This window comes from Salmonella sp. 32020114201800008SM (genome assembly GCF_017572025.1).
Lineage (GTDB): Bacteria > Pseudomonadota > Gammaproteobacteria > Enterobacterales > Enterobacteriaceae > Salmonella > Salmonella enterica.
In genome coordinates, this window is the sequence record NZ_JAGEQM010000010.1 from 1 (window position 1) to 56,671 (window position 56,671).

58 protein-coding genes and 1 pseudogene (1 of these 59 cut by a window edge) are annotated in these 56,671 nt (G+C 54.3%); 23 read left to right on the forward strand and 36 right to left on the reverse strand.

All coding sequences use genetic code 11. The features are described 5' to 3' along the window. Positions 1-106 (forward strand): annotated as a pseudogene (locus J4613_RS20510) (IS110 family transposase); the annotation flags it as partial. Between the two features lie 102 nt (positions 107-208). Here the strand turns inward: J4613_RS20510 and cgtA are convergent. From cgtA to rplU, 4 genes are all read right to left on the reverse strand, one after another. Continuing rightward, a complete protein-coding gene (cgtA, locus tag J4613_RS20515; protein ID WP_000673556.1) occupies positions 209-1,381 on the reverse strand; it encodes an Obg family GTPase CgtA in 1,173 nt (390 codons plus the stop codon). 15 nt (positions 1,382-1,396) lie between these two features. Continuing rightward, positions 1,397-2,362 (reverse strand): DMT family transporter, encoded by a 966-nt coding sequence (locus tag J4613_RS20520; protein WP_000813052.1) that lies wholly within the window; start codon positions 2,360-2,362, stop codon positions 1,397-1,399. Between the two features lie 129 nt (positions 2,363-2,491). Beyond that, a complete protein-coding gene (gene rpmA / locus J4613_RS20525; RefSeq protein WP_000940593.1) occupies positions 2,492-2,749 on the reverse strand; it encodes a 50S ribosomal protein L27 in 258 nt (85 codons plus the stop codon). 19 nt (positions 2,750-2,768) lie between these two features. Then, complete coding sequence (gene rplU, locus J4613_RS20530) at positions 2,769-3,080, reverse strand: 50S ribosomal protein L21 (RefSeq protein WP_000271396.1); 312 nt, start codon at positions 3,078-3,080, stop codon at positions 2,769-2,771. A gap of 257 nt (positions 3,081-3,337) precedes the next feature. Between rplU and ispB the strand changes: the two genes are divergently transcribed. Beyond that, on the forward strand, positions 3,338-4,309 hold the full coding sequence (ispB, locus tag J4613_RS20535) for an octaprenyl diphosphate synthase (protein WP_001047354.1): 972 nt from the start codon (positions 3,338-3,340) through the stop codon (positions 4,307-4,309). A 231-nt stretch (positions 4,310-4,540) separates the two neighbouring features. Beyond that, positions 4,541-4,828 carry a DNA-binding transcriptional regulator SfsB gene (sfsB, locus tag J4613_RS20540; RefSeq protein ID WP_000444167.1) on the forward strand — a complete coding sequence of 96 codons (288 nt, stop codon included), beginning with the start codon at positions 4,541-4,543 and terminating at the stop codon, positions 4,826-4,828. A gap of 58 nt (positions 4,829-4,886) precedes the next feature. Here sfsB and murA read toward each other — a convergent pair whose 3' ends face one another. From murA to mlaF, 7 genes are all read right to left on the reverse strand, one after another. After that, a complete protein-coding gene (gene murA / locus J4613_RS20545) occupies positions 4,887-6,146 on the reverse strand; it encodes a UDP-N-acetylglucosamine 1-carboxyvinyltransferase (protein WP_000357288.1) in 1,260 nt (419 codons plus the stop codon). A gap of 53 nt (positions 6,147-6,199) precedes the next feature. Next, on the reverse strand, positions 6,200-6,454 hold the full coding sequence (ibaG, locus tag J4613_RS20550; RefSeq protein WP_001518349.1) for a BolA family iron metabolism protein IbaG: 255 nt from the start codon (positions 6,452-6,454) through the stop codon (positions 6,200-6,202). Between the two features lie 187 nt (positions 6,455-6,641). Further along, complete coding sequence (mlaB, locus tag J4613_RS20555) at positions 6,642-6,938, reverse strand: lipid asymmetry maintenance protein MlaB (RefSeq protein ID WP_000188843.1); 297 nt, start codon at positions 6,936-6,938, stop codon at positions 6,642-6,644. Next, positions 6,938-7,573, reverse strand: a complete 636-nt coding sequence (gene mlaC / locus J4613_RS20560; RefSeq protein WP_000476475.1) for a phospholipid-binding protein MlaC — start codon at positions 7,571-7,573, stop codon at positions 6,938-6,940. Before mlaC ends, mlaB begins: the two co-directional genes overlap by 1 nt. An 18-nt stretch (positions 7,574-7,591) precedes the next feature. Continuing rightward, positions 7,592-8,143 (reverse strand): outer membrane lipid asymmetry maintenance protein MlaD, encoded by a 552-nt coding sequence (gene mlaD / locus J4613_RS20565; RefSeq protein ID WP_002954571.1) that lies wholly within the window; start codon positions 8,141-8,143, stop codon positions 7,592-7,594. Between the two features lie 4 nt (positions 8,144-8,147). After that, on the reverse strand, positions 8,148-8,930 hold the full coding sequence (mlaE, locus tag J4613_RS20570) for a lipid asymmetry maintenance ABC transporter permease subunit MlaE (protein ID WP_000925786.1): 783 nt from the start codon (positions 8,928-8,930) through the stop codon (positions 8,148-8,150). Positions 8,931-8,937: 7 nt separating this feature from the next. Then, positions 8,938-9,750 carry a phospholipid ABC transporter ATP-binding protein MlaF gene (mlaF, locus tag J4613_RS20575; protein WP_000531566.1) on the reverse strand — a complete coding sequence of 271 codons (813 nt, stop codon included), beginning with the start codon at positions 9,748-9,750 and terminating at the stop codon, positions 8,938-8,940. Positions 9,751-9,962: 212 nt separating this feature from the next. Between mlaF and J4613_RS20580 the strand changes: the two genes are divergently transcribed. The 12 genes from J4613_RS20580 (at position 9,963) to yrbL (ending at position 18,804) form a co-directional block, all read left to right on the forward strand. After that, positions 9,963-10,940: a calcium/sodium antiporter gene (locus J4613_RS20580; protein WP_000922742.1), complete on the forward strand. Its 978-nt coding sequence runs from the start codon at positions 9,963-9,965 to the stop codon at positions 10,938-10,940. A gap of 13 nt (positions 10,941-10,953) precedes the next feature. Next, on the forward strand, positions 10,954-11,940 hold the full coding sequence (kdsD, locus tag J4613_RS20585) for an arabinose-5-phosphate isomerase KdsD (RefSeq protein WP_000018612.1): 987 nt from the start codon (positions 10,954-10,956) through the stop codon (positions 11,938-11,940). A gap of 20 nt (positions 11,941-11,960) precedes the next feature. Next, the gene (gene kdsC / locus J4613_RS20590) at positions 11,961-12,527 is read left to right on the forward strand and encodes a 3-deoxy-manno-octulosonate-8-phosphatase KdsC (protein ID WP_000030026.1); all 567 of its coding nucleotides are present in this window, start codon (positions 11,961-11,963) and stop codon (positions 12,525-12,527) included. Beyond that, entirely contained in the window at positions 12,524-13,099 is a 576-nt protein-coding gene (gene lptC, locus J4613_RS20595; protein WP_000047845.1) for an LPS export ABC transporter periplasmic protein LptC, read from the forward strand. Before kdsC ends, lptC begins: the two co-directional genes overlap by 4 nt. Beyond that, a complete protein-coding gene (gene lptA / locus J4613_RS20600) occupies positions 13,068-13,622 on the forward strand; it encodes a lipopolysaccharide ABC transporter substrate-binding protein LptA (RefSeq protein WP_000669770.1) in 555 nt (184 codons plus the stop codon). Before lptC ends, lptA begins: the two co-directional genes overlap by 32 nt. A gap of 6 nt (positions 13,623-13,628) precedes the next feature. After that, positions 13,629-14,354: an LPS export ABC transporter ATP-binding protein gene (lptB, locus tag J4613_RS20605; protein WP_000224104.1), complete on the forward strand. Its 726-nt coding sequence runs from the start codon at positions 13,629-13,631 to the stop codon at positions 14,352-14,354. A 47-nt stretch (positions 14,355-14,401) separates the two neighbouring features. Continuing rightward, positions 14,402-15,835, forward strand: a complete 1,434-nt coding sequence (rpoN, locus tag J4613_RS20610; protein ID WP_000809020.1) for an RNA polymerase factor sigma-54 — start codon at positions 14,402-14,404, stop codon at positions 15,833-15,835. 22 nt (positions 15,836-15,857) lie between these two features. Continuing rightward, on the forward strand, positions 15,858-16,145 hold the full coding sequence (hpf, locus tag J4613_RS20615; protein WP_001176589.1) for a ribosome hibernation promoting factor: 288 nt from the start codon (positions 15,858-15,860) through the stop codon (positions 16,143-16,145). Between the two features lie 117 nt (positions 16,146-16,262). Then, entirely contained in the window at positions 16,263-16,754 is a 492-nt protein-coding gene (gene ptsN / locus J4613_RS20620) for a PTS IIA-like nitrogen regulatory protein PtsN (RefSeq protein WP_000609332.1), read from the forward strand. Positions 16,755-16,799: 45 nt separating this feature from the next. Continuing rightward, a complete protein-coding gene (gene rapZ / locus J4613_RS20625) occupies positions 16,800-17,654 on the forward strand; it encodes an RNase adapter RapZ (protein WP_000243749.1) in 855 nt (284 codons plus the stop codon). Then, positions 17,651-17,923, forward strand: coding sequence for a PTS phosphocarrier protein NPr (gene npr, locus J4613_RS20630; protein WP_000216797.1), 273 nt, complete (start codon positions 17,651-17,653; stop codon positions 17,921-17,923). The genes rapZ and npr overlap by 4 nt, the downstream gene beginning before the upstream one ends. Positions 17,924-18,171: 248 nt before the next feature. Next, positions 18,172-18,804 carry a PhoP regulatory network protein YrbL gene (yrbL, locus tag J4613_RS20635; protein WP_111742232.1) on the forward strand — a complete coding sequence of 211 codons (633 nt, stop codon included), beginning with the start codon at positions 18,172-18,174 and terminating at the stop codon, positions 18,802-18,804. Between the two features lie 74 nt (positions 18,805-18,878). Here yrbL and mtgA read toward each other — a convergent pair whose 3' ends face one another. The 4 genes from mtgA to J4613_RS20655 form a co-directional block, all read right to left on the reverse strand. Beyond that, positions 18,879-19,607 (reverse strand): monofunctional biosynthetic peptidoglycan transglycosylase, encoded by a 729-nt coding sequence (mtgA, locus tag J4613_RS20640; RefSeq protein ID WP_000044657.1) that lies wholly within the window; start codon positions 19,605-19,607, stop codon positions 18,879-18,881. Continuing rightward, entirely contained in the window at positions 19,604-20,257 is a 654-nt protein-coding gene (elbB, locus tag J4613_RS20645) for an isoprenoid biosynthesis glyoxalase ElbB (protein WP_000719822.1), read from the reverse strand. Before elbB ends, mtgA begins: the two co-directional genes overlap by 4 nt. 226 nt (positions 20,258-20,483) lie before the next feature. Next, positions 20,484-22,820 carry an aerobic respiration two-component sensor histidine kinase ArcB gene (gene arcB / locus J4613_RS20650; RefSeq protein WP_000809813.1) on the reverse strand — a complete coding sequence of 779 codons (2,337 nt, stop codon included), beginning with the start codon at positions 22,818-22,820 and terminating at the stop codon, positions 20,484-20,486. 93 nt (positions 22,821-22,913) lie between these two features. After that, positions 22,914-23,843, reverse strand: a complete 930-nt coding sequence (locus tag J4613_RS20655; protein WP_001176879.1) for a TIGR01212 family radical SAM protein — start codon at positions 23,841-23,843, stop codon at positions 22,914-22,916. A 671-nt stretch (positions 23,844-24,514) separates the two neighbouring features. Here J4613_RS20655 and gltB point away from each other — a divergent pair. The 5 genes from gltB (at position 24,515) to J4613_RS20680 (ending at position 34,350) form a co-directional block, all read left to right on the forward strand. Then, on the forward strand, positions 24,515-28,975 hold the full coding sequence (gltB, locus tag J4613_RS20660; protein WP_023258142.1) for a glutamate synthase large subunit: 4,461 nt from the start codon (positions 24,515-24,517) through the stop codon (positions 28,973-28,975). A gap of 9 nt (positions 28,976-28,984) precedes the next feature. After that, positions 28,985-30,403, forward strand: a complete 1,419-nt coding sequence (gene gltD / locus J4613_RS20665; RefSeq protein WP_023204559.1) for a glutamate synthase subunit GltD — start codon at positions 28,985-28,987, stop codon at positions 30,401-30,403. Positions 30,404-30,610: 207 nt separating this feature from the next. Further along, the gene (locus tag J4613_RS20670) at positions 30,611-31,714 is read left to right on the forward strand and encodes a PDDEXK nuclease domain-containing protein (protein ID WP_000184303.1); all 1,104 of its coding nucleotides are present in this window, start codon (positions 30,611-30,613) and stop codon (positions 31,712-31,714) included. Positions 31,715-31,829: 115 nt separating this feature from the next. Beyond that, positions 31,830-33,083: a cytosine permease gene (gene codB, locus J4613_RS20675; protein ID WP_111742231.1), complete on the forward strand. Its 1,254-nt coding sequence runs from the start codon at positions 31,830-31,832 to the stop codon at positions 33,081-33,083. Beyond that, complete coding sequence (locus tag J4613_RS20680; RefSeq protein WP_001180687.1) at positions 33,070-34,350, forward strand: cytosine deaminase; 1,281 nt, start codon at positions 33,070-33,072, stop codon at positions 34,348-34,350. The genes codB and J4613_RS20680 overlap by 14 nt, the downstream gene beginning before the upstream one ends. An 82-nt stretch (positions 34,351-34,432) precedes the next feature. On the opposite strand, the gene nanQ is transcribed toward J4613_RS20680, so the two are convergent. From nanQ to zapE, 11 genes are all read right to left on the reverse strand, one after another. Then, the gene (gene nanQ / locus J4613_RS20685; RefSeq protein ID WP_000979902.1) at positions 34,433-34,900 is read right to left on the reverse strand and encodes an N-acetylneuraminate anomerase; all 468 of its coding nucleotides are present in this window, start codon (positions 34,898-34,900) and stop codon (positions 34,433-34,435) included. After that, on the reverse strand, positions 34,897-35,772 hold the full coding sequence (nanK, locus tag J4613_RS20690; protein WP_001661160.1) for an N-acetylmannosamine kinase: 876 nt from the start codon (positions 35,770-35,772) through the stop codon (positions 34,897-34,899). The genes nanQ and nanK overlap by 4 nt, the downstream gene beginning before the upstream one ends. Beyond that, positions 35,769-36,458 (reverse strand): N-acetylmannosamine-6-phosphate 2-epimerase, encoded by a 690-nt coding sequence (locus tag J4613_RS20695; RefSeq protein WP_000054444.1) that lies wholly within the window; start codon positions 36,456-36,458, stop codon positions 35,769-35,771. The genes nanK and J4613_RS20695 overlap by 4 nt, the downstream gene beginning before the upstream one ends. Positions 36,459-36,504: 46 nt before the next feature. Continuing rightward, on the reverse strand, positions 36,505-37,995 hold the full coding sequence (gene nanT, locus J4613_RS20700; protein WP_000108071.1) for a sialic acid transporter NanT: 1,491 nt from the start codon (positions 37,993-37,995) through the stop codon (positions 36,505-36,507). Positions 37,996-38,110: 115 nt separating this feature from the next. Beyond that, positions 38,111-39,004 (reverse strand): N-acetylneuraminate lyase, encoded by an 894-nt coding sequence (gene nanA / locus J4613_RS20705; RefSeq protein ID WP_001029667.1) that lies wholly within the window; start codon positions 39,002-39,004, stop codon positions 38,111-38,113. A gap of 134 nt (positions 39,005-39,138) precedes the next feature. Continuing rightward, positions 39,139-39,930: a transcriptional regulator NanR gene (gene nanR / locus J4613_RS20710; RefSeq protein WP_000382926.1), complete on the reverse strand. Its 792-nt coding sequence runs from the start codon at positions 39,928-39,930 to the stop codon at positions 39,139-39,141. Positions 39,931-40,038: 108 nt separating this feature from the next. After that, positions 40,039-40,539, reverse strand: a complete 501-nt coding sequence (sspB, locus tag J4613_RS20715) for a ClpXP protease specificity-enhancing factor (protein WP_000366112.1) — start codon at positions 40,537-40,539, stop codon at positions 40,039-40,041. Between the two features lie 5 nt (positions 40,540-40,544). Next, positions 40,545-41,183, reverse strand: a complete 639-nt coding sequence (gene sspA / locus J4613_RS20720; protein WP_000257298.1) for a stringent starvation protein SspA — start codon at positions 41,181-41,183, stop codon at positions 40,545-40,547. A 312-nt stretch (positions 41,184-41,495) separates the two neighbouring features. Continuing rightward, positions 41,496-41,888 carry a 30S ribosomal protein S9 gene (gene rpsI, locus J4613_RS20725; protein WP_000829815.1) on the reverse strand — a complete coding sequence of 131 codons (393 nt, stop codon included), beginning with the start codon at positions 41,886-41,888 and terminating at the stop codon, positions 41,496-41,498. Positions 41,889-41,903: 15 nt separating this feature from the next. After that, positions 41,904-42,332, reverse strand: coding sequence for a 50S ribosomal protein L13 (rplM, locus tag J4613_RS20730; RefSeq protein ID WP_000847559.1), 429 nt, complete (start codon positions 42,330-42,332; stop codon positions 41,904-41,906). 301 nt (positions 42,333-42,633) lie between these two features. Then, on the reverse strand, positions 42,634-43,758 hold the full coding sequence (gene zapE, locus J4613_RS20735) for a cell division protein ZapE (protein WP_111742230.1): 1,125 nt from the start codon (positions 43,756-43,758) through the stop codon (positions 42,634-42,636). A 192-nt stretch (positions 43,759-43,950) separates the two neighbouring features. On the opposite strand from zapE, the gene zapG reads away from it, so the two are divergent. From zapG to degS, 3 genes are all read left to right on the forward strand, one after another. After that, positions 43,951-44,349, forward strand: a complete 399-nt coding sequence (gene zapG, locus J4613_RS20740) for a Z-ring associated protein ZapG (RefSeq protein ID WP_001519074.1) — start codon at positions 43,951-43,953, stop codon at positions 44,347-44,349. Between the two features lie 156 nt (positions 44,350-44,505). Continuing rightward, positions 44,506-45,873, forward strand: coding sequence for a serine endoprotease DegQ (gene degQ, locus J4613_RS20745; RefSeq protein ID WP_000716690.1), 1,368 nt, complete (start codon positions 44,506-44,508; stop codon positions 45,871-45,873). 92 nt (positions 45,874-45,965) lie between these two features. Further along, entirely contained in the window at positions 45,966-47,036 is a 1,071-nt protein-coding gene (gene degS / locus J4613_RS20750; protein ID WP_000497705.1) for an outer membrane-stress sensor serine endopeptidase DegS, read from the forward strand. A 33-nt stretch (positions 47,037-47,069) separates the two neighbouring features. On the opposite strand, the gene J4613_RS20755 is transcribed toward degS, so the two are convergent. From J4613_RS20755 to mdh, 10 genes are all read right to left on the reverse strand, one after another. After that, the gene (locus tag J4613_RS20755; RefSeq protein ID WP_000602036.1) at positions 47,070-47,801 is read right to left on the reverse strand and encodes a triphosphoribosyl-dephospho-CoA synthase; all 732 of its coding nucleotides are present in this window, start codon (positions 47,799-47,801) and stop codon (positions 47,070-47,072) included. A 19-nt stretch (positions 47,802-47,820) separates the two neighbouring features. Then, complete coding sequence (locus J4613_RS20760; RefSeq protein ID WP_093984162.1) at positions 47,821-49,122, reverse strand: oxalacetate decarboxylase subunit beta; 1,302 nt, start codon at positions 49,120-49,122, stop codon at positions 47,821-47,823. Positions 49,123-49,137: 15 nt separating this feature from the next. Then, on the reverse strand, positions 49,138-50,916 hold the full coding sequence (gene oadA, locus J4613_RS20765; RefSeq protein WP_093984161.1) for a sodium-extruding oxaloacetate decarboxylase subunit alpha: 1,779 nt from the start codon (positions 50,914-50,916) through the stop codon (positions 49,138-49,140). A 15-nt stretch (positions 50,917-50,931) separates the two neighbouring features. Continuing rightward, positions 50,932-51,177, reverse strand: a complete 246-nt coding sequence (locus J4613_RS20770) for an oxaloacetate decarboxylase subunit gamma (protein ID WP_023241169.1) — start codon at positions 51,175-51,177, stop codon at positions 50,932-50,934. 156 nt (positions 51,178-51,333) lie between these two features. Continuing rightward, positions 51,334-51,951, reverse strand: a complete 618-nt coding sequence (ttdB, locus tag J4613_RS20775) for a L(+)-tartrate dehydratase subunit beta (protein WP_000162405.1) — start codon at positions 51,949-51,951, stop codon at positions 51,334-51,336. After that, positions 51,951-52,850, reverse strand: coding sequence for a L(+)-tartrate dehydratase subunit alpha (gene ttdA / locus J4613_RS20780; protein WP_000045349.1), 900 nt, complete (start codon positions 52,848-52,850; stop codon positions 51,951-51,953). The genes ttdB and ttdA overlap by 1 nt, the downstream gene beginning before the upstream one ends. A gap of 32 nt (positions 52,851-52,882) precedes the next feature. Continuing rightward, positions 52,883-54,151 (reverse strand): SLC13 family permease, encoded by a 1,269-nt coding sequence (locus J4613_RS20785; protein WP_000433395.1) that lies wholly within the window; start codon positions 54,149-54,151, stop codon positions 52,883-52,885. A gap of 210 nt (positions 54,152-54,361) precedes the next feature. Beyond that, positions 54,362-55,027 (reverse strand): GntR family transcriptional regulator, encoded by a 666-nt coding sequence (locus tag J4613_RS20790; protein ID WP_001171585.1) that lies wholly within the window; start codon positions 55,025-55,027, stop codon positions 54,362-54,364. Then, positions 55,014-55,643: a GntR family transcriptional regulator gene (locus J4613_RS20795; RefSeq protein ID WP_000723776.1), complete on the reverse strand. Its 630-nt coding sequence runs from the start codon at positions 55,641-55,643 to the stop codon at positions 55,014-55,016. Before J4613_RS20795 ends, J4613_RS20790 begins: the two co-directional genes overlap by 14 nt. 119 nt (positions 55,644-55,762) lie before the next feature. Beyond that, positions 55,763-56,671, reverse strand: partial view of a malate dehydrogenase gene (gene mdh / locus J4613_RS20800; protein WP_000861586.1) — the 3' portion only. 30 nt of this gene lie beyond the right edge of the window; only the last 909 of its 939 coding nucleotides appear in the window; its start codon lies off the right edge, out of view — the gene reads right to left on this strand; it ends in the stop codon at positions 55,763-55,765.

Below are 56,671 nucleotides of genomic sequence, written 5' to 3' on the forward strand. Positions count from 1 at the left end.
GAAGAAAGCCGCGCTGGGAGCTGTGATGCGCAAACTGGTACATTTATGCTTCGGCGTGTTGAAAACGCGGCTTCCGTGGGATGAAAATTATGTAGCTACCGCTTGACGTTCAAGACGGTAGCTACAACGAACATAATAAAACGGGCCGCAAATGCGGCCCGTTGGCTTTTATAGGCCGGATAAGCGTAAGCGCCATCCGGCTACGAGATTAACGTTTGTAGATGAACTCGACGCCTTCTTCGTCGTCTTCATCCCAGTCGTCATCCCAGTCATCGTCTGCGTCTTCTTCCACTTCAGCCAACTGCTGGCGATGATAATCGTCCCACATGAACTCGACTTTTTCCGGCTGTTTTGCTTCTTCAGCCTGCGCAATCGGATTCTCGATGATAAAGGTCATCACATCCCAGCAGAGATCTTTCACCCCTAGCTGACTGGCAGCGGAAATCAGATAGTATTTCCCTTCCCAGCCCAACGCTTCGGCGATTGCTTTCGCTTTCTCTTCCGCTTCGGTTTTATCCATCAGATCGATCTTGTTGAACACTAACCAGCGCGGTTTAGCCGCCAGATCCTGGCTGTATTTTTCCAGTTCGCCAATAATGATACGGGCGTTTTCCACCGGATCGGAACCATCGATCGGATCGATATCAATGAGGTGCAGCAGTACGCGGCAACGTTCGAGGTGCTTCAGGAAGCGAATCCCCAGGCCCGCGCCTTCCGCCGCGCCTTCGATCAACCCCGGAATGTCGGCCACCACAAAACTCTTTTCGCTATCCATTCGTACCACGCCCAGGCTCGGCACCAGCGTGGTAAACGGATAGTCCGCGACTTTCGGTTTTGCTGCCGATACCGCGCGAATGAACGTTGATTTACCGGCGTTTGGCATCCCCAGCATCCCGACATCCGCCAGCAGCATCAGTTCCAGCAGCAGGTCGCGCTTATCGCCCGGCGTACCATTGGTTTTCTGGCGCGGCGTACGGTTAACCGAGGATTTAAAACGGGTATTGCCTAACCCATGCCAGCCGCCCTTCGCGACCAACAGACGCTGACCGTGTTTGGTCATGTCGCCCATCGTTTCACCGGTTCCCTGGTCGATAACGCGCGTACCGACCGGCACTTTGATGGTCACGTCTTTACCGCGTTTACCGGTACAGTCCCGGCTCGCGCCATTCTGACCACGTTCAGCGCGGAACGATTTTTCAAAGCGGTAATCGATCAGCGTATTCAGGTTTTCATCGGCTTCCATCCAGACGTCGCCGCCGTCGCCGCCATCACCGCCGTCCGGGCCGCCTTTCGGGATATATTTTTCGCGGCGGAAGCTCACACAGCCATTACCGCCATCGCCTGCAACGACCAGAATCGATGCTTCATCAACAAACTTCATTTTATTCTCCGTAAATCATTCGCCTGAGCGGGGTTGCGAAACCACCGTTTCATGCTTGCGTAAACCGCCCCAAATACGATGACCAATGGCGGAATACATCGCGCCCGCAACCACGACAAACGCACCGAGATAACCTAAAAGGTTTAACATCGGTCTGGCGAAGAAATCGGGCCAGGCCATAGATAAAAGATCTGAAAACAGCAGGGTAAATAGCGGTGTAAGCGTGATTATCGCGCTCACCTGCGCCGCCTGCCAACGCGCCATCGCTTCCGCCAGGGCGCCATATCCTACCAGCGTATTTAGCCCGCAGAAAATCAAACAGGCGAGCTGCCAGTCGCTCAGTTGCGCTATCACCATCGGTTTTGCCAGCGGCAAGAGCGCTATCGTACATAAAGTGTACAGTAAAAACAGGATCTGCTGCGAGGCCAGACGTCGCAATAATACTTTTTGCGCCACGCCATAGCTCACCCACACCATCGCCGCGCCTACGCCAAAAATAACGCCCCAGGTGTAGTCGGTCAGTCGGGTAAAAATCTCGATCAGACTGGTGTTAAAAAACATCACCAGCCCGCTCAATAACATCAGCGCGCCAATCACCTGCGTACCGCGCATCTTTTCTTTCAGAATAAAGACGCTGGCGACCATCATGCCAACCGGCGAGAGCTGGCCGATAACCTGCGACGCGGTTGGGCTTAAATATTGCAGGGAAGAACTGAACAAAATGAAATTACCGAACAGTCCGCAGGTCGCTATCGCCAATAACACCAACCAGCGCGGCTTACGAAAAATACGCAGCGGCGGCAGCTTTCTTTTTACTGCCAGTATCGCCCCGAGGCCAATACTGGCCATTAAGAAGCGGTAGAAGACAATGGTTGAAGGCTCCATCACCTCCAGCACTTGCTTCATTGCTATTGGCAACGCTCCCCAGCACATCGCGGTAGTGAGCGCTAAAAGAATGCCAATGCCTGCCTGCTGCTTCATGCCGTGTTCCCTGCAAAGACCCGTTAACGGCATTCGCACAGCCACACGGGTATATTTTAGTCGGCCATCGAATGTAAAAAGCCCCGCAACAGGTGCGGGGCTTTCATCCGTTACCGGACCACAAAAAACTTACTCAGCAACGATGCTGATGTATTTACGGTTTTTCGGGCCTTTAACTTCGAATTTCACTTTACCGTCTGCTTTAGCAAACAGAGTGTGGTCACGACCGCAACCAACGTTGGTGCCAGCGTGGAATTTAGTACCACGTTGACGAACGATGATGCTGCCTGCCAGAACTGCTTCACCGCCAAAGCGTTTTACGCCCAGACGTTTAGCTTCAGAATCGCGACCGTTACGAGTCGAGCCGCCAGCCTTTTTATGTGCCATTTAATCTGCTCCCCTAATCTTAAGCGCTGATGCCGGTAATTTTCACATCAGTGAACCACTGACGATGGCCCTGCTGCTTACGGTAGTGTTTACGGCGACGAAACTTAACGATTTTAACTTTCTCGCCACGACCGTGGGCAACAACTTCAGCTTTGATTACGCCGCCATCAACGAAAGGAACGCCGATTTTGACTTCTTCACCGTTTGCGATCATCAGAACTTCAGCGAACTCGATAGTTTCGCCAGTTGCGATGTCCAGCTTTTCCAGGCGAACGGTCTGACCTTCGCTTACTCGGTGTTGTTTACCACCACTTTGGAAAACCGCGTACATAAAAAACTCCGCTTCCGCGCACACCTTTCAATGATTCAGAGCGCGCTATAAATATTCACAATAGGGCGCGAATATTACGCAAATTGCACGGCTTTGACAAGTGCTACCATCAATACATGAAGAAAAAAAACACAACGCATACGGTAACGTTTATCTGCGGCGTTTTTTCAGTACAATCAGGGTATATTTCTAACCATAAACCCTACGTTACCTCATTCAGACATGGGATAATCGGGGCGATAAGCCCGGCTTTTGCGATGAATTTAGAAAAAATCAACGAGTTAACCGCGCAAGATATGGCGGGTGTCAATGCGACAATCCTTGAACAGCTTAATTCCGACGTTCAACTGATTAATCAGCTAGGATATTACATTATTAGCGGCGGCGGAAAACGCATTCGTCCGATGATTGCCGTTCTTGCCGCGCGTGCGGTGGGTTATCAGGGTAACGCGCACGTGACTATCGCCGCTCTGATCGAGTTTATCCACACGGCGACGCTGCTACATGATGATGTGGTGGATGAATCCGATATGCGTCGCGGCAAAGCGACGGCAAATGCCGCTTTCGGTAATGCCGCCAGCGTGTTGGTCGGCGACTTTATCTATACCCGCGCCTTCCAGATGATGACCAGCCTCGGCTCGTTAAAAGTGCTGGAAGTGATGTCGGAAGCGGTCAACGTGATTGCAGAAGGCGAAGTGCTGCAATTGATGAACGTGAATGACCCGGACATTACCGAAGAAAATTACATGCGGGTGATTTACAGTAAAACGGCGCGTCTGTTCGAAGCCGCCGCCCAGTGCTCCGGTATTCTTGCCGGTTGTACGCCTGAGCAAGAGAAAGGGTTGCAGGACTATGGCCGCTACCTTGGTACGGCTTTCCAGCTCATTGACGATCTGCTGGATTACAGTGCCGACGGCGAGCATCTCGGTAAAAATGTGGGTGATGACCTCAATGAGGGCAAACCTACCTTACCGTTGCTTCACGCCATGCGCCACGGTACGCCAGAACAGTCAGCGATGATCCGTACCGCTATTGAACAAGGTAATGGCCGTCATCTTCTGGAACCGGTTCTGGAAGCGATGACCACCTGCGGCTCGCTGGAATGGACGCGTCAGCGAGCGGAAGAAGAAGCCGACAAAGCGATATCCGCGTTGCAGATATTGCCGGATACCCCATGGCGTGAGGCGCTAATCGGTCTCGCACACATCGCGGTGCAGCGCGATCGTTAATGCCGTTCTCTTATCCCGCGTACTGCGCGGGATATCCCATTAAGTTCTAATAAACTCCAGATACCCTATCGCCTGTTTTTCACATACTCATCCAGGATTTCCCCTGGCATATTCTGAATATTGCCGCCACTTACATGAACTTTTTAGAACATTCCTTCACGAAGCGTTATAGTATCGAACGTCGTCGGGTTGTTAAAACCGTAAGTGATTAATCTAAGGAGTGATGGATGTATGGAAAGCAAGCTTATTGACTGGCATCCGGCCGATATCATTGCCGGACTACGTAAAAAAGGGACTTCAATGGCCGCTGAGTCACGTCGGAATGGATTGAGTTCATCCACGCTGGCCAATGCATTAACGCGCCCGTGGCCGAAAGGAGAGTTGATTATTGCGAAAGCATTGGGAACGGAACCCTGGGTTATTTGGCCATCGCGTTATCACGATCCGCGCACGCATGAGTTTATCGACAGAACGCGGCTTATGAGAGCGCGTAATAAAGACAAACAGAATGTAGAGTAAGTGTCTGTAAAACAACCCCCGCAATCGCGTTCGCGGGGGTTATTCAGCGTACAGAAGGTTATTCGCCTTTCACGCGTTCAATATTCGCGCCTAGCGCGCGCAGTTTGTCTTCGATGCGCTCATAACCGCGATCGATGTGATAAATGCGATCCACAATCGTCGTGCCTTCCGCAATACAGCCCGCCAGCACCAGGCTCGCAGATGCCCGCAGATCTGTCGCCATGACCTGGGCGCCAGAGAGCGTTTCTACGCCATGACATATGACAGTATTGCTTTCAATTTCCGCACGCGCGCCCATGCGACTGAGTTCAGGCACGTGCATAAAACGGTTTTCAAAGACGGTTTCAGTGATAAAGCCCGTCCCTTCCGCCACCAGGTTCAGCAACGTGAACTGCGCCTGCATATCGGTCGGGAATGCCGGGTGCGGCGCGGTACGGACATTGACCGCCTTCGGTCGTTTGCCGTGCATGTCCAGACTAATCCAGTCCTCGCCCACTTCGATATCCGCGCCAGCATCGCGCAGTTTCGCCAGTACCGCGTCCAGAGTGTCCGGTTGCGCGTTACGGCAGAGGATTTTGCCGCGAGAGATCGCTGCCGCCACCAGGAAAGTCCCCGTTTCGATACGATCCGGCAGCACACGATAAACGCCGCCGCCCAGACGCTCTACGCCCTCGATCGTAATACGATCGGTGCCCTGCCCGGCGATCTTCGCCCCCAGCGTAACCAGGAAGTTAGCGGTGTCGACAATTTCCGGCTCGCGCGCGGCGTTTTCAATGATGGTCGTCCCTTCCGCCAGCGTAGCGGCGCACATAATGGTGACGGTCGCGCCGACGCTGACCTTATCCATCACGATATGCGCCCCTTTAAGACGTCCTTCGACGGAGGCCTTTACGTAGCCCTCTTCCAGCTTGATGGTCGCACCCAGTTGTTCCAGACCGGTAATATGCAGATCAACCGGACGCGCGCCGATAGTACAGCCCCCCGGCAGAGAGACTTGTCCCTGACCAAAACGGGCAACCAGCGGCCCCAGCGCCCATATCGAGGCGCGCATGGTCTTAACCAGATCATAAGGCGCGCAGAACACGTTCACCTGGCTGGCGTCAATATGTACCGATCCATTGCGTTCCACTTTCGCGCCTAATTGGCTCAAGAGCTTCATCGACGTATCCACGTCTTTCAGTTTTGGAACGTTTTGGATCTCTACCGGTTCTTCTGCCAGCAGAGCGGCGAACAGGATCGGCAGCGCGGCGTTTTTGGCGCCGGAAATTGTGACTTCGCCCTGGAGCGTCGTTGGCCCCTGTACACGAAATTTATCCATTTTTGTATTCTCAGTTAAGCATTCATCTCCGCTACCGGCAGGTTACCCGTAGCTTAAAATCCGTTAAGTTTACGATCGCGCGCCCATTCCGCCGGGGTATATGCTTTGATCGATACGGCATGGATACGGTTGTCCGCAATGTACTCCATTAGCGGCCCATAGACCGTTTGCTGTTTCTTGACCCGGCTCATGCCGTCAAACATCTCGCCCACGGCAATAACCTGAAAGTGACTGCCATCGCCGGAGACGTGGACTTCCTGGAGGGAGAGGGCATTCATCAGCACACTCTGAATTTCATGATTTTCCATGGGTTCTTTATTCGTCAAATAGTGAAAACAGCCCAACATCTTAGAGCAAAGTCGCGCCGTCTTAAATAAGCAAAAGATTACGCTGATAAATCAGCGCGGTAAAAGTGCCGGATGGTGCTGCTAACGCAACTTATCCGGCCTACGGGGATCATGCGAAGTGTAGGCCGGATAAACCATCCGGCATTCATTACATACGGGGAAGTACGTCTTCGGGCAAGTTATATAATTGCGCCAGCGCGTAAACCTTGTCGTTAACGCCAGACAGCGACACGGCATTGCCCTGCTTTTTTGCCTGGTTCACAAGGTGCGCCAGCAGCGCCAGTCCCCCCGTATCTACCCTGGAGATCTGGCTCAGGTCGATACGGGTAACGCCATTCATCGCTTCTACGCGCGCGTCCCATAGCGGCGCCAACACGTCCTGATCCAGCTCTCCCGCCAGCACCAGAGTGTCCGCCTCACGCGTCCAGGTGAGTTGCGGCGTCATTACTGTTTCTCGTCCAAAGTAATTTTCTGTTGAGAGATAGATTTCAGTTGTGCGGTCAGGCCGTCGATGCCTTTAGTACGCAGCAGGTCGCTCCACTCATTTTGCTTGGTGGTGATCATGCTGACGCCTTCCGCAATCATGTCATACGCCTGCCAGTTGCCGGTCTGGGTGTTTTTGCGCCACTGGAAATCCAGGCGTACCGGCGGACGACCGTTAGGATCGATAATCGTTACACGGATAGGCACAATGGTCGCATCGCCCAGCGGTTGCTCAGGCGCTATCTGGTAAGTCTGACCGTGGTACATCGCCAGCGCCTGACCGTAGGCCTGTTTCAGGTATTCGCGAAACGCGGCAAAATAGGCTTCACGCTGCGCCGGAGTCGCCTCTTTGTAATAGCGGCCCAACACCAGCGCGCCGGCATATTTTACCTGCACGTACGGCAGAAGTTCCTGATCAACAACGTCGCGCAGGTAATCCGGATTGGCACGAATTTTCGGCTGTTCGTTTTTCAGGCGATCAAACGTTTTCTGCGCCGCCTCGTTCATCAGTTTATAAGGATTGCTCTGATCCGCTGCCGTTGCTGCGCTTAATGGCGCAATGACCAGCAGGGCCACCATCATCAGTCGTTTAAACATGCCTCAATTCTCCTGAGATTATTTCGTTGCGCCCGCGGGCGTTGTGGCTTCAGTATGGCCTTCCGTTGCGGCTGGCGCATCGCCAGAATTCTTATTGTCGTCGCCTTTGCTGTTATAAAGGAACTGGCCAATCATATCTTCCAGCACCATTGCAGACTTGGTGTCCTGAATCGTACTCCCATCTTTGAGGATAGACGTTCCCAGCTCAGGATCTTCAAAACCGACGTTTAATGCCAGATATTGCTCCCCCAGCAGCCCGGAAGTACGAATACTCAACGAGCTGGTATCGGGAATATGGTTATAACGCTCTTCGATGTCGAGCGTTACGCGCGGCAGGTATGTTTTCGGATCAAGCGAGATATCTTCAACCCGCCCGACAACCACCCCGCCGATGCGTACCGGGGAACGCACTTTCAGACCGCCGATGTTATCGAAGGTCGCATAAACCTTATAGGTCGGCTCCGTGCGCATAGAGGTCACATTTGCCGCCTTCAGGCAAACAAACAGCGCCGCCAGCAACGCTACCAGCAAAAAAACGCCTACCCAAATTTCATTTTTTTTCGTTTGCATGAACTCAATTCCCAAACATCAGTGCGGTCAGCACAAAATCCAGCCCCAGAACGGCCAACGATGCGTGAACCACGGTACGCGTCGTTGCCCGGCTAATCCCGGCAGAAGTTGGTATTGCGTCATAACCGTTGAATAACGCAATCCATGTTACCGTAATGGCGAACACCACGCTCTTTATCAGACAGTTCACCAGGTCCATACGCCAGTCGACGGCATTCTGCATCGCGGACCAGAAGAACCCGGCGTCGATTCCTTTCCAGCTTACGCCGACCAGCGAGCCGCCCCAGATACCGACCGCCACAAAGATAATGGTCAGTAGCGGCAACGAAATCACGCCCGCCCAAAAGCGCGGCGAAATCACCCGGCGCAATGGATCGACCGCCATCATCTCCATACTGGAGAGCTGCTCCGTCGCCCGCATCAGGCCGATTTCCGCCGTCAACGCCGACCCGGCCCGCCCGGCAAACAGCAACGCCGCGACCACCGGCCCCAGCTCGCGCAGCAGCGAAAGCGCCACTAACATGCCAAGACTGGTCTCCGCGCTGTAAGTGGTCAGAACCAGATAGCCTTGCAGCCCCAGCACCATACCGATGAATACGCCGGAGACAATAATGATAAGCATCGACAAGACGCCCACATTATAAAGCTGGCGCACCAGCAGCGGCGCATGTTTGCGAAACTCCGGCTTACCGATAATCGCATTGAATAACATTAACCCGGCGCGCCCGAACGTCCTGACGGTTTTGATCCCGCTGTGTCCGAGTGCTGCCAGCGCATTTAACAGCATGAGTGGCTTAACTCCCTGTTTCGAGTAAATCAAGGTGATAGTCGCCCGCCGGATAGCGGAACGGAACCGGCCCGTCGGCAATGCCGTCAAGGAACTGACGCACGCGCGGGTCCGTATTCTCCTGCAACGCCTGAGCGCTACCGTGAGCGACGATTTTTTTGTCCGCCATGATCCAGGCGTGATCAGCAATACTGAGCACCTCTGGCACATCATGCGAGACCACCACGCAGGTCACGCCCAGCGCGCTGTTCAATTCTGAAATCAGCTTCACCAGAACGCCCATGGTAATCGGGTCCTGGCCGACAAACGGCTCATCGAACATGATGAGATCCGGTTCCAGAGCGATGGCGCGCGCCAACGCGGCGCGGCGCGCCATCCCACCGGAGAGCTCGGAAGGCATCAGTTTTGCCGCGCCGCGCAGCCCGACAGCTTCCAGTTTCATCATCACGACGCTTTTTAGCAGCGGCGCGGGTAAATTGGTGTGCTCCCGTAGCGGATAGGCCACATTGTCAAACACGTTCATGTCGGTAAACAGCGCTCCCGACTGAAACAGCATACTCATACGTTTGCGGACGGTGTAGAGCCGCGAACGGGACATGGCCGGCACATTCTCGCCATCAAATAAGATCTCGCCCTTATCCGGCGGGATCTGTCCGCCAATCAGGCGCAACAGCGTGGTTTTACCGATGCCCGACGGCCCCATGATCGCCGTGATCTTCCCGCGCGGCACCGTCAGGGAAATATTATCGAAAATGCAGCGTTCGCCACGGGAAAAGCTGACGTCGCGCATATCGACTAAATTGGCCGCAGACTGACCCATTGATTCATCCTTCGTATTGCCTTGTTGAGGTAACCATGGCGCTGAATTTAACCATGGGTTCGACATAATTACAGAATATTAACTGACAGGGTTAGCGAAAGCTGGCATTCGTTTTACTTTTTAGCCGCATAAAGTCAAAATTAGGACTTCGTTACGGCTTCCAGATATCCCTTCCAGGGGACCGGCGAGTATACCTGAAGAAAGGACTTTAGATGCTTTTAGCGATGGCGCTACTCATAATTGGTTTGCTTCTGGTGGCCTACGGCGCCGATCGTCTGGTGTTTGCGGCCTCTATTTTATGCCGTACATTCGGTATTCCCCCGCTGATCATCGGGATGACGGTCGTGAGTATCGGCACCTCGCTGCCGGAAATTATTGTGTCGGTCGCCGCATCGCTACACGGTCAGCTCGATTTGGCCGTCGGCGCGGCGCTCGGTTCTAACATCACCAATATTTTGCTGATCTTAGGGCTGGCGGCGCTGGTTCGTCCATTTACCGTGCATTCCGATGTTCTACGTCGCGAATTGCCATTAATGTTATTTGTTAGCGTGGTAGCCGGTTCCGTACTGCATGACGGACAGTTAAGTCGCAGTGATGGTATCTTTCTCCTGCTTCTGGCTGTGCTATGGCTGTTATTCATTGTTAAAATCGCGCGTCTGGCCGAACGCCAGGGGAATGACAGCCTCACCCGCGAACAACTGGCGGAGCTGCCGCGCGAAGGCGGGCTCCCCGTCGCGTTCTTATGGCTGGGCATTGCGCTGGTCATCATGCCGATGGCGACGCGCATGGTAATCGATAACGCTACGGTGCTGGCGAACTATTTCGCCATGAGTGAATTAACGCTCGGTCTGACAGTCATCGCCGTCGGCACCAGTCTGCCAGAACTGGCGACGGCGATTGCCGGCGTGCGAAAAGGCGAAAATGATATTGCCGTTGGTAATCTCATTGGCGCCAATATTTTTAATCTCGCCATCGTGCTGGGACTGCCTGCGCTGATCGCGCCGGGGGAGATCAACCCGCTGGCGTTTGGGCGAGATTATAGCGTTATGTTGCTGGTTAGCGTGGTTTTCGCTTTACTTTGCTGGCGGCATCCGCGTCAGATTGGTCGGGGCGCAGGTATACTGCTGACCGGCGGGTTTATCGTATGGCTGGCGATGCTCTATTGGCTATCGCCACTTCTTGTTGGATAACTGGAAACGGATTATGTCGCATTTAGCGTTGCAACCGGGGTTTGACTTTCAGCAGGCAGGCAAAGAGGTCCTGGAAATTGAACGTGAAGGCCTGGCGGAGCTTGATCAATACATCGATCAGAATTTCACCCTGGCCTGTGAAAAAATGTTCAACTGCACCGGAAAAGTGGTGGTCATGGGGATGGGAAAATCCGGTCATATCGGACGGAAAATGGCCGCCACGTTCGCCAGTACCGGCACCTCTTCCTTTTTTGTACATCCGGGCGAAGCCGCGCACGGCGATTTGGGGATGGTTACGCCGCAGGATGTGGTTATCGCTATCTCCAACTCCGGCGAATCCAGCGAGATCGCGGCGCTAATACCGGTACTTAAACGTCTGCACGTGCCGTTAATTTGCATTACCGGGCGACCGGAAAGCAGCATGGCGCGTGCGGCAGATGTGCATCTGTGTGTTAAAGTGCCCAAAGAAGCGTGTCCGTTAGGCCTGGCGCCTACCAGTAGTACCACCGCAACGCTGGTGATGGGCGACGCGCTCGCCGTGGCGTTATTAAAAGCGCGCGGCTTTACCGCCGAGGATTTCGCTCTGTCGCATCCTGGCGGCGCGCTGGGACGTAAGCTACTGCTGCGCGTAAGCGATATTATGCATACTGGCGATGAGATCCCGCATGTTAATAAACATGCCACCCTGCGTGATGCGCTGTTAGAAATTACGCGTAAAAATCTCGGTATGACCGTCATTTGCGATGAATCCATGAAGATCGACGGTATCTTCACCGACGGCGATTTACGTCGCGTGTTCGATATGGGCGGCGATATGCGCCAGTTGGGGATCGCCGAGGTGATGACGCCAGGGGGCATTCGCGTGCGTCCCGGTATTCTCGCTGTCGATGCGCTGAATTTAATGCAGTCCCGCCATATCACCTCCGTACTGGTTGCTGATGGCGACCAGTTACTCGGTGTGTTACATATGCATGATCTCCTGCGTGCAGGCGTCGTGTAGAAACTCAAGGATAATTAACGATGAGTAAAGCAGGTGCGTCGCTTGCGACCTGTTATGGCCCCGTCAGCACCCATGTCATGACCAAAGCGGAGAATATCCGCCTGCTCATCCTGGACGTGGATGGCGTATTGTCTGACGGCCTGATTTATATGGGCAATAACGGCGAAGAGCTGAAGGCTTTCAACGTTCGTGACGGCTATGGTATTCGCTGTGCTTTGACCTCCAATATCGAGGTTGCCATTATTACCGGACGAAAGGCTAAACTTGTAGAAGATCGCTGCGCCACTCTGGGGATCGCCCATCTTTATCAGGGACAGTCGAATAAGCTGATCGCCTTTAGCGATCTGCTGGAAAAACTGGCCATTGCGCCGGAAAACGTTGCCTATGTCGGCGATGATCTGATTGACTGGCCGGTGATGGAAAAAGTGGGGTTAAGCGTTGCCGTTGCGGATGCGCATCCGCTGCTGATCCCCCGCGCTGACTATGTGACGCACATTGCCGGCGGGCGCGGCGCGGTACGTGAAGTATGTGATTTGCTGCTGCTGGCGCAGGGCAAGCTGGATGAGGCCAAAGGGCAATCGATATGAGTAAAACCAGACGTTGGGTTATCATTCTACTGTCGCTGGCCATTCTGGTACTGATTGGTATCAATCTGGCGGATAAAGACGATCCTGCTGCCGTGATGGTCAACAGCAACGATCCCACGTATAAAAGCGAGCATACGGATACCGTCGTGTACAGTCCGGAAGGCGCGTTGAGCTATCGTCTGATCGCGCAGCACGTTGAATATTTTTCCGATCAGGCGGTCTCATGGTTTACGCAACCGGTATTAACCACCTTTGATAAGGATAAAGTGCCGACATGGTCGATCAAGGCCGATAAAGCCAAATTGACTAACGATCGGATGCTCTATCTGTATGGCCATGTTGAAGTCAACGCCCTGGTGCCTGACGCTCAATTACGCAGAATTACCACCGATAACGCGCAGATTAATCTGGTGACGCAGGATGTTACCTCGAACGATCTGGTGACGTTATACGGCACAACATTTAACTCCAGCGGACTGAAAATGCGCGGTAACTTACGCAGCAAGAACGCCGAGCTGATTGAAAAGGTTAGAACCTCTTATGAAATTCAAAACAAACAAACTCAGCCTTAATCTTATGCTTGCCGGCTCGCTGCTGGCCGCCAGCATTCCGGCTTTCGCCGTCACGGGCGATACCGAACAGCCTATTCATATTGACTCGGATCAACAGTCGCTGGATATGCAAGGCAACGTCGTGACCTTTACGGGCAACGTGGTGATGACCCAGGGCACGATTAAGATCAACGCCGATAAAGTCGTGGTTACCCGCCCTGGCGGCGAACAGGGGAAAGAGGTGATCGACGGTTACGGCAATCCGGCCACCTTCTACCAGATGCAGGACAACGGTAAGCCGGTGAAAGGCCACGCTTCCCATATGCATTACGAGCTGGCGAAAGATTTTGTGGTGCTGACCGGCAACGCTTATCTGGAGCAGCTTGACAGCAACATTACCGGCGACAAAATCACCTACCTGGTGAAAGAGCAGAAAATGCAGGCCTTCAGCGAGAAAGGCAAACGCGTCACCACCGTTCTGGTGCCGTCGCAGTTGCAAGACAAAAACAAAGGCCAGACTCCGGCGCAAAAGAAGAGTAACTAATTCGTTATGGCAACATTAACTGCAAAGAATCTGGCGAAGGCCTATAAAGGCCGTCGCGTAGTGGAAGATGTCAGTCTGACCGTTAACTCCGGGGAGATTGTCGGGCTGCTCGGTCCAAACGGCGCGGGTAAAACCACCACCTTTTATATGGTCGTCGGTATCGTGCCGCGTGACGCGGGCAATATCATCATCGATGATGAAGATATCAGTCTGCTGCCGCTGCACGCGCGCGCGCGCCGCGGTATCGGCTATTTGCCGCAGGAAGCCTCTATTTTCCGCCGTCTCAGCGTATTTGATAACCTGATGGCGGTACTGCAAATTCGTGACGATTTGACCGCAGAACAGCGAGAAGACCGCGCCAACGAGCTGATGGAAGAGTTTCATATTGAGCATCTGCGCGACAGCATGGGACAGGCGTTGTCCGGTGGTGAACGCCGTCGTGTAGAAATTGCCCGCGCGTTGGCCGCTAATCCCAAATTTATCCTGCTGGATGAACCCTTTGCCGGCGTTGACCCGATTTCCGTTATCGACATCAAACGCATTATCGAGCATCTGCGCGATAGCGGGCTCGGCGTGCTGATCACCGACCATAACGTCCGTGAGACGCTGGCAGTCTGTGAACGTGCCTATATCGTGAGCCAGGGCCACCTTATTGCCCACGGTACGCCGACAGAAATCCTGCAAGACGAACACGTTAAGCGTGTATATCTTGGGGAAGACTTCAGACTCTGATAGGGTAGAGGGCTATGCTGCTCTAGCGGGAGAAAACGACTCTGAATATGAAGCAAGGTTTGCAACTCAGGCTTAGCCAACAACTGGCGATGACGCCTCAGCTACAACAGGCCATCCGTCTGTTGCAGTTGTCTACGCTGGAACTTCAGCAGGAACTCCAGCAAGCGCTGGAAAATAACCCGCTGCTTGAGCAAACCGATCTTCATGACGAAATCGACACTCAGCAACCTCAGGATAACGATCCTCTCGATACCGCCGACGCGCTCGAACAAAAAGAGATGCCGGAAGAGCTGCCGCTTGACGCCAGTTGGGATGAAATTTACACCGCCGGGACGCCGTCCGGCCCCAGCGGCGATTATATCGACGATGAGCTGCCCGTCTATCAGGGCGAAACGACGCAGTCGTTGCAGGATTATCTGATGTGGCAGGTTGAGCTAACGCCCTTCTCGGATACCGATCGCGCTATTGCGACATCCATTGTCGACGCGGTAGATGATACCGGCTATCTCACCGTATCCCTGGACGAAATTCGCGAAAGCATGGGCGATGTAGAGGTGGATCTCGATGAGGTTGAAGCCGTCCTGAAGCGCATTCAGCGTTTTGATCCGGTAGGCGTCGCGGCAAAAGATCTTCGCGACTGTCTGCTGATCCAGCTTTCACAATTCGACAAATCCACGCCGTGGCTGGAAGAGGCGCGGCTTATTATCTGCGATCACCTTGATCTGCTGGCCAACCACGATTTCCGCACGTTGATGCGCGTTACCCGACTAAAAGAAGAGGTGCTGAAAGAGGCGGTAAACCTGATTCAGTCGCTCGATCCCAGACCCGGTCAATCGATCCAGACCGGCGAGCCGGAGTACGTTATCCCGGATGTGCTGGTACGCAAGCATAACGGTCGCTGGACGGTGGAGCTTAATAGCGACAGTATTCCCCGTTTACAGATTAACCAGCACTATGCCGCCATGTGCAATAGCGCGCGCAACGATGCCGACAGCCAGTTCATCCGCAGTAATTTACAGGATGCGAAATGGCTGATAAAAAGCCTTGAAAGCCGCAACGACACGCTGCTGCGCGTCAGTCGCTGCATCGTCGAGCAACAGCAAGCCTTTTTTGAACAGGGCGAAGAATATATGAAACCGATGGTACTGGCGGATATCGCCCAGGCCGTCGAGATGCACGAATCCACTATATCCCGCGTGACCACGCAGAAGTATTTGCACAGCCCGCGCGGTATTTTTGAACTCAAATATTTCTTTTCCAGCCACGTCAATACCGAAGGCGGAGGCGAAGCCTCTTCCACCGCGATTCGCGCGCTGGTGAAGAAGTTAATTGCGGCGGAAAACCCCGCGAAACCGCTGAGCGACAGCAAGTTAACCTCTCTGCTGTCAGAACAAGGTATCATGGTGGCGCGCCGCACTGTTGCGAAGTACCGAGAGTCTTTATCCATTCCGCCGTCAAACCAACGCAAACAGCTGGTTTGACCCAACCGATAAGGAAGACACTATGCAGCTCAATATCACCGGACATAATGTCGAAATTACTGAAGCCCTGCGTGAATTTGTGACGACAAAATTCGCCAAACTTGAACAGTATTTTGAGCGGATTAATCAGGTATACGTGGTGTTGAAAGTGGAGAAGGTCACGCATATCTCGGATGCGACGCTACACGTTAACGGCGGCGAAATTCACGCCAGCGCGGAAGGCCAGGATATGTATGCCGCCATTGACGGCTTGATTGATAAACTGGCAAGGCAGTTAACCAGGCATAAAGATAAACTGAAACAACACTAATTGTCCGGGCAGTTAGCCAGTGCAGGACGGCCTGTTGTGTGACACAACGGGCCATTTGTACAGTTAGCGCTCCGAACCTGGCCATCAACCTGACAGGACAGGTTCTTAGGTGAAATTATGATAAATAACGATACGACTCTACAACTGAGCAGTGTACTTAACCAGGAGTGTACGCGTAGCGGCGTTCATTGTCAGAGTAAGAAACGCGCGCTGGAAATCATCAGCGAACTGGCGGCAAAACAGCTCAGTTTACCTCCTCAGGTCGTGTTTGAAGCCATTCTGACACGCGAAAAAATGGGCAGTACCGGTATTGGTAATGGTATCGCCATCCCGCACGGGAAACTGGAAGAAGATACCTTACGCGCCGTCGGCGTGTTCGTTCAGCTCGAAACGCCGATCGCGTTCGACGCCATCGATAACCAGCCGGTCGATCTCCTCTTCGCCCTGCTGGTGCCCGCCGATCAAACTAAAACGCATCTGCACACGCTGTCGCTGGTGGCGAAACGTCTGGCGGATAAAACGATCTGCCGCCGCCTGCGCGCGGCGCTGAATGATGAAGAGCTGTATCAAATCATTACTGACACCGAAGGTGAGCAGAATGAGGCATAACAACTCAATGGCATTTCTTTCTGTCGTTGTGAGGAGAAACGGTACATGGTACTGATGATCGTCAGCGGGCGTTCCGGATCAGGTAAATCTGTCGCTCTGCGCGCGCTGGAAGATATGGGATTTTACTGCGTGGATAACCTCCCCGTCGTGCTGTTGCCCGATCTGGCGCGAACGCTGGCCGATCGCCAGATTTCCGCCGCCGTCAGCATTGATGTGCGCAATATGCCTGAATCACCTGAGATTTTTGAACAGGCGATGAATAATCTGCCTGGCGCTTTCTCGCCGCAATTGCTGTTTCTTGATGCCGACCGCAATACCTTGATTCGCCGCTACAGCGACACGCGCCGTTTGCATCCGCTTTCCAGCAAAAATCTTTCTTTAGAGAGTGCAATCGATAAAGAGAGTGACTTGCTGGAGCCGTTACGCTCACGAGCGGATCTGATCGTCGACACTTCAGAAATGTCCGTCCATGAGTTGGCGGAGATGCTGCGTACCCGGCTGTTGGGCAAACGCGAGCGCGAACTGACGATGGTATTTGAGTCCTTCGGCTTTAAACATGGTATCCCGATTGATGCGGACTATGTGTTTGATGTCCGCTTTCTGCCCAACCCGCACTGGGACCCAAAACTGCGCCCCATGACCGGGCTTGATAAGCCGGTAGCCGCGTTTCTTGACCGACACACAGAAGTTCACAATTTTATCTATCAGACTCGCAGCTATCTTGAGCTATGGTTACCGATGCTGGAGACCAACAACCGCAGCTACCTTACCGTCGCTATCGGTTGTACCGGCGGGAAACACCGTTCGGTGTATATTGCAGAACAGCTGGCAGACTACTTCCGCTCGCGCGGTAAAAATGTCCAGTCTCGCCATCGCACGCTGGAAAAACGCAAAACATGACCGTAAAGCAAACAGTTGAAGTCACCAATAAGCTGGGCATGCATGCCCGGCCTGCCATGAAGCTTTTCGAACTGATGCAGGGGTTTGACGCCGAGGTGCTATTACGCAATGACGAAGGCACCGAAGCGGAAGCAAACAGCGTCATCGCGCTGTTAATGCTCGACTCCGCCAAAGGGCGTCAGATCGAAATTGAAGCCACCGGCCCGCAAGAAGTTGAAGCGCTGGCGGCGGTTATCGCGCTGTTCAATTCCGGCTTTGACGAAGACTAAACCTCCCCCTCTATACCCTATTTCCCCCAACGCCGTCCCGGTATTTGATGACAGTCCCCCCAAAACCGGGCGTGTTACGCCTGCCTGCCTCTTGTCCCGCAGCCCCGCCCTTTCGTAAGATTTGTACATTTCGTGCGCTTTACCTATGCATAAAAACATTAAGAAAACCTTAAAAAATTTCGTTTAGGTTTTGTTTAAGTTCTTTGTCCATACTAAATTTATGTGAATAAATTTAGTATGGACTTGCCATGATCCTCTTATCGAAACAGACTCCGCTGGGCGCTGGTCGACATCGTAAATGCTATACGCATCCGGATAATGCCCGGCGTTGCATAAAAGTTATTTACAACCGTAACCACGGCGGTGATAAAGAGATTCGGCGTGAACTGAGCTACTATGCACATCTGTCCCGCTACCTGACGGACTGGAGCGCTATCCCCCGTTATTACGGCACGGTAGAAACCGATTGCGGCACCGGCTATGTCTACGACATGATTACCGATTTCAACGGCGCGCCCTCTATTACCCTGACCGAGTTCGCCGCGCAATGTCGTTATGAAGAGGATGTCGCTGTCCTGCGGCGGCTACTGAAAAAACTGAAACGTTACCTGCTGGATAACCATATTGTGACGATGTCGCTGAAGCCGCAAAATATCCTGTGCCAGCGTATCAGCGAGTCAGAAGTGGTTCCGGTGGTTTGCGACAATCTGGGGGAAAGTACCTTTATCCCGCTGGCGACCTGGTCAACATGGTGCTGTGAACGCAAACTGGAGAGAGTGTGGCAGCGGTTTATCGCCCAGCCTGCGCTGGCCGTTGCCCTGGAGAGGGACGCGCAGCCAAAAGACAAGAAACGGCTGGCGCTTACTTCTCACGAAGCTTAATGGCCTGTGCTTATCAGGCCTGGACGACACAGATCGCAGGCCGGATAAGGCGTTCGCGCCGCCAATCGGCAAAATTAATTAAGCTGGTTGCGCGTCATAAAAGATTCCCCGCCCAGTTGTCGCATCTGGCGCATAATCCACGCCTGCCGGCTACGCACATAGCCAGACGGCGCATTCGCCTTATAGCGTAACGGATTTGGCAATACCGCCGCCAGCAACGCGGCTTCAGACACACTCAAGCGACTGGCAGGTTTATGAAAATACCGTTGTGCCGCAGCCTCCACGCCAAAAATACCATCGCCAAACTCCGCGATATTCAGATAAACCGTGAGAATGCGTTTTTTGCTCCAGACAGTTTCAATGCCCAGCGTTAGCCCAGCCTCCAGACCTTTGCGCACCCAACTGCGTCCATCCCATAAAAAGAGATTTTTCGCCGTTTGCTGCGAAAGCGTAGAGGCGCCGCGAATACGGCTCTCATTCCGCTCATTATGCGCCAACGCTTTTTCAATCGCCGGAACATCAAAGCCCCAGTGCTCAGGGAACTTCTGGTCTTCCGCCGCAATTACCGCCAGCCCCATCCACGGCGAGATATCCGCCATACTGACCCAGTCAGAATGCGCCACATAACCAAATTCTCCACTTAGCCAGGCGCTAATCTGCCGTTCCGCCATCACCGCCGAAAAAGGCACCGGAACCACGCTAAACAGCGCAATGCCGCCGCCCCAAAAGACGGCGAGCGCAGCAAGGATACGTAAAAGTAGACGGCGCAAAAACGTTAACGGCGCGATGCGTCGTTTGCTCATTCCGCCAGAACCAGCACGCGCGACACTAATTTATCAATGCCGCTTGCCGCCTGAGCGATATCCTGCGCCAGCATATAGGCAGGGGTGGTCACGACCTTGTTATCCTCGTCCACAACGATATCATCAACCGGGCAAGGTACGTGTTCGGCGCCCATCTCTTCAAGTACTTCAGCGGTATCAATATCCGTCCCTATTGTCAGACGTAGCGGGAAGTCAAAGATTTTCGGCAACATTGCGGGCGCGATACAGATGAATCCCAGCGGCTTGCCGGACTGGTGCATGGCCTTCGCCAGCGCGACGACATCGCTATCCACCCGGCATTCGCTCCCCTGGCTGGCGAAATTACTCAGGTTCTTCGCCGCGCCGAAACCACCGGGCACAATGAGCGCATCCAGCTCCTCTGGCTGCGCCTGGGACAGGGGACGAATATCGCCCCGCGTAATACGCGCCGCCTCAATCAGAACGTTACGCGTTTCCGCCATCGCTTCGCCGGTCAGGTGATTAATAACATCCGCTTGTGGTTTATCCGGCGCGAAGCAGACAGCCTGCGCGCCGCTGCGGGCAATGGCCAACAGCGTCAGAACGGCCTCATGAATTTCGGTGCCGTCATAGACGCCGCATCCGCTGAGCACTACGCCAATTTTTTTCATGGTGAACATCCTCCTGCAACCGACTCAAGCCCATTAATAATTTTGATTAAAATGCTACGCTTCACACATTTAAATGATTCATGTAACAAATCATTTAGGATTTGCTATCTTAACTGCGTGCGGCCTGAAAACAGGACTGCGCCTTTGACATCATCATAATAAGCACGGCGCAGCCACGATTTCCCTGGTGTTGGCGCAGTATTCGCGCACCCCGGTCAAACCGGGGTCATTTTTTTTCCGCGTTTGCCACCCAGGCTTTCAGCACCGCGACATCGTGCTGCCACTCCTGCTTCATCTCTTCAATCCATTCCGCGACGTTATCTTCCCAGGCGGGAAGATCCGGCGACTGGATTTGCTGGCCAAGCTGTTGCAGATGACGCAGCCCTACCGAACCGGCGGCGCCTTTAATCTTATGCCCCTCCTCAACGACGCCTTTTTTGTCACGCGCCGTCAGATTGGACTCCAGCACGCTTAAATAGCCAGGCATCATTTTTTCAAACACCGCGAGACCGTCGGTGATCAATTTAGGCCCAACCAACTCGATGTATTGTTCCAGCATCGGGATATCCAGCAGCGCTTGCGCTTTATCGCTCTCTTCAGGCGTCACGGTACTCTCCTCTTTATCGGTGGCATCCCAGAATTTTTTAATCATCGCGGTTAAGGCCGGCACCGACAGCGGCTTACTCAGCACATCGTCCATACCAGCGTCCAGATACTCTTTTTTATCTTTCAGAACGTTAGCCGTAAGCGCTACCAGCGGCGGTAAATCTTCCCGCGTGTGGCGACGGGTCAGTTCTCTGGCGATATCCAGACCCGTCATATCCGGTAGCTGAATATCCAGTAAGACCAGGTCATATTCGCCTGGCGCGAACATCTCCAGCGCCGCCTTGCCGGTCATCGCGACATCCACGCTGTTACCCAGTTTTTCCAGTACCGAACGCGCCACGATCACGTTCAGTTCAATATCTTCGACCAGCAGAACATGCAGCGCGGGCAGCGGCATGTCATCTTCATCAAAGGCGTCCTCCACCTCTTCCGCCACCGCTGGCGCATGAACCGTTAGCGTAAAGGTCGATCCTTTGCCCGGCAGACTGGAAACGGTAATATCGCCGCCCATATTTTTCGCCAGCCGACGGGAGACCGCCAGCCCGATACCGGTACCCGTTGCCGGTTTGCCGCCGTTACTGTCTTTCACCTGATAATACATGGCGAAAATTTTATCCTGCTCATCCTGCGGAATGCCGATCCCGGAATCTTCCACTTCAAAGTGCAGCATGTCGCCTTCATCATAGCGCGCCCGCACCGTCACCTGGCCCTGCTGAGTAAACTTCACCGCATTGCTGATCAAATTCCATAAAATCTGGCGCAGACGCGTTCCGTCGGTAATGACTTTGTGCGGCAACGGCAGCGTCGGCTCAAGCACAAAACGTAGCCCTTTTTGCTGCGCCTGCAAACCGGAAAGGTTTTCCAGATCGGCCATAAAGCTGGTGAAATCAATGGGTTGGTTATCAAGCTGAACCTTACGCCGCTCCATCTTATCCATATCAATGATATCATTGAAAATATTGCCTAACGTCACGGCGGAGACATGGATTGTCTTAAGGTATTTTTCCTGTTCGGCGGTGAGATCGGTATCCAGCAGGATGCGGCTTAAACCGACGATGCCGTTAAGCGGGGTGCGCAGCTCATGACTGATGGTAGAGATAAACGTGGTCTTGTCGCGGCTGGCGCGCTCCAGCGCGTCCTGATAACGCTTACGTTCGGTAATATCACGACCAAATCCCATCAAGCCATGACGTTTACCGACACGGTCGTAATAAGGCACTTTACGAATTTCAAAGCAGGCCTTTCGTCCGTCGGGGTAATCCAGCCACTGTTCATAGGTCAGGGAGACGTTATGGCGGAATACTTTTTCGTCGGTTTCAATGACTTTCTCCGCCGCTTCGGGAGAGTACACATCTTCCGGCTTCAAATGCACCAGCTGTTTTTCGCTCTTGCCGGTTAGCAATTCCATTGCGCGGTTACAGCCGGAAAATTCTTTATCCTCATTACGATAAAAAACCAAATCCGGCGAGGCGTCCAGAAAGGAACGCAGAAAAGAGGATTGCTGTTCTAGCTGGATTTGCGCCTCTTCACGCTCTTTAATTTCTACTTTTAGCTGTTCAAATGTCTCTTGCAGCTCCGCTTCCGCTTTTTCGCGATCGGCAATTTCCTGATTAAGCTGGGCAATATTGTCCTTCAACTGTACGTTAAGCTTGAGATCGCGCTCGCGCATCTCCTCCAGCTTTTGCACCAGACGCGACAGTCGCTGCCTTGACTCTTCCAGTTGTTCAACAACAACGGATAAGAAATAGACCGCCCAGGGCGTAATTAACAGGCCAAAAAAGATGGAACGAATAACGTCGATACTTTCAACCTGACCATGCAGCACCATGGTCACCGCCATCTGCACGACAATCGCCAGCACCACCAATGCCAACGCCAGGAGCATGGAAAAGCGCACCAGACCCAATTTCATCATCAGGTCGACATAGTATTGCGCCAGCATACGAATTTGCTTCATAGAGGATTCCTTCACCACAACTTCGCACATAATACCCAATTATGGGAACCGCGTTGAATATTGTGCGAAATATGCGTAGCGCCCCTCATCACGCTACGCTACAGGTGGTATCCAGGGACGGGCCAGCGCAGAGCCCTGTACGCCATGCTCATTCAGGTATTTGTCCAGCTCAACCATCCCCGTCCAGCGATTCTCGCACCACAGCGGGGCAAGCAGCGTCGGACGGCGAGCGCTGGCTGAAATTCGGTGATAAATCACCTCCGGCGGCGTATGACGAATCATCTCACCTGCCGTTAGCGTGTAGTCGTCCAGTTCGATGCCGTTCAGCCGCCCCGCTTCCCAGGCTTTGGCCATCGTACTGCCTTTCACAATATGCAGCGGATGCAGTTTAATACCGTCAACGCCCGTCTCCACCACACGCTCCATGGTTTGCAGGCATTCTGCCTGCCCTTCTCCCGGCAGCCCCACAATCAGATGCGCACACACTTTCAGCCCGCGCTCCCGGGCAATCCGGGTGGTACGCTGATAGCAGGCGAAGTCATGCCCGCGGTTAATTCGGTGCAGGGTTTTATCGTGCGCGGTTTGCAATCCCAGTTCCAGCCATACCTCGTAGCCTTGATCTTTATATTCACACAGTAAATCTACTACTGCCTGCGGGACACAATCCGGACGCGTACCGACGCATAACCCGACGATACTGGCCTGGCTGACCGCCTGTTGATACATGGAACGCAGCACCTGCACTTCCGCAAAGGTGCTGGTGTAGGCCTGGAAATAGGCCAGATAACGTTTAGCGCGGTTCACCAGATGCGCCTGATGCGCAAGCTGCTCGGCAATCGAATGATGCTGCTGCGCCTCATCGGCAAAAGAGGCGACATTACAGAAGGTGCAACCGCCACGCCCGATGGTGCCGTCGCGGTTAGGGCAGCTAAAACCGCCATGAAGCGTCAGCTTATGAACCTTTTGCCCATACCGACGTAAAAGATCCCCACCAAACATATTGACTAATTTCTGTAACTGCATAATCTGATAGACCGCCTCTTAAAAAGAGGCCAAAGCCTGCCATTTTTAGTCTCCTTTGGCGATGACCTGGATCAATCGTCCCGGAAGGCTTTTACCAATTGCATAATCAAGCAAAATAAACGATATTTCATTCATAATCCCGCTGATGATTTTTCCTGATATTCCCCTCTTTTTTCAGCGTCTGCTGGGTCATCGATAAAAACAGTAGCATTCAATACTGCTCACGCTTAAAACAGCATAAAATGCCAAGATTTTTGAAAAAGAAAGGTCAGATAACGTCTGGCGAGCGGCTCTTATAGTGAGACAGATCACAGGCTTTCTGCCGCTCCGTATTAGCAGCCCCTCTATAAAAAACCTTTTAATTTCAATATATTCAAAAAGTTATCTGTGCTACAGCACACTTTTGCATAAATCAGTTTGCCATTTGACCTGGGTGTGGATTCCCGATAAGTTGGGGATCCGCTGGAAGCTTTCTGGATGAGCCGTCTGCTCATCATATTTATGCAGTAATTGAGATTCCCTCTTAACCGTATTTACCAATGCGCAAAGGACACAAAGAGGGCGAATGCGAGGTAAGCGTATGATGCGCCAGCCCCGTCGCCATGCTCTTGCTGTGCCCGCGCGCCATCGGTTGGGAGAGCGTCCCGTAGAGCCTGGGGAGGTTCACTGATATGTTGTACGATAAATCCCTTGAGAAGGATAACTGTGGTTTCGGCCTGATCGCCCACATAGAAGGCGAACCTAGCCACAAGGTAGTGCGTACCGCCATACACGCGCTGGCCCGGATGCAGCACCGTGGCGCGATCCTTGCCGACGGTAAAACCGGCGACGGTTGCGGCTTGCTGTTACAAAAACCTGACCGTTTCTTTCGCATCGTGGCCGAAGAGCGCGGCTGGCGCTTAGCCAAAAACTACGCCGTCGGGATGATCTTTTTAAATAAAGATCCTGAACTGGCCGCCGCGTCACGCCATATTGTCGAAGAAGAATTACAGCAGGAAACCCTGTCGATTGTCGGCTGGCGCGATGTGCCAACCAATGAAGGCGTGCTCGGTGAAATCGCCCTCTCCTCCCTGCCGCGTATTGAGCAGATTTTTGTCAACGCTCCGGCGGGCTGGCGTCCGCGTGATATGGAGCGCCGTCTGTTTATCGCCCGCCGACGCATTGAAAAACGCCTGCAGGACGACAAAGATTTCTACGTATGCAGCCTGTCGAACCTGGTCAACATTTATAAAGGTCTGTGTATGCCGGCGGATCTGCCGCGCTTCTACCTGGATCTTGCGGATCTGCGTCTGGAATCGGCCATCTGCCTGTTCCACCAGCGCTTTTCCACTAACACCGTGCCACGTTGGCCGCTGGCGCAGCCGTTCCGCTACCTGGCGCATAACGGCGAGATTAACACCATCACCGGCAACCGCCAGTGGGCGCGCGCCCGTACCTATAAATTCCAGACGCCGCTGATCCCGGACTTACAGTCCGCTGCGCCGTTTGTTAACGAAACCGGTTCGGATTCCAGCTCGCTGGACAATATGCTGGAACTGCTGCTGGCAGGCGGGATGGACATCATCCGCGCCATGCGCCTGTTGGTGCCGCCCGCCTGGCAGAACAACCCCGATATGGACCAGGATCTGCGCGCCTTCTTTGACTTTAACTCCATGCATATGGAGCCGTGGGACGGTCCGGCAGGCATCGTGATGTCCGACGGGCGCTTCGCCGCCTGTAACCTTGACCGTAACGGCCTGCGCCCGGCACGCTATGTCATTACCAAAGACAAGCTGATCACCTGCGCCTCCGAAGTCGGTATCTGGGACTATCAGCCGGATGAAGTAGTCGAGAAAGGCCGCGTCGGCCCAGGCGAGCTGATGGTGATCGACACCCGCGGCGGACGTATTCTGCATTCCGCGGAAACCGATGACGACCTGAAAAGCCGCCATCCATATAAAGAGTGGATGGAGAAAAACGTCCGCCGCCTGGTGCCGTTTGAAGAGCTGCCTGATGAAGAAGTCGGTAGCCGCGAACTGGACGATGACCTGCTCGCCAGCTATCAAAAACAGTTTAACTACAGCGCCGAAGAGCTGGACTCGGTTATCCGCGTGTTAGGCGAAAACGGCCAGGAAGCCGTCGGTTCAATGGGCGACGATACCCCCTTTGCCGTGCTCTCCAGCCAGCCGCGTATTATTTACGACTACTTCCGCCAGCAGTTCGCGCAGGTCACTAACCCGCCTATCGACCCGCTGCGTGAAGCGCACGTCATGTCGCTCGCCACCAGCATCGGTCGCGAAATGAACGTCTTCTGCGAAGCGGAAGGTCAGGCCCATCGCCTGAGTTTTAAATCGCCAATTCTGCTGTACTCCGATTTCAAACAGCTCACCACCATGAGCGAGCATCACTACCGCGCCGACTGGCTTGATATTACCTTTGATGTCACCGAAACCACACTGGACGCGACGGTTAAGGCGCTGTGCGATAAAGCGGAACAGATGGTGCGCAACGGCACCGTGCTGCTGGTCCTCTCGGATCGCAATATCGGTAAGAATCGCCTGCCGGTCCCCGCGCCGATGGCGGTGGGCGCGGTGCAGACTCGTCTGGTCGATCAAAGCCTGCGCTGCGACGCCAACATCATCGTAGAAACCGGAAGCGCCCGCGATCCGCATCACTTTGCGGTACTGCTCGGCTTTGGCGCAACGGCCATCTATCCGTACCTGGCCTACGAAACGCTGGGGCGTCTGATTGATACCCAGGCCATCGCCAAAAACTACCGTACCGTGATGCAGAACTACCGTAACGGCATCAACAAGGGGCTGTACAAGATTATGTCCAAAATGGGCATTTCGACCATTGCCTCTTACCGCTGCTCCAAACTGTTTGAAGCGGTCGGACTGCACGATGATGTGGTAAACCTGTGCTTCCAGGGCGTGGTCAGCCGTATCGGCGGCGCGAGCTTTGATGACTTCCAGCAGGATCTGCTGAATCTCTCCAAACGCGCCTGGCTGGCGCGCAAACCCATTAGCCCGGGTGGCCTGCTGAAGTACGTCCACGGCGGCGAATATCACGCCTATAACCCGGATGTCGTGCGTACCCTGCAACAGGCGGTACAGAGCGGCGAGTACAGCGATTATCAGGAATACGCCAAACTGGTCAATGAGCGTCCGGCGGCAACGCTGCGCGATCTGCTGGCGATACATCCAGACGGCGAGGCGGTGACCATTGACGAGGTTGAGCCCGCCAGTGAGCTGTTTAAACGCTTTGATACCGCAGCCATGTCTATCGGCGCATTAAGTCCGGAAGCGCACGAAGCGCTGGCGGAAGCGATGAACAGCCTCGGCGGCAACTCCAACTCCGGCGAAGGCGGCGAAGACCCGGCGCGCTACGGCACCAATAAAGTGTCGCGTATCAAACAGGTGGCCTCCGGTCGCTTTGGCGTGACGCCGGCCTACCTGGTCAATGCCGATGTGATTCAGATTAAAGTCGCGCAGGGCGCGAAACCGGGCGAAGGCGGTCAGTTGCCGGGGGATAAAGTCACTCCGTATATCGCTAAACTGCGCTATTCAGTGCCGGGCGTGACGCTGATCTCCCCGCCGCCGCACCACGATATCTACTCTATCGAGGACTTAGCGCAGCTCATTTTCGACCTCAAACAGGTCAACCCGAAGGCGATGATCTCCGTGAAGCTGGTGTCCGAACCGGGCGTCGGCACCATCGCGACCGGCGTGGCGAAAGCCTATGCGGATCTGATCACCATCGCTGGCTACGACGGCGGTACCGGCGCCAGCCCGCTCTCTTCGGTGAAATATGCGGGCTGTCCGTGGGAACTCGGACTTGTTGAAACCCAGCAGGCGCTGGTCGCCAACGGTCTGCGTCACAAGATTCGTCTGCAGGTGGACGGCGGTCTGAAAACCGGCGTCGACATCATTAAAGCGGCGATTCTCGGTGCGGAAAGTTTCGGCTTCGGCACCGGCCCGATGGTGGCGCTGGGCTGTAAATACCTGCGTATCTGCCACCTGAATAACTGCGCAACCGGCGTAGCAACTCAGGATGACAAGCTGCGTAAGAACCACTATCACGGCCTGCCGTTCAAAGTGACTAACTACTTTGAATTTATCGCCCGCGAAGTGCGCGAGCTGATGGCTTCGCTTGGCGTGACCCGCCTGGTGGATTTGATTGGCCGCACCGACCTTCTGAAAGAGCTGGATGGCTTCACCGCTAAACAGCAGAAGCTGGCGCTGTCTCGTCTACTGGAAACCGCTGAACCTCATCCGGGTAAAGCGCTGTACTGCACCGAGAATAACCCGCCGTTTGATAACGGCGTGCTGAATGCGCAACTGTTGCAGCAGGCGAAGCCGTTTGTCGATGCGCGCCAGAGCAAAACCTTCTGGTTCGACATCCGCAACACCGACCGTTCCGTGGGTGCGTCGCTTTCCGGCTACATCGCACAGACCCACGGCGATCAGGGGCTGGCTTCCGATCCGATTAAAGCGCACTTCAGCGGTACCGCAGGCCAGAGCTTTGGCGTGTGGAACGCGGGCGGCGTGGAGTTATATCTGACTGGCGATGCCAACGACTATGTCGGTAAAGGTATGGCAGGCGGTTTAATCGCCATCAGACCACCGGTAGGTTCCGCCTTCCTCAGTCATAAAGCCAGCATTATCGGCAACACCTGCCTGTATGGAGCGACCGGTGGCCGTCTGTACGCGGCGGGGCGCGCGGGCGAACGTTTCGGCGTGCGTAACTCCGGGGCGATTACCGTAGTAGAGGGTATCGGCGACAACGGCTGTGAATACATGACCGGCGGCATCGTCTGCGTGCTGGGTAAAACCGGCGTTAACTTCGGCGCGGGGATGACCGGCGGCTTCGCCTATGTGCTGGACGAAGATGGCGAATTCCGTAAACGCGTGAACCCGGAACTGGTAGAAGTACTGGACGTTGATTCGCTGGCTATCCACGAAGAGCATCTGCGCGGCCTGATCACCGAGCATGTGCAACATACTGGTTCGCAACGCGGCGAAGAGATCCTGTCCAGGTGGTCAAGCTTCTCAACCCAATTCGCGTTAGTTAAGCCCAAGTCCAGCGATGTCAAAGCCCTGTTGGGCCACCGTAGTCGTAGTGCGGCAGAATTGCGCGTGCAGGCGCAGTAAGGAATTGAAATGAGCCAGAATGTTTATCAATTTATCGACCTGCAGCGCGTTGATCCGCCGAAGAAACCGCTGAAGATCCGTAAGATCGAGTTTGTTGAAATCTACGAACCGTTTTCTGAAGGTCAGGCGAAAGCCCAGGCGGATCGCTGTTTGTCCTGCGGGAACCCCTACTGCGAGTGGAAATGCCCGGTACATAACTACATCCCGAACTGGCTGAAACTGGCTAACGAAGGGCGTATTTTTGAGGCGGCAGAGCTATCGCACCAGACTAACACCCTGCCGGAAGTGTGTGGCCGCGTCTGCCCGCAGGACCGCCTGTGTGAAGGCTCCTGTACGCTGCACGATGAGTTCGGCGCGGTGACCATCGGTAACATTGAGCGCTATATCAACGATAAAGCGTTTGAAATGGGCTGGCGCCCGGATATGACCGGCGTGCGCCAGACGGACAAACGGGTAGCGATTATCGGCGCAGGTCCGGCAGGGCTGGCGTGCGCCGACGTGCTGACCCGCAACGGCGTGAAGGCGGTGGTCTTTGATCGCCATCCGGAAATCGGCGGCCTGCTGACCTTCGGTATTCCAGCTTTCAAACTGGAAAAAGAGGTGATGACCCGTCGTCGCGAGATCTTCACCGGCATGGGTATTGAGTTCAAACTTAATACCGAAGTGGGTCGCGACGTCGAACTTGACGAGCTGTTGAAAGAGTACGACGCGGTGTTCCTTGGCGTCGGCACCTATCAGTCAATGCGCGGCGGGCTGGAAAATGAAAATGCGGACGGGGTTTTCGACGCTCTGCCGTTCCTGATCGCCAATACGAAGCAGATCATGGGGTTTGGCGAAACCAGCGACGAACCATATGTCAGTATGGAAGGAAAGCGCGTAGTGGTGCTGGGCGGCGGCGATACCGCAATGGACTGCGTACGCACTTCCATACGCCAGGGCGCAACGCACGTAACCTGTGCTTATCGTCGTGATGAAGAGAACATGCCGGGTTCCAGACGCGAAGTGAAAAACGCGCGCGAGGAAGGTGTCGAATTTCAGTTTAACGTTCAACCGCTGGGCATTGAAGTCAATGCCAACGGCAAAGTGAGCGGCGTAAAAATGGTGCGCACTGAAATGGGCGAACCGGATGCCCAAGGCCGTCGGCGGGCGGAGATCGTCGCCGGTTCCGAGCATGTGGTTCCGGCTGATGCGGTGGTGATGGCGTTTGGTTTTCGTCCACACAGCATGGAATGGCTGGCGAAACACAGCGTGGAACTGGACTCGCAGGGACGAATTATCGCGCCGGAACGCAGCGATAATGCTTTCCAGACCAGCAACCCGAAAATCTTCGCCGGTGGCGACATCGTGCGCGGTTCCGATCTGGTGGTGACGGCGATTGCCGAAGGCCGTAAGGCGGCTGACGGGATTATGAACTACCTCGAAGTGTAACCCTTCCGGCTCCCCGGTTGATGCCTTGTGCTGATGGCTGGGGAGCCGATATTCCTCTCCTCAATATCTCTCCTGCCGATTCTGGAAACCCGCTCGTAAATCGAGATGTAATGCCATGTAAAATCCGTTCATAGATTGATCCGTTTACGCCTGAAGCGTATTGATAGCGTTCTAATTTCACAATAAAACTATCACGTAAGGGATGACATGACGAATCCAACTTTAGCGCCACAGTCTGATGAATATCAGCAAATTCATGACGGTATTATTCGTCTGGTCGATACGGCACGTACCGAGACCGTGCGCAGCATCAATGCCATTATGACTGCCACCTACTGGGAAATTGGCCGACGTATTGTCGAATTTGAACAGGGAGGAGAAGCGCGAGCGGCCTATGGCACCCAGCTTATCGAACGATTATCGGTAGATTTAAGTCAGCGCTATAAGCGCGGTTTTTCCACCAGAAACCTATGGCAAATTCGTACATTTTATCTTTGTTTTCAACATATTGAAATTCCGCAGACACTGTCTGCGGAATCTTCAAATCTCATACCGCTCGCCAAAACATTCCCTCTTCCCTGGTCAGCTTATGTGCGTCTGCTGTCGGTGAAAGATAACGATGCCCGCACTTTTTACGAGAAAGAGACGCTACGTAACGGCTGGTCCGTACGGCAGCTCGACAGGCAAATCGCCACTCAGTTTTACGAACGAACGCTACTGTCCCACGACAAATCCGCCATGTTGCAGCAGCCTGCACCCGCCGAGCCAAACGTTTTGCCGGAGCAAGCCATACGCGACCCGTTCATTCTGGAATTTCTTAACCTGAAGGACGAGTATTCCGAATCAGATCTCGAAGACGCGCTGCTCAGCCACCTGATGGACTTTATGCTGGAACTTGGTGACGATTTTGCTTTTGTTGGCCGCCAACGCCGACTACGCATAGACGATAGCTGGTTCCGCGTCGACCTGCTGTTCTTCCATCGTCGCTTGCGCTGCCTGTTGCTCGTTGACCTGAAGGTAGGCAAATTCGGTTATGCGGATGCCGGGCAGATGAATATGTACCTGAACTATGCCAAAGAGCACTGGACAATGCCCGGAGAAAACCCGCCAGTCGGCTTGGTTTTGTGCGCAGGGAAAGGCGCGGGGGAAGCGCATTACGCGCTGACTGGCCTGCCAAACACCATCATGGCGAGCGAGTACAAAGTGCAGTTGCCCGACGAAAAATTACTCACAGACGAACTTATTCGTTCGCAAACCATGCTGGAAACTCAACTCACACGCGGTGGTTCACTGACAACGGAGAAAAACTAACGAACCATTAATGTCATGAATAATTATCAAAAAAATATCACACGAAAACGTTTGCTTTATTCTGAGAACTGTATATTATGCGGCGGATTTTTTGGGCAAAATTCATGGAGGCGTTGTGTCGCAGGACAACAATTATAGCCAGGGCCCCGTCCCTCTGGCGGCGCGGAAGGGCGTGATTCCACTGACGTTTGTCATGTTGGGTTTAACGTTTTTTTCCGCCAGTATGTGGACCGGAGGGACACTCGGCACCGGTCTTTCTTATAATGATTTCTTCCTCGCAGTTCTCTTCGGTAATCTCCTCCTCGGTATCTACACTGCATTTCTTGGTTACATCGGCGCAAAAACCGGACTCTCCACCCACCTCCTTGCACGTTACTCCTTTGGCGTTAAAGGCTCATGGCTTCCCTCCTTGCTGCTTGGCGGCACACAGGTAGGCTGGTTTGGCGTTGGCGTAGCGATGTTCGCTATTCCGGTCAGTAAAGCGACGGGCATTGATGCCAATATCCTGATTGCCGTTTCGGGTCTGCTGATGACCCTGACCATTTTTTTCGGCATCTCGGCGTTGACCATTTTGTCTATCGTTGCCGTACCCGCGATCGTTATTCTGGGCAGCTACTCCGTCTGGCTGGCGGTCAGCGGCGTGGGTGGGCTGGAGCATTTAAAAACGATAGTGCCGCAGACGCCGCTGGATTTTTCCAGCGCGCTGGCGCTGGTGGTGGGCTCGTTTGTCAGCGCCGGTACATTGACCGCCGACTTCGTCCGCTTCGGACGTCATGCCAAAAGCGCCGTACTGATTGCGATGGTCGCTTTTTTCCTCGGCAACTCGCTGATGTTTATCTTTGGCGCGGCAGGCGCTGCCGCCGTCGGTCAGGCGGATATCTCTGACGTGATGATAGCGCAGGGGCTGCTGCTGCCCGCGATTGTGGTGCTTGGCCTGAATATCTGGACCACCAACGATAACGCGCTGTACGCATCGGGTCTGGGCTTCGCCAATATTACCGGTCTTTCCAGCCGCACGCTGTCGGTGGTGAACGGGATTATCGGTACCGTGTGCGCGCTGTGGCTTTACAATAATTTTGTCGGCTGGCTGACGTTCCTGTCATCGGCCATCCCACCGATTGGCGGAGTGATTATTGCCGACTATCTGGTGAACCGCCGCCGCTATGCCGACTTCAACACCGTGCGCTTTATTCCCGTTAACTGGATTGCTATTCTTTCCGTCGCGCTGGGCATCGCCGCCGGACATTATGTTCCTGGTATTGTGCCCGTCAACGCCGTACTCGGCGGCGTCTTCAGCTATATCCTGCTGAATCCACTTTTCAACCGCAGCCTTGCTAAATCACCAGAGGTCAGCCATGCAGAACAATAACATCACTATTCGTCAGACGCGTCTGCAGGGACACGAAGGATTATGGCAGATTACGATTGAAAACGGGCGCTTTAGCCGGATTGAGCCTCAGGAAGCCGCATCGTTACCGCAGGGCGAAGTGCTTGATGCCGAAGGCGGCCTGGCTATTCCACCGTTTGTTGAGCCACATATCCACCTGGATACCACGCAAACGGCGGGTGAACCGAGCTGGAACCAGTCCGGCACACTGTTTGAAGGGATTGAGCGCTGGGCAGAACGTAAAGCAATGCTCACGCATGAAGATGTGAAAGCGCGCGCGATGCAGACCCTGAAATGGCAGATGGCTAACGGCATCCAGTACGTTCGTACTCACGTTGACGTTTCAGATCCTACGCTCACCGCGCTGAAAGCCATGCTGGAAGTGAAGCAAGAGGTTGCGCCGTGGGTAGACCTGCAAATTGTCGCCTTTCCGCAAGAAGGTATTCTGTCTTATCCCAACGGTGAAGCGCTGTTAGAGGAAGCCGTGCGTTTGGGCGCTGACGTTATTGGCGCCATTCCGCACTTTGAATTCACGCGGGAATATGGCGTTGAATCGCTGCACAAAACCTTCGCCCTGGCGCAAAAATACGATCGCTTGATCGATGTGCACTGCGACGAAATTGATGACGAGCAGTCTCGCTTTGTCGAAACGGTCGCGGCGCTGGCGCATCGCGATGGCATGGGGGCGCGCGTGACCGCCAGCCACACCACGGCTATGCACTCGTACAACGGCGCGTATGCGTCACGCCTGTTCCGTCTGTTGAAAATGTCGGGGATTAACTTCGTCGCCAACCCGCTGGTGAATATTCATCTGCAAGGACGGTTTGACACTTACCCGAAACGTCGTGGCGTCACGCGAGTGAAAGAGATGCTGGAAGCGGGGATCAACGTCTGCTTTGGCCATGATGACGTCTTCGACCCGTGGTATCCATTAGGCACCGCCAATATGCTGCAGGTGCTGCATATGGGGTTACACGTTTGCCAGTTGATGGGGTATGGGCAAATCAACGACGGGTTAAATCTGATCACTACCCACAGCGCAAAAACCCTGCATTTACAGGACTACGGTCTGAGCGTCGGCAATGCCGCGAATCTGGTTATCTTACCCGCTGAGAATGGATTCGATGCGGTACGTCGCCAGACGCCTGCCCGTTACTCGATTCGCCACGGGCGGGTGATTGCCGAGACGGTGCCGAGCCAGACGACGCTGCACCTGACCCAGCCGGAAGCCGTGACGTTTAAGCGTTAACCCGTCATACCCGCGCTCTCCGGCACATTCACCACGCAGCCCCGTAAGGGGCTGCGTTCGGAAGACTGCTCCGGCAAGAGATTCAGGCCGCCAGCAGACTGGCGCGTACTTTCACTACCACTTTTTTGATGTCATCTGGCTCACCCACTGCACATCCCGGTTTATGCGGTTCTCCCGGCATAAACACAGCAAACATCCCCGCTTGCAGCGTAATAGTCTGCTCGTCGGCAATTTGACTACAAAGCTGGTAATCCTCTTCAACATGCATCTCCTCGCACTGGCGAGCGGCACCGGACATCCCAAACGCAATACGCTCGACGCCGGTTAGTAGTAGCTGAATATCAATGTATTGTTCATGCAATTCCGCTTTCTTCCCGGCCGGCATTTGCGTCGTTAACTGCATTACATTCATAAAGATATTGTCGCCCTGCAATTCATAGCGCCCCGGCGCTTTCTCCTGCGGCCTTGCCGCCAGCGCGAGAGTCAAGGCATCCAGCAGTCGCGGATGCAACCCGCAAGAAGGCAACGACTGTACTTCCCCCATCATCATAATGTGTCTCCTTGAGCTAACAACGCAGCGCCTAATAATCCTGCGTCATGCCGATATCGAGCGGCGCTCAGCGCCACGTGATAAGGCGCAGGCTCTTGCATCAAAAACGCGCGAACCTGCTCCAGGTATCCCTCAGCTAACCCTACGCTGCCGCCAATGACCACACACTGGCAGTCGGTAATCGCTTTCACATCGGCGATCATTCGCGCTATTACCTGCGCGGATTGGCTTACCAGATGTCGCGCCTGCTGATGACCTTCGCCAGCGCGAATAAATAGGGTTTTGGCGTCGCATCCCGCCAGATCGTCCCGCGCCGCCGCGGCCATCCCTCGTCCGGAGGCGATGGCCTCTACGCAGCCAACGCGTCCACAGCCGCATACGGGCCCGTGTGGGTCCGCCAGGGTGTGTCCCAGGTGCCCGGCCAGACCGCCTTTTCCGGTAAGGAGCTTGCCGTCGCAGACAACGCCGCCGCCAACGCCGGTTGAAACGGTGATAAATACCATATCGCGGATATCATCAGGGAGCGCGTGATACTCCGCCCAGGCCGCCGCCTGCGCGTCGTTCACCGCCAGCGTCGGCAGGCCAGCGATCGCTTCCAGTGTTTGTACTAACGGAAAGTGTAGCAAGCCGCCCAGATTATGGGGGTTTAGCGCCAGCAGCATCCCTTCCTGAATGATCCCGGTAGAAGCTATCGCTACCTGACGCGCCTCTGCTCGTAGTGGTTCAACCAGCGCCTTTAATGCTTCACGTAACGCATCCGGCGTTTTGCTCGCGGGGGTCGGTAGCTCGCGACGCTGGCTAATGCGCAAGTTGTTGTCGATGAGCGCGGCGGCAAGTTTAGTACCGCCAATATCGATTGCTAACGTAGTCATGACGCCGCCTTTTTTAATGCGTCGTTATACCATCCACAGATATGTTCCAGACGTGTAATGGCGGACCCCACCGTCACCGCCCATGCGCCATAGCGGATCGCCTCCGCCGCCAGTGCTGGCGAGTTATAGCGCCCTTCGGCTATTACCCGGCATCCGGCGTCATGCAACGCTTTGACTAAGGGCAGATCGGGTTCCTCCGGCGTATCGGGGGTGGTGTAGCCGGACATTGTCGTGCCGATAATGTCCGCGCCCAACCGTTGGCAGGCGAGACCATCGTCCACGGATGAGCAGTCGGCCATCGCCAGTAGATGGTGGTGATGAATGCGCGCCAACAACGCCTCAACGGCTACCGGCCGTTGCCGAGCGGTTCCATCAACGGCGATAATAGCTGCGCCGGCCTGTGCCAGCGCATCTACATCGTCGAGAAAAGGGGTAATGCGCACTGGAGAGTCGTCCAGATCGCGTTTGATAATGCCGATAATGGGTACCGAAACGAGCGAGCGGGCCACGCGCAGGTTGTCTATGCCTTCAATACGCACCGCAACCGCGCCCGCCTGTTCCGCCGCCAACGCCATTGCCGCTACAATCTCCGGCTTATCCAGCGGACTGCCCGGAACGGGCTGGCAGGAGACAATCAGGCCGCCAGAAGCGGCAATATTTTTATCCAGTTGTTCAAGTAACGACATACTACTCCCTTACAAATATTGCCCGGTTTAAAACCGGGCAAGCGGATTAACTTTTCGTTTTTACAAAGGCACCTTTACCACTGCCAAGCGGTACGGCTCCGCTGAACGGTTTGTCGTCGATAGCATCGTGGGTGCGTAACGCTTCCGGACGTAGCCAACGCTGTACGCGAGACGGCATATCAAGCCCAATAAGCAGGATCACGACAAACGTCAGGCTGAAAGAGAGCGATGCCAGCGCAGTGCCCAGATCCAGACGTTGAGCGATCAGCGCTCCCAGGATCGGCGCCAGCGCGCCGCCGAGCGCGCCGACGTTATAAGTAAAGCCCAGCCCCGCCGCGCGCTGATCGGTATCGAAGTAACCGCCGATCAGTTTCGGCAGAATCCCGGCAATCCCCTGCCCCAACATCTGTTGGAAAAACAGTAGCAGACCCAGAACCCAGACGTTTGTGCCGCCAATCGCAAAGACCGGAATAATGAGGATTTGCGAGGCCAGCAGGCTACAAACATATGCTTTACGCGTTCCCAGCCAGTCGCCAAGAAAACCGCCTACGCAGCAACCAACCGCCGCGCCAAATCCGCTAAAGAACAGGACATTCGCCACCGTATGCGGATCGTAGGCCAGCTCGGTTTTCAGATAAGTGGGTAATAGCGCCTGAATCGGCCAGGAATAGAGGAAAGCAAACAGTACCACCAGCATCAGCATGACGCCAGTGGGCCAGCGTTTACCGCTGCTCTGCACCATAAAGCTGATAAAGATAACCGCGCACAGTAGTCCCAGCCCCGCCACAATCGCAGCATTTTGTAGGTTACCGGCAAAACAGAACCACAGCGCAGCGGCGGCGGCGAAAGTCATTAAAATGTTGATGATGCGATGTTCGCCCCGATAAAGAATGTCGACCATCGTACGTACCGGCGCTTTACCCGCGTGTTTCTCTTTCCAGTCTTCCGCTTCCGGAATGTTTTTCCGCAGCCAGAGGGCGAAGATAATTGGCAAAATGCCAATGAAAAACAGCGCGCGCCAGCCCCAGACAGGCACCACCAGGCTGTACACCTGCGCGGCAACGACCGCGCCGACGGAGAAGCCGGAAATCAGAAAACCGCTGGCTTTATTGCGTAAATGTTTTGGCCAGCTTTCAATCACATAGGTCGCGCTGGAACCATATTCGCCCGCCATGCCCATACCAATCACCAGTCGGGCGATGAACATGGTGGTGTAACCGGGCGCAAACCCGCATGCCAGGGTTCCCACCGAAAACAGAATGATGCTGCTGACCATCGCCAGACGACGCCCATAGCGATCGCCCATCGCGCCCAGTAATAACCCGCCGAACCAGCGAGAGATAAAAGCCGCAGAAATCAGGCTTGCCGCCTGTACCGTCGTCAGCCCAAATTCGCTTTGTACCTCAGTCAGTACAAGAGCAATCAACACAAAATCAAAACCATCAAGCAGATATCCCAGCCAGGCAGCGGAAAATGCCCGCCACTGCGCCCGGTTGAGATGGCGATACCACGGGATGTTCTGGGTAGAAGTACTCATTTTACTCTCCCGACGATTTTTGTTGTCGTTATGCCGAATGGCGGCTCCGCCTTATCCGGCCTACCGCTCACACTGTTGTAGGCCGGGCAAGCGTAGCGCCCCCGGCATTATGCTGTTACGCCTTTTCTTCCATCAGTTGTTGAGCCAGCGCCTTGAGCGCCGGCAGATATTTTTCATCAACAGGCGCAAACGGTTTACGACATAGCGGCACCGATACCACGTCCATATAATGCAGGACCGTTTTCAGGCCGCGGAATACGCCGGTTTTAATCAGTAAATCAATAACCTTATTGCACTCGGTTTGCAGACGCTGCGCTTTCGCCACATCGCCCTCACGCAATGCCTGAACAATCCCCTGATAACGCCAACCCATAATGTTGTATGTGCTGCCGATACCGCCGTCCGCGCCCGCCAGCAGACCGGAAGCGAAGATTTCGTCATAACCGTTGTACAGCACCAGATCCGGATGCGCGCGGCGGATCTGCTCCATCTGGAAGAGATCGCCGGAGGTTTGCTTCAGCGCGCTCACGCCCGGTAATGTCACCAGCGTATTGATCTGATCGAGGGTAAGTTTTACACCGCTTAACGCCGGAATGTTGTATACCACCATCGGCAATCCATCTGCGGAATCAATGATTGCCCGATAATGGTCACAGTGCTCTTCAAAACTGAAAGGGTAATAAAAAGGCGTCACCGCAGAGACCGCATCAAAACCGTAACGCTTTGCGGCGCTGGCAAGCTGCTGGCTTTCTGCGGTGCTTACCGTCCCGACATGGGCGATCAGCGTGATTTTTCCCTTCGCCTCTTCGGCGACAATCTCCAGTACCTGCTCTCTTTCAGCAAGGCTCTGTACGAATGCTTCCCCGGTGGAACCGCCAACGTACAGCCCGTCGATACCCTGCCCGATGTTAAAACGCACCAGACGGCGCAGGCTTTCGCTATCCAGTTGCTGCTGATGATCAAATGGGGTCAACAACGCCGCCATTACGCCTTGCAATGCTTTTGCCATACCTACCTCTACGGATGATGAATATATTAACTACCTACCTTTATACCTGTTATACCAGATCAAATAAGCAGCAAATAATACAGAACGCTTATAGTGCGATCTGCTTCACTAAACTGGGATCGGAGGCGCGATCGCTACCGCATTTTTTGACTTTTTTTACCGAGCGCGTGCCAGGTAGCGGAAACGCTATTGAGGTGGGTTTGCAGAGCGCGATCCGCTTTATCGGGATCTCGCTGGCGAATGGCATCAACAATCACAATATGCTGTTGATAACTCACGTTATTATGTTCATGCAGCTCACGATCGGGAACGCTTGGGCGAGCGGCGATTAGCCAGTCCAGCAGAGCAACATGAATAGCCATAAAGATCGGATTGCCGGGAATTTCAGCCAACACCCGGTGAAACTCGACATCCGAACGAATAAACAGCGCGTTGTCATCCAGCGACTGGCTATTAATTTCCAGCGCTTTCGTTAACAACGCGATCTGCTCGTCGGTGGCATGTTCCGCCGCATAGCGTACCAGGCTGGATTCAAAGAAAAGCCGTAGCTGTTCAAAGTGAGCGATGCCGCCAGGATGAGTAAGAAAATCTTTCGCCATACCCGACAGTTCGCTGATGATGGTATCAGCAGAGGGGCGCGAGACGCGGGCGCGTTCGCCGTTATTGATTTGCACCAGACCTTTACGCTTCAGCGCAGCTAACGCTTCACGCACGGAGGGACGTCCCACATTGAAGAAGGCCATTAATTCACGTTCAGACGGTAGCTGTTCTCCCTCGCCAAACTCATGACGGCGGATCATCTGCTCCAGCTCTTCCTCAACCATTTCAGACAGTTTTTTACGCGCCAGCGGGCGGCGGCGCAAACTACGCCCGAGGGATGTCGGTGAATCTTCTGCTTGCGAATCAAATGCGTTCATAACGTCCATTCATGAGTGGTCGGTGGCAAATAATAGCAAGCTTATCGTAACACAGCTTCAAAAGCAGGGTGAACCCGCGAGGAGGCCAAACAAAACAGGCCCTTCAGGGCCTGTTGATTATTTTACTACGCGCAGTGCCGGACGTCCGCCACGCGGCGGAGGCGGCTCGTCATCAGGACTACTGTCGTCATCGTGGTCGGGCTTATCGCCATCAATGACGGACATCACGGTCTCGCTTTCCGCGCCTGCGGTATTGTCATCATCATTTAAGCTGACAACGTCTTCATCATAGGCGGCTTCAGGCTCAAACATGGTGCCTGCGCCGTTTTCACGGGCGTAAATCGCCAGCACCGCAGCCAAAGGCACAGAAACCTGACGGGGAACGCCGCCGAAGCGCGCATTAAAACGCACTTCATCATTAGATAGCTCCAGATTACCTACCGCCCGCGGCGCAATATTGAGGACGATTTGCCCATCGCGCGCATATTCCATAGGGACATGCACGCCAGGCAGCATCACATCCACCACCAGATGCGGAGTCAACTGGTTATCCAGCAACCACTCGTAGAAAGCACGCAACAGATAGGGACGACGCGGCGTCAACTGTGACAAATCCATACAGGTTAACCCCGACCGAGGCGCATTTCACGTTCAGCTTCGGTTAAAGAAGCCAGGAAAGAATCACGTTCAAAGACGCGGGTCATATAGCCTTTCAGCTCTTTCGCCCCTGCGCCGCTGAATTCAATACCCAACTGCGGTAAACGCCACAGGAGAGGCGCCAGGTAGCAATCAACCAGGCTGAATTCGTCGCTCAGGAAATACGGTTTCTGACCAAATACCGGCGCAATCGCCAGCAGCTCTTCACGCAGTTGTTTACGCGCAGAGTCGGCCTCGGAAGCAGACCCGTTTACGATGACGTTCATCAGCGTATACCAGTCTTTTTCAATACGGTGCATGTACAGACGGCTTTCACCGCGCGCGACCGGATAAACCGGCATCAGCGGCGGATGAGGGAAACGCTCATCCAGATATTCCATAATGATGCGAGATTCCCACAGGGTCAGCTCACGATCCACCAGTGTCGGAACGCTTTGATTCGGGTTGAGGTCAATCAGATCCTGAGGTGGATTGTCCTTTTCCACATGTTCGATCTCAAAACTAACACCCTTTTCAGCCAACACAATGCGGACCTGATGGCTATAGATGTCAGTAGGACCAGAAAACAGCGTCATTACCGAACGTTTGTTGGCAGCGACAGCCATGAAAACCTCCAGGTATATTCAGAATTTTTACTGCTACCAGCCACAATGTGACCAGCCAGATGTTATGTCACCCAGGGCGAAAAAAGCCATCATTGCTCAGAAACGAGACAAAAAATGAACATTCCCCGCTATTTGGGCAGAAAATTGGATGATAGTTTACCAGATTTTGTGACCTTTGTGGTGAGTCGATTCTGGAAATGGGGAAAAAGAGACAACAATCCGCATTTCATCGTGACAGAAATGCATTGCCCATAAAAAAACCCGCCGAAGCGGGTTTTTTCGCTAACAGTTGTCTGCCGAAGCAGAACCCCATTAACGTTTGGAGAACTGCGGACGACGACGTGCTTTACGCAGGCCGACTTTCTTACGTTCAACCTGACGAGCGTCACGAGTAACGAAGCCAGCTTTACGCAGTTCGCCACGCAGGGACTCATCGTACTCCATCAGAGCGCGGGTGATACCGTGACGGATCGCACCAGCCTGACCAGAGATACCACCACCTTTAACAGTGATGTACAGATCCAGTTTCTCAACCATGTCGACCAGTTCCAGCGGCTGACGAACTACCATGCGGGCAGTTTCACGACCGAAGTACTGTTCCAGAGAACGTTGGTTGATAACGATTTTACCGTTGCCCGGTTTGATGAACACGCGAGCTGCGGAACTTTTGCGGCGACCAGTGCCGTAGTATTGATTTTCAGCCATTGCCTATAATCCCGATTAGATGTCAAGAACTTGCGGTTGCTGTGCCGCGTGGTTGTGCTCGTTGCCCGCGTAAACTTTCAGTTTACGGAACATAGCACGACCCAGCGGGCCTTTTGGCAGCATGCCTTTAACCGCGATTTCAATCACACGCTCAGGACGGCGGGCAATCATCTCTTCAAAGGTCGCTTGTTTGATACCACCGATGTGGCCGGTGTGGTGATAGTACACTTTGTCAGTACGCTTGTTGCCGGTTACAGCAACTTTGTCAGCGTTCAGAACGATGATGTAATCACCAGTATCTACGTGCGGAGTGTATTCCGCTTTGTGCTTACCGCGCAGGCGACGAGCCAGTTCAGTAGCCAGACGGCCCAGAGTTTTACCGGTCGCGTCAACAACATACCAGTCGCGTTTTACGGTTTCTGGTTTAGCTGTAAAAGTTTTCATTAAAAGCTTACCCAAATAAATAAGTTACACGTTGGTGAACACCCAAACGTTTTAAATAGTTGAGGTTCACACGACAAAGTCCGGTAAACCTACCCCCTCGGATATGTTTGGCCGGCACAGAGAAAGTTTGGGAAAAAACTCTCTTGTAACGTGGGGTCGCAGGATTATAGAGAAGTCCAGGTCAAAGATCGACCCCTTTTTGCGATTTGCCGCGGGTTTTGTTCAGGCCTGGTTCACCCTCGGTCGGGGAGGTTGCACAGATATAATACCGCATAATGCCGGGGCGCTGCGCTTGTCCGGCTTACGGCATATGCTCCCGCTTGAGGTACTCCGCACTCTGCATCTCTTGCAGGCGTGACAGACAGCGCTGAAATTCAAACTTGAGCCGTTCCCCCTGATAAATTTCATATAACGGTGCGGCGGCGCTGACCACCAGCTTAACGTGGCGCTCGTAAAACTCATCCACCAGCGCAATAAAGCGGCGCGCTTCGTTCTCCATCAGCGGCGTCATGACCGGCACGTCAAACAGCAGAACCGTGTGAAATAACCTTGAGAGCGCAATGTAATCATGCTGGCTGCGGGCCTCGACGCACAGCGTAGCGAAAGAGACCGCTAGCGTTTGGTTTTCAACGCCCAGGGTGGATAAAGAGCGATGATTGATTTCCAGCGTCGGAGCGTGCGCGCGCGCGGCCCCCGCTAACGCCAGCCACAGTTTATCCATTTGCCGCCGGGTTTCATCATTAAGCGGCGTTAGCCATAAATGGGCCTGCGTCAGCGTCCGCAGCCGGTAATCGACGCCGGCGTCCACATTCATAATGTCGCAGTGCTGTTTAATGGCATCGATAGCCGGCAGGAAGCGGGCGCGTTGCAAACCGTTGCGGTAGAGTTCATCCGGCGGAATATTGGAGGTCGCGACCAGCGTAATGCCGCGTGCAAACAGCGCTTTCATTAAACCGCCCAGCAGCATGGCGTCGGTAATATCGGTGACGAAAAACTCATCGAAACACAGTACGTCCGTCTCGGTTTTAAACCGATCGGCAATAATGTCTAACGGATCGATCTGTCCCTGTAGCGCGGTAAGTTCTTCATGCACGCGCAGCATAAACCGATGAAAATGCAGGCGTAATTTTCGCTCACCCGGCAGGCTGTGGTAGAAGAGATCCATGAGCCAGGTTTTGCCGCGACCCACGCCCCCCCACATATACAGCCCGCGAACCGGTATTTGCGCGTCCGGTTCGTTTTTGCCTAATAATTTCCCCAGTCGCGCTATCAGACCGCCGGGTGGCGTAGCCGACGATTTTTTCGCGGTGAGCGCCTGATAAAGGGTTTCCAGACGGTCGACCGCCTCTTTCTGTACGTCGTCAGGCTGATGGGTGCCTTTGTTGAGTGCCTGGAGATAACGCGATGTAGGGGAAAGGCTTTGCATAATGTTATTGTTATTCCTTGAAAATCGATGTGCCGTCGTTCACGGCTGACGAAAAAAAGGCCGTTCTACACTACGCGATATGCTGTCGGGATTCCACTTCTACGGAATTAGCGGTTATAGTGGCATAATCAGGCGCGGGCATGGAGCCTGGAGCCAACACCCTACGGAAACATAAGACAACGGGAGATGTTCATGACCTGGGAATATGCGCTAATTGGATTAGTCGTCGGTATCATCATTGGTGCCGTGGCCATGCGTTTTGGTAATCGTAAGTTACGTCAACAGCAGGCATTGCAGTACGAACTGGAAAAAAACAAAGCTGAGCTGGAAGAGTACCGTGAAGAGCTAGTTAGCCACTTTGCCCGCAGCGCGGAACTGCTGGATACCATGGCGCATGATTACCGCCAGCTGTATCAGCATATGGCGAAAAGCTCCAGCAGCCTGCTGCCGGAAATGTCTGCGGAGTCGAATCCGTTCCGTAACCGTCTGGCGGAGTCTGAGGCGAGCAACGATCAGGCGCCAGTACAAATGCCACGTGATTATTCTGAAGGCGCGTCTGGCCTGTTACGTAGCGGCGCAAAGCGCGATTAATCGCACGCCGTTAAGAAATTTATCGGGCGCATCGCTTGCGCCCTCTCTCTATCTTTCCTGTCCCAGCTATTATCATTGTTACCAGGCTGAAAATTCAATAACATCAATCTGTTTTGAATTGTCTATCCGTTCATTCAAGGTACGAGAGCAGCATCCATGAAAAAACACACCCAGCTGTTAAGTGCATTAGCGTTAAGTGTCGGGTTAACTCTTTCGGCGCCGTTTCCAGCCCTTGCATCGATACCAGGCCAGGTGCCAGGCCAGGCGACGCTGCCAAGCCTTGCCCCTATGCTGGAGAAAGTGCTGCCTGCTGTCGTCAGCGTAAAAGTCGAGGGAACCGCCGCCCAGAGCCAAAAAGTGCCGGAGGAGTTTAAAAAATTCTTTGGCGAGGATCTGCCAGACCAGCCGTCCCAGCCGTTTGAAGGACTCGGTTCGGGGGTGATTATCGATGCCGCGAAAGGCTATGTATTAACCAATAATCATGTGATTAATCAGGCACAGAAGATCAGCATTCAACTGAATGACGGACGCGAATTCGACGCGAAGCTGATCGGCGGCGACGACCAGAGCGATATCGCTCTGTTACAAATTCAGAATCCCAGCAAGTTAACGCAAATTGCCATCGCCGATTCCGACAAACTCCGCGTCGGCGATTTCGCCGTGGCGGTCGGTAATCCGTTTGGCCTTGGGCAAACCGCCACCTCCGGGATTATTTCAGCGCTGGGACGCAGCGGGCTTAATCTGGAAGGGCTTGAGAACTTTATTCAAACCGATGCCTCTATTAACCGCGGCAACTCCGGCGGCGCGCTGCTTAACCTGAACGGCGAGCTGATCGGGATTAATACCGCGATCCTCGCGCCAGGGGGCGGGAGCATCGGCATTGGCTTTGCTATTCCTTCCAATATGGCGCAGACGCTGGCGCAGCAGTTGATTCAGTTCGGCGAAATCAAACGCGGATTGCTGGGAATTAAAGGCACTGAAATGACCGCTGATATCGCCAAGGCATTCAAACTGAACGTTCAGCGTGGCGCTTTTGTCAGCGAGGTTTTACCCAATTCAGGTTCGGCGAAGGCCGGGGTGAAATCCGGAGACGTGATTATCAGTCTTAACGGTAAGCCGCTGAATAGCTTTGCCGAACTGCGTTCGCGTATCGCCACCACCGAACCGGGCACGAAAGTGAAGCTGGGCCTGCTGCGCGATGGTAAGCCGCTGGAGGTGGAAGTCACGCTGGATTCCAATACCTCTTCTTCCGCCAGCGCCGAAATGATCGCCCCGGCGTTGCAAGGCGCGACGTTGAGCGACGGCCAGCTGAAAGACGGGACGAAAGGCGTTAAGGTTGATAGCGTCGAAAAAAGCAGTCCTGCCGCGCAGGCCGGTTTGCAAAAAGATGATGTTATCATCGGCGTTAACCGCGATCGCATCAGTTCTATCGCCGAAATGCGCAAAGTGATGGCGGCAAAACCGTCCATCATTGCTCTTCAGGTAGTACGCGGCAACGAGAACATTTATCTATTGCTGCGCTAATCCTGTCTTAAACCGGGCATCAGCCTGCGATGTGATGTCCGGTTAACTCATGGTATGCTGCTGCCGTTCCCTTTTTTAACGACGCCTCCATCATGTTTGTGAAGCTCTTACGTTCGGTCGCAATAGGTTTAATTGTCGGCGCTATTCTGTTGGCCGTCATGCCTTCTTTGCGCAAAATTAATCCTATCGCCGTCCCGCAATTCGACAGTACCGATGAGACGCCAGCCAGTTATAATTTTGCGGTTCGCCGCGCCGCGCCTGCCGTCGTCAATGTCTATAACCGCAGTATGAACAGTACCGCGCATAATCAACTGGAGATCCGCACGCTGGGTTCCGGCGTGATCATGGATCAACGCGGTTATATTATTACCAACAAACACGTGATTAACGATGCCGATCAGATTATCGTCGCGCTACAGGATGGCCGCGTCTTTGAAGCGCTACTGGTTGGCTCCGATTCGCTTACCGATCTGGCGGTGCTGAAGATCAACGCCACTGGCGGGCTGCCTACCATCCCGATTAATACAAAGCGTACACCGCATATTGGCGACGTCGTACTGGCTATCGGCAACCCATATAATCTGGGACAGACCATCACCCAGGGAATCATCAGCGCAACGGGTCGTATCGGCCTGAACCCGACAGGGCGACAGAATTTTCTCCAGACCGACGCCTCGATTAACCACGGTAATTCCGGCGGCGCGCTGGTCAACTCGTTAGGCGAACTGATGGGGATCAACACCCTCTCTTTTGATAAGAGTAACGATGGCGAAACGCCGGAAGGCCTTGGTTTTGCGATTCCCTTCCAGCTAGCCACGAAAATTATGGATAAGCTTATCCGCGACGGTCGCGTGATTCGCGGCTATATCGGTATTGGCGGACGAGAAATCGCGCCGCTGCACGCGCAGCAGGGTAGCGGCATGGACCCGATTCAGGGCATTGTCGTTAATGAAGTAACGCCAAACGGCCCCGCCGCGCTTGCCGGTATTCAGGTTAATGATTTGATTATTTCGGTCAATAATAAACCCGCCGTGTCCGCGCTGGAGACGATGGATCAGGTGGCGGAAATCCGCCCGGGCTCCGTCATTCCGGTCGTGGTAATGCGGGATGATAAGCAACTCACGTTCCAGGTGACGGTGCAGGAATACCCGGCGTCGAACTAAAACGACGCGGCTTTTGCCCGCGTCGTTCGACGGCTAGTCAATAAAGACTGGCCCTGCCGGAAAATGTGCCAGGAAACTCGTGAAGATCAGCAGAGCGGGGAGACTTTTCTCCCCGACGGCTTCTTCACGCAGCGCCTTATCCAGTACAAGCAGGCTATGCTCCCCCCCTTCCCCCAAAATGCCGCCCATCCAGAGCAGTCGTTGCGCCTGTTGACGCGCATACTGCGATGCGCTTTTCCAGGCGACCAGATGCAGCAACGTTTGTAACAGCAGGACCCGAGACGCGTGACCATCGCGTTGTAATCGCCTGAATACGGGTAATGCAATACTACGTACCGTCGAGAAACCGCTCGCCGCCTCCCCCTCAATCGGCGATAAACCAACAGCCGCCTGTTTGACGAAATCGCATAACTGATTGTGTGTTAATGGCCGCTCGCCTGCGCTCATATACCCTGCGGCAAAACAGAGTAACCCGATACCCTGAGCCCAATCGGTCGATGGCAGAATCCCCTGCGGAACATTCGGTGCCGACGTCTGTGCGGCACAAAGCCCCTCGTCGTAACACTGTGCAAAACGTTGCTCATATATTGCTGAGTTGACGCCAGACCACGGCAGCAAATGCAGTGCTGGCTCAAGCTCAGTTATCTGATTCACCGTCTCAACAACATAACGCAAGATGGTTTCTCTGGATGGCATGGATGTACCTTGCCGAAACGCAACCATTTCACTCATTACTGTGTCCTCATTTTGCGGGAGCAGAATCACTGCCCCCGGTTAGATTGGATTACATCGCCAGCACGTATTTCAGCATCACGCCCGCCGCAATGGCCGAGCCAATCACCCCGGCCACGTTCGGCCCCATCGCGTGCATCAGCAGGAAGTTCTGCGCGTCTGATTCCAGGCCCACCTTGTTCGATACGCGGGCCGCCATCGGCACCGCCGACACCCCCGCCGAACCGATAAGCGGGTTGATTTTGTTCTTACTGCACAGGTTCAGCAGCTTCGCCATCAGCACCCCGGCCGCCGTCCCGATACCGAACGCAATCACACCCAGCAGCAGAATGCCCAGCGTCTGCGGTTGCAGGAACTTGTCCGCCACCAGTTTTGCGCCAACGGAAAGCCCCAGGAAGATGGTGACGATATTAATCAGCCCGTTCTGTACCGTGTCGCTCAGACGCTCCACCACGCCGCTTTCGCGCATCAGATTGCCAAAGCAGAACATCCCCAGCAGCGGTGCGGCGTCCGGCAACAGCAGGGCCACCAGCATGAGCAACACCACCGGGAAGAGGATTTTTTCCCGCTTACTCACCGTGCGCAGCTGCACCATGCGGATTTTCCGCTCTTTCTCGCTGGTCAGCGCGCGCATAATCGGTGGCTGGATTAACGGCACCAGCGCCATATACGAGTACGCCGCCACCGCGATGGCTCCCAGCAGCTCCGGGGCCAGCTTGCCCGACAGATAAATCGCCGTCGGGCCGTCCGCGCCGCCGATAATGCCGATGGCCGCCGCCTGCGGCAGGGTGAAGGAAATCAGGCCGAAGTAGTTCAGCGTCAGCGCCCCCAGCACGGTGGCGAAGATGCCGAACTGCGCCGCCGCGCCGAGCAGCAGGGTGCGCGGGTTGGCCAGCAGCGGGCCGAAGTCGGTCATCGCGCCGACGCCCATAAAGATGACCAGCGGCGCGACACCGGAGCCAATCGCCACTTTATAGAACAGCGCCAGCACCCCCGGCGTGTAGCCCATGTCCACCGCCAGGTTCTCCATCTGTCCCTGCACCGACGGCAGCGCCAGCGCTAACGCCTCCTTGATGGCGTGCACGTCCGGCGCGCAGTTAAGCTTCGCGGCAATCACCGCCAGCTGCCCGGCGTCGTGATGCGCCAGCAGGCTTTCCAGCGCGGTCAGCGCCATGCCCGCTTCCGGGATGTTGGAGAGCAGGCCGCCGAAGCCAATCGGCAGCAGCAGCAGCGGCTCGAACTTCTTCGCAATCGCCAGCCACAGCAGCAGCAGGCTCACCAGCAGCATGATGGCCTGGCCGATGCCGAGGTGCATCAGGCCCATCCCCTGAATCAGGGCGTTCAGACTTTCCATTTCCGCTCCTCGTCCTTACGCCAGCGTCATCAGGGTGTCGCCCACGGAAACCGCATCGCCGGACTTCACCGCAATACCGCGCACGGTCCCGGCCTGCGCGGCGCGGATTTCGGTTTCCATCTTCATGGCTTCCAGAATCAGCAGCACGTCGCCTTCGGCCACCGTCTGGCCCTCGGTGGCAATCACCTTCCAGATATTGCCCGCCAGCGGCGCGGTGACCGGGGTGCCGGCGCCTGCCGGGGCGGTGGCAGGAGCAGAAGAGGCAGCAGGTGCAGCCGCAGTGAGCTGGCTGATATCGCCGCCGTCGCTGACTTTCACCACAAAGGCTTTGCCTTCCACTTCCACGGTGTAGATACCGGAAGCGGCGGGTTTTGCGGCTTTTTCCTCTTTCACGGCAGGTTTCGCGGCTTCCGCCTGCGGCACCGGCTCAAACGCCGCCGGGTTATTGCGGTTCTCAAGGAATTTGAGGCCGATTTGCGGGAACAGCGCCACGGTGAGCACGTCGTCGATGGCGTTTCCCGCCAGAGTAATCCCCTTCTCCTGCGCCTGGCGCCTGACGTCCGCTTCCAGTTCAGCCAGTTCCGGCTTCAGCAGGTCCGCCGGGCGGCAGGTCACCGGAGCGCCCCCTTCCAGCACGCGGGCCTGTAACGCGGCGTTAACCGGCACCGGGGTGTGGCCGTACTCGCCTTTCAGAATGCCGGCGGTTTCTTTGGCGATGGTTTTGTAGCGTTCCCCGGTCAGCACGTTGAGCACCGCCTGGGTGCCGACAATCTGCGAGGTGGGGGTCACCAGCGGGATGAAGCCGAGGTCCTTGCGCACGCGGGGGATTTCCGCCAGCACCTGGTCGAGTTTGTCCGACGCGTTCTGCTGCTTCAGCTGGCTTTCGAGGTTAGTGAGCATTCCGCCCGGCACCTGGGCCACCAGAATGCGGCTGTCGTAGCCTCTCAGCTGGCCTTCAAAGGCGTGGTATTTTTTGCGCACCTCGCGGAAGTACGCCGCGATGTTTTCCAGCTTCAGGATATCCAGCCCGGTGTCATACCCGGTTCCGGCGAGCGTCGCCACCAGTGCTTCGGTGGCCGGGTGGCCGTAGGTGGCGCTCATGGAGGAAATCGCCGTGTCGACGCCGTCGACGCCCGCTTCAATGGCCTTCAGCAGGGCCATCTCCGCCATCCCGGTGGTGGCGTGACAGTGCAGGTGCAGGCGCACCTCAAAACGTTTTTTGATTTCGCTGACCAGTTCATACGCCGCCATCGGCGTGAGAATGCCGGACATATCTTTAATCGCAATCGAGTCAACGCCGGTTTCCAGCAGCTGTTCGGTTAAATCCAGCCAGGTCTGCAGCGTGTGTGCCGGGCTGGTGGTGTAGGAGAGCGTGCCCTGGGCGTGCGCGCCGTGGCTGCGCACCGCCTGCAGGGCGGCCTTCATATTGCGCGGGTCGTTCATGGCGTCGAAGACGCGGAAGACGTCCATGCCGTTTTTCACCGCGCGTTCGACGAAGCGTTCCACCACGTCATCGGCGTAGTGGCGATAGCCGAGCAGGTTCTGGCCGCGCAGCAGCATCTGCAGGGGAGTCTTCGGCATGGCTTTTTTGAGCTCGCGCAGGCGCAGCCACGGGTCCTCGCCGAGAAAGCGGATGCAGGCGTCAAAGGTGGCGCCGCCCCAGCATTCGAGGGAGCCGTAGCCCACGTCGTCGAGCTGAGCGGCAATCGGCAGCATATCGTCAAGGCGCAGGCGGGTGGCGAACAGGGACTGGTGGGCGTCGCGCAGGACGACATCGGTAATGGCAACGGTCATGGATTCCTCCGTGAATTAAGGGTTAAGGCGGCGATGGTGGTGGATAGCGGCGGCAATCACCGGCTTTAAGCGGGCGAAGTCGTCCGCGGCGGGAACAGCGCGCGGTGCGGGCGCGGCGACGGGCTCCGGGAAGAAGCGAGTAATCACGGCAGACATGCCGCGAATGGCGAAAATCAGCAGGAACAGAAACGCCAGCACGAATCCCATGCCGAGGAACATCAGGGTGAAGCCTTCACCTAATAGCAGAGCTGCATTAGTCATAAAATAGCCTTCAGGCAGGAGGCACGATAATGGGGCTATTTATGACGATGAAATAATAAGGGTGGATTTCCCTGAGCCGCCCCCGGCCAGAGCCCTTGGTTATTATTATCGTCATAACGTATTACCACTATTATCGTGCAATTTACGTAATCAGGTTTATTTGATGAAACTTACGTTCTGGCATATTTCATCAGCGACGATCTCTTTACGCTGATTAAAAATAATTTTGTTCTGTTCAAACAGATTATTCCCATGGGTATCAATAGAAACAATCAGCGGGCCAAACTCTTTAACCCGACAGACCCACAGCGTTTCCGGCATCCCCAGATCACGCCATTGGGCATCTTCAATTTCTTCCACGCACACGGCGGCTACAACCGCACAACCGGCAGGGAATACGCAGTGCAGCGCTTTGTGTTCAGCACAGCCCTCTTCGGTACCTTTACCCATACCGCCTTTACCCACAATTAATTTCACGCCGGTCTGCGCAATAAATTCTTTTTCGAATTTCTCCATACGCATGCTGGTGGTTGGTCCAACGGAGACCATTTCAAACTTATCGTCTTCGCCTTTAATTGGGCGGACAATGGGGCCAGCGTGTAAAATAGCGCCGCCGCGAACATCTACCGGAAGTTCGCGACCACCTTCAATTAAACGGCGATGGGCTACGTCACGGCAGGTAACAATATGACCATTGAGATAAATAATATCGCCAGCCTTAATATCCGCTAAATCTTCATCTTTAATTGGCGTAGTCAGGATTTTTTTAGTCATCAGAAATTCACTCCGCTGTGAGACGTAATGGTGTAATTCAAATCTTTATCGAAAACGATATGCCCTTTACGGTGCGACCAGCAGCCGACGTTTACCGCCACGCCGATGGTAGAAGGATGACGCGCGGTGTTTTCAATGTTCACGCCCATAACGGAGGTATTACCGGACATCCCCTGCGGCCCCAGGCCAATTTTGTTAATGCCGTCTTCCAGCATTTTTTCCAGCGAGGCTGCACGCTCATTCTCGTTATGCGAACCGATCGGACGCATCAGCGCTTTTTTCGATAGCAGTGCCGCCGTTTCAACAGAGGTCGCTACGCCCACGCCAACCAGCAGCGGCGGACAAGCGTTGAGGCCGTAGCTGGTCATCACATCCAGTACAAAGCGGGTCACACCTTCATAGCCTGCACCCGGCATCAGCACCATCGCTTTCCCCGGCAGGGAACAACCGCCGCCCGCCATATAGGTATAAATGCTGCACTGATCGGAATTGGGAACGATCTCCCAGAAGACCGTCGGCGTACCTTTACCCACGTTTTTACCGGTGTTGTATTCATCAAAAGTTTCTACGCTGTTGTGGCGCAGCGGAGAATCGACAGTTGCTTTGATCACCGCCTCACGCAACAACGCTTCCAGCTCGCCAATCAGCGGAAAGTTCGTCCCGCACTCCACCAGAAACTGAATGACACCGGTGTCCTGGCAGGAAGGTCGATCCAGCTCTTTCGCCAGACGCTGGTTCTCAATCATGGTAGTAAAGATGACGTCGGCCAGTTTACTGGTCTCTTTCTTATGCAAATCTTCCAGTTTTGCAGTGACATCATCAGGCAAAACTTTGCCGGTATATCCCACAAACTTGGCCATAACGTCGGTCATATGGGATATCTGTTCACTTTTGCTCATAAATGCTCCTTAGTCAGAACAGCTTCCGTTAATTACGGATGAAAAGGGAAAAGGATTGGCAGCAGGATCAAGCTGACAATGGTTGAAACGATAATCAGGGGGATACCGGCCTTAGCGTAGTCGACAAATTTATAGCCACCCGCGGAGAGCACCATCATGTTGGCAGGCATACCGATAGGGGTTGCGTAGGCGCAGGAACCGCCAATGACCGTCGCCATCAGAACCGCACGCGGGTCGGCCCCCATACCTGCGGCAATGGACAAACTCACCGGCACCAATAGCGCTGTCGTTGCGGTATTGGACATAAAGTTGGTCATCACAACGGATAAGGCGAAAACGGCGATCAGCAACATGAACGGTGAGGAGTTTTGCCCCAGCATGCCGATTACATAGTCCGCAACCAGCTTGCCTGCCCCGGTCATTTCCAGCGCTTTTGCCAGCGCCAGGGTGCCGCCAAAGATAAAAATAGTCTGTGAATCAATGGCTTTATAGGCCTGTTTTTCCGTGAGTACGCCGGTAACTACCAGCACAAGAGCGCCAATACAACCGGTCACGGCCAGGCTGACACCGATCTTCTTCTCAAAGATCATGCCGAGGATCGTTGCGATCAACACCACCAGTGAGAGCCGTTGTTTCCACTGTGGAACATGGCTGTAGTCACGTTGCACCCCGACGCTCCCCACCTCACCGCCGGTCGCATTATTCGGCAGAAAGCGATAGCCAATAGTCAGGAAGTAGAGAATGCCGCAGATGAGCATCGGGAGACCGATTTTTGCGTATTCAAAAAAGCCAAAGCCGCCGCCAATATTCTGTAGCGCAGACTGCGCGATAAGATTTCCCGGCGCGCCAATTAACGACAGGTTACCGCCCAACGCAGCGGCAAAAACCAGCGGCATCAGTAGACGAGAACGCGAGAAGCCCGATTTTGCCGCCACGCCGATCACCACCGGAATCAAAACCGCAGCGGTACCGGTGTTAGAAAGGACGCCAGACATCAAGCCCACCACCACCATAATGGTGAAGATCAGCTGTTTTTCTGTTTTCGCGAAGCGCGTGATGACGCCGCCCACTTTGTTTGCCATACCGGTCTCGAACAACGCGCCGCCCACGATGAACATCGCGACAAAGAGGATGACGTTAGTGTCGATAAAGCCAGCAAAGGCCTGTTTGATATTCAGAACTCCGGTGATCACTAAGGCCACGCAGACAATCATGGAAGTGACGGCAAGTGGCACTTTTTCCCATACAAACATGACGATAGCGAACACCAATAAACATAAGGTAAGGGTAATGGGTTCCATATTTATAATTATCCAATCAATGATATATGATATTGTATCCAATGTTGACAGGGAGAAATTATTCCCATACAAAAACTAAGTCAAATCGTTTCTCAGGAAAGATGCAGGAGTGGGATCTACATCAAGATCGTGGTTAGATCGTTACTGGACGTGATTAATAGAATTGAAGAATTGGTTGAAGCGCCTGCGATGCTCACGCAGGCGAAAAGATCAGGCAGAAGGGTCACCAACATAGCGGGTCAGCATATTCTCCATTGAGCGAATAATGTGTTCGCGCATGCGCTGGCGTGCCAATGTTTCATCATGAAGTTCAAGAGCTTGCAGAATACTTTTATGTTCCTGAATGGAAATCACGGCATACTCTTCTTCGGTGACCTTATGGCCCATCGACAGGCCGTTCCACATATTACAGAGCAACATTTTCATTTTTTCGTTGCCAGCAACATTCCATATTTCCATATGAAATGCCTGATTCAGGTCGGAGTATTCCGCCGAGTTATTTTCCGCGAGAGCCTTTTCAGCGGCATAATGCACCTGGGCTATCCGCGAGATATCGGTGCCAGGACGAGAAGCTTTAGCCACCGCCTCACTTTCTAACAGCGCGCGAATTTCATAGTGTTCACGGATCGTTTGTTCATTGATGCCCAACACCACCGCCCCTTTATTAGGGCGCACTTTTATCAGCCCATCCGCCGCCAGAATCTGAAACGCCTCGCGCACTGGCATACTCGACACGCCGACCATTCTGGCAATGCCTTCTAACGTAATCTCCTGCCCTTCCACTAACTCCCTCGAAAGAATCGCTTTACGCAGCACTGCCGCGACCTGTTCTTTCGCTGAAAGAAGCTTAATCTTCCCTAACTTAGGCTTCTGCACTTTCCCAATCCTTCATATGTTGACGCATTATTTCTGCTAAAGAGAGGAAATAACGCTGCATAACTTGCCCAATCTCATCACGCCGCCCCTGGCGTATGACGTCAGCCAGTTCAGCGAAAAGCTGCGCCGACTCCTGATTATCTTTTTTCAGATGCAAAATAACATAAGAGACATAACCGTCCAGGAACTGCTGATACACCTTTTCCAGATAGCGGTTATTCACATAAGAAATCAGCATCGCATGACACTCCAGTTCGCAGGATTTGTCTTCTGCGACAGCCAGCGCTTGCGCACGTATCAGGAGGGCATCGCCTACTTCGCTGGGTATCAGCGAAAACATTTCGGCGGCCATCGCGGCAATCACGCGAAAAATATGACTCACGCGATCGGCCTCAAGATGCGCGACCTGCATGTGCCTGTTGGGCAGTCGGATTAAAAAACCTTCCTGTTCGAGTGACTGTAGCGCTTCTCGAACCGGCATTCGTGAAAGACCGAGCTGCTCCGCAATACTTTCCTGCGCGAGTTCTTCTCCCGCTTTTATATTGCCGGAAAGAATTTCATAGCGAAGCATTTGCGTAATGTGATCGCGGGTTTGCGTTCTTTGGATCTTTTTCACGACGTTCTCGTTAATAACCGATAAGACGTGAGGAGTTTAGCAGATTTAGTACTTGATTTCGTGGCTTGTTTACAGTCAAAGAAGCCGGAGCAAAAGCCCCGGCATCGGGCAGGAACAGCTTATTTATTAATAAAATCTTCACCCAACTGAATATCTTTTTTCAGCGTATCCAGCATAGCGTCCAGCGAATGTTGCTCGAAAGCGCTCAGTGTGCCGATGGATTTACGCTCTTCTACACCGTTTTTACCCAGCAGCAGCGGCTGAGAGAAGAAACGGGCATACTGACCGTCGCCTTCCACATAGGCGCATTCCACCACGCCTTTTTCGCCCTGCAGAGCGCGAACCAGAGAAAGACCGAAACGTGCGGCAGCCTGACCCATAGAGAGGGTTGCCGATCCGCCGCCGGCTTTCGCCTCGACGACTTCAGTACCGGCGTTCTGAATACGTTTAGTCAGCTCGGCCGCTTCTTGTTCGGTAAAACTTACGCCTGGAATCTGCGACAGCAGCGGCAGAATCGTCACGCCGGAGTGTCCGCCAATCACCGGAACTTCAACTTCCGTTGGCAGCTTACCTTTCAGCTCTGCAACAAAGGTATTAGAGCGGATGATATCCAGCGTGGTGACGCCAAACAGTTTGTTTTTGTCGTATACGCCTGCTTTTTTCAGCACTTCCGCCGCAATCGCAACGGTGGTGTTCACCGGGTTGGTGATAATGCCCACGCACGCTTTCGGGCAGGTTTTAGCGATCTGCTGCACCAGGTTTTTCACGATGCCAGCGTTAACGTTAAACAGGTCGGAACGGTCCATACCCGGCTTACGCGCCACACCCGCAGAAATCAGTACTACGTCAGCGCCTTCAAGCGCCGGGGTTGCGTCTTCACCGGAGAAACCTTTGATTTTTACAGCGGTGGGGATGTGGCTCAAATCAACGGCCACACCGGGAGTCACTGGAGCGATGTCGTACAGGGAGAGTTCTGAACCTGAAGGCAGTTGGTTTTTTAAAAGTAATGCCAGCGCCTGACCGATACC

What these genes read in the sequence shown, in the direction of transcription:
- cgtA (WP_000673556.1), bottom strand. Translation starts at nt 1,381, where the DNA reads ATGAAGTTTGTTGATGAAGCATCGATTCTGGTCGTTGCAGGCGATGGC.
- rplM (WP_000847559.1), bottom strand. Translation starts at nt 42,332, where the DNA reads ATGAAAACTTTTACAGCTAAACCAGAAACCGTAAAACGCGACTGGTAT.
- mlaE (WP_000925786.1), bottom strand. Translation starts at nt 8,930, where the DNA reads ATGCTGTTAAATGCGCTGGCAGCACTCGGACACAGCGGGATCAAAACC.
- mlaF (WP_000531566.1), bottom strand. Translation starts at nt 9,750, where the DNA reads ATGGGTCAGTCTGCGGCCAATTTAGTCGATATGCGCGACGTCAGCTTT.
- hpf (WP_001176589.1), top strand. Translation starts at nt 15,858, where the DNA reads ATGCAGCTCAATATCACCGGACATAATGTCGAAATTACTGAAGCCCTG.
- J4613_RS20785 (WP_000433395.1), bottom strand. Translation starts at nt 54,151, where the DNA reads ATGGAACCCATTACCCTTACCTTATGTTTATTGGTGTTCGCTATCGTC.
- npr (WP_000216797.1), top strand. Translation starts at nt 17,651, where the DNA reads ATGACCGTAAAGCAAACAGTTGAAGTCACCAATAAGCTGGGCATGCAT.
- J4613_RS20760 (WP_093984162.1), bottom strand. Translation starts at nt 49,122, where the DNA reads ATGGAAAGTCTGAACGCCCTGATTCAGGGGATGGGCCTGATGCACCTC.
- mlaC (WP_000476475.1), bottom strand. Translation starts at nt 7,573, where the DNA reads ATGTTTAAACGACTGATGATGGTGGCCCTGCTGGTCATTGCGCCATTA.
- nanK (WP_001661160.1), bottom strand. Translation starts at nt 35,772, where the DNA reads ATGACTACGTTAGCAATCGATATTGGCGGTACTAAACTTGCCGCCGCG.
- elbB (WP_000719822.1), bottom strand. Translation starts at nt 20,257, where the DNA reads ATGAAAAAAATTGGCGTAGTGCTCAGCGGATGCGGCGTCTATGACGGC.
- J4613_RS20655 (WP_001176879.1), bottom strand. Translation starts at nt 23,843, where the DNA reads ATGCAGTTACAGAAATTAGTCAATATGTTTGGTGGGGATCTTTTACGT.
- J4613_RS20580 (WP_000922742.1), top strand. Translation starts at nt 9,963, where the DNA reads ATGCTTTTAGCGATGGCGCTACTCATAATTGGTTTGCTTCTGGTGGCC.
- sfsB (WP_000444167.1), top strand. Translation starts at nt 4,541, where the DNA reads ATGGAAAGCAAGCTTATTGACTGGCATCCGGCCGATATCATTGCCGGA.
- sspA (WP_000257298.1), bottom strand. Translation starts at nt 41,183, where the DNA reads ATGGCTGTCGCTGCCAACAAACGTTCGGTAATGACGCTGTTTTCTGGT.
- J4613_RS20670 (WP_000184303.1), top strand. Translation starts at nt 30,611, where the DNA reads ATGACGAATCCAACTTTAGCGCCACAGTCTGATGAATATCAGCAAATT.
- J4613_RS20520 (WP_000813052.1), bottom strand. Translation starts at nt 2,362, where the DNA reads ATGAAGCAGCAGGCAGGCATTGGCATTCTTTTAGCGCTCACTACCGCG.
- rapZ (WP_000243749.1), top strand. Translation starts at nt 16,800, where the DNA reads ATGGTACTGATGATCGTCAGCGGGCGTTCCGGATCAGGTAAATCTGTC.
- arcB (WP_000809813.1), bottom strand. Translation starts at nt 22,820, where the DNA reads ATGAAGCAAATTCGTATGCTGGCGCAATACTATGTCGACCTGATGATG.
- rpmA (WP_000940593.1), bottom strand. Translation starts at nt 2,749, where the DNA reads ATGGCACATAAAAAGGCTGGCGGCTCGACTCGTAACGGTCGCGATTCT.
- sspB (WP_000366112.1), bottom strand. Translation starts at nt 40,539, where the DNA reads ATGGATTTGTCACAGTTGACGCCGCGTCGTCCCTATCTGTTGCGTGCT.
- zapE (WP_111742230.1), bottom strand. Translation starts at nt 43,758, where the DNA reads ATGCAAAGCCTTTCCCCTACATCGCGTTATCTCCAGGCACTCAACAAA.
- J4613_RS20770 (WP_023241169.1), bottom strand. Translation starts at nt 51,177, where the DNA reads ATGACTAATGCAGCTCTGCTATTAGGTGAAGGCTTCACCCTGATGTTC.
- rpoN (WP_000809020.1), top strand. Translation starts at nt 14,402, where the DNA reads ATGAAGCAAGGTTTGCAACTCAGGCTTAGCCAACAACTGGCGATGACG.
- lptC (WP_000047845.1), top strand. Translation starts at nt 12,524, where the DNA reads ATGAGTAAAACCAGACGTTGGGTTATCATTCTACTGTCGCTGGCCATT.
- ispB (WP_001047354.1), top strand. Translation starts at nt 3,338, where the DNA reads ATGAATTTAGAAAAAATCAACGAGTTAACCGCGCAAGATATGGCGGGT.
- degS (WP_000497705.1), top strand. Translation starts at nt 45,966, where the DNA reads ATGTTTGTGAAGCTCTTACGTTCGGTCGCAATAGGTTTAATTGTCGGC.
- ptsN (WP_000609332.1), top strand. Translation starts at nt 16,263, where the DNA reads ATGATAAATAACGATACGACTCTACAACTGAGCAGTGTACTTAACCAG.
- ttdA (WP_000045349.1), bottom strand. Translation starts at nt 52,850, where the DNA reads ATGAGCAAAAGTGAACAGATATCCCATATGACCGACGTTATGGCCAAG.
- zapG (WP_001519074.1), top strand. Translation starts at nt 43,951, where the DNA reads ATGACCTGGGAATATGCGCTAATTGGATTAGTCGTCGGTATCATCATT.
- kdsC (WP_000030026.1), top strand. Translation starts at nt 11,961, where the DNA reads ATGAGTAAAGCAGGTGCGTCGCTTGCGACCTGTTATGGCCCCGTCAGC.
- rpsI (WP_000829815.1), bottom strand. Translation starts at nt 41,888, where the DNA reads ATGGCTGAAAATCAATACTACGGCACTGGTCGCCGCAAAAGTTCCGCA.
- yrbL (WP_111742232.1), top strand. Translation starts at nt 18,172, where the DNA reads ATGATCCTCTTATCGAAACAGACTCCGCTGGGCGCTGGTCGACATCGT.
- rplU (WP_000271396.1), bottom strand. Translation starts at nt 3,080, where the DNA reads ATGTACGCGGTTTTCCAAAGTGGTGGTAAACAACACCGAGTAAGCGAA.
- J4613_RS20680 (WP_001180687.1), top strand. Translation starts at nt 33,070, where the DNA reads ATGCAGAACAATAACATCACTATTCGTCAGACGCGTCTGCAGGGACAC.
- degQ (WP_000716690.1), top strand. Translation starts at nt 44,506, where the DNA reads ATGAAAAAACACACCCAGCTGTTAAGTGCATTAGCGTTAAGTGTCGGG.
- lptA (WP_000669770.1), top strand. Translation starts at nt 13,068, where the DNA reads ATGAAATTCAAAACAAACAAACTCAGCCTTAATCTTATGCTTGCCGGC.
- nanQ (WP_000979902.1), bottom strand. Translation starts at nt 34,900, where the DNA reads ATGATGATGGGGGAAGTACAGTCGTTGCCTTCTTGCGGGTTGCATCCG.
- gltD (WP_023204559.1), top strand. Translation starts at nt 28,985, where the DNA reads ATGAGCCAGAATGTTTATCAATTTATCGACCTGCAGCGCGTTGATCCG.
- lptB (WP_000224104.1), top strand. Translation starts at nt 13,629, where the DNA reads ATGGCAACATTAACTGCAAAGAATCTGGCGAAGGCCTATAAAGGCCGT.
- oadA (WP_093984161.1), bottom strand. Translation starts at nt 50,916, where the DNA reads ATGACCGTTGCCATTACCGATGTCGTCCTGCGCGACGCCCACCAGTCC.
- nanR (WP_000382926.1), bottom strand. Translation starts at nt 39,930, where the DNA reads ATGGACGTTATGAACGCATTTGATTCGCAAGCAGAAGATTCACCGACA.
- J4613_RS20695 (WP_000054444.1), bottom strand. Translation starts at nt 36,458, where the DNA reads ATGTCGTTACTTGAACAACTGGATAAAAATATTGCCGCTTCTGGCGGC.
- mtgA (WP_000044657.1), bottom strand. Translation starts at nt 19,607, where the DNA reads ATGAGCAAACGACGCATCGCGCCGTTAACGTTTTTGCGCCGTCTACTT.
- gltB (WP_023258142.1), top strand. Translation starts at nt 24,515, where the DNA reads ATGTTGTACGATAAATCCCTTGAGAAGGATAACTGTGGTTTCGGCCTG.
- kdsD (WP_000018612.1), top strand. Translation starts at nt 10,954, where the DNA reads ATGTCGCATTTAGCGTTGCAACCGGGGTTTGACTTTCAGCAGGCAGGC.
- murA (WP_000357288.1), bottom strand. Translation starts at nt 6,146, where the DNA reads ATGGATAAATTTCGTGTACAGGGGCCAACGACGCTCCAGGGCGAAGTC.
- nanT (WP_000108071.1), bottom strand. Translation starts at nt 37,995, where the DNA reads ATGAGTACTTCTACCCAGAACATCCCGTGGTATCGCCATCTCAACCGG.
- ttdB (WP_000162405.1), bottom strand. Translation starts at nt 51,951, where the DNA reads ATGACTAAAAAAATCCTGACTACGCCAATTAAAGATGAAGATTTAGCG.
- mlaD (WP_002954571.1), bottom strand. Translation starts at nt 8,143, where the DNA reads ATGCAAACGAAAAAAAATGAAATTTGGGTAGGCGTTTTTTTGCTGGTA.
- nanA (WP_001029667.1), bottom strand. Translation starts at nt 39,004, where the DNA reads ATGGCAAAAGCATTGCAAGGCGTAATGGCGGCGTTGTTGACCCCATTT.
- ibaG (WP_001518349.1), bottom strand. Translation starts at nt 6,454, where the DNA reads ATGGAAAATCATGAAATTCAGAGTGTGCTGATGAATGCCCTCTCCCTC.
- mlaB (WP_000188843.1), bottom strand. Translation starts at nt 6,938, where the DNA reads ATGACGCCGCAACTCACCTGGACGCGTGAGGCGGACACTCTGGTGCTG.